Source organism: Stenotrophomonas sp. STEN225 (assembly GCF_056756445.1).
Genome location: NZ_JBRRBV010000012.1, coordinates 1 through 57671, shown reverse-complemented (window position 1 = coordinate 57671; position 57671 = coordinate 1). Strand labels below are relative to the sequence as shown.

Below are 57671 nucleotides of genomic sequence, written 5' to 3'. Positions count from 1 at the left end.
AAGGATGCCGACTGCGGCGGGCAGTACGCGAAGTAGGCACGTTTGTTGGATCGCGAATTGAAGGGCACGCGGAACGACAAAGTGTTGCCAACCCAGATTGGCCGCTACCCACCGCGCTCGCCGCAATGTATCCAGAAGCGGAGGGCATGGCCGTGCAGGACCGTTGGCGCCATGGATGGCGCCATCGAGCCCCCATGGATGGGTTTACGGCGTGTCCTGCACGGCCATGCCCTCCGCCTTCCGGCGCATCAGCAAGGCGCCGCTTTGGCTTTGGCTTTGGCTTTGGCTTTGGCTTCGGCTTCGGCTTCGGCTTCGGCTCCGAACAGCGGGCCGGCGGGCCCGCCAGCGAAAACTCATCCCGCCACGATGTACTGCTGCAGCTGGTCCAGCTCGCGGCGCTGTGCATCGATCACCGACTTCACCAGATCGCCGATGGAAATCACCCCCAGCACCTGTCCCCCCTCCACCACCGGCAGATGGCGGATACGGTAATCGGTGACCAGCTGCAGGCAATGTTCGACCTGTTCGCCGGGCGCCACCGTCACCACCTTCGCAGTCATGATCTCGGCCACCGCCGTATCGCGTGAGGAACGATCGCGCAGCACGATCTTGCGGGCGTAATCACGTTCGGACAGGATGCCGACCAGTCGCGGCCCTTCCATCACCAGCACCGCACCAATGCCCTTTTCGGCCATCAGCCGGATCGCATCGATCACCGCCGCGCCGGGCGCGACCGCATGCACTTCAGGGGACTTGCCGTCCAACAGTTGCCGTACCGACGTCATCTGCCTGCCCTCCCAGGGTGGGTTGCACGACGGAGTCTGCCACGGACGATGCTAGCCAGGCGTCAACCAGGTACAGGGGACGCTGCTTGGACTCCTCATACAGGCGCCCCAGGTACTCGCCGATCAGGCCCAGCGCGATCAGCTGCACGCCGCCCAGGAACAGGATCACCGCCATCATCGTCGGCCAGCCCGCCACGCGGTCGCCGTACATCGCGGCCTTCACGATCACCCAGACACCGAACACGAAGGCCACCGCCGCAGTGGCCAGGCCCAGATAGGTGGCCGCGCGCAGCGGCACGGTGGAGAAACCGGTGATGCCTTCCAGCGCGAAGTTCCACAGCCGCCACAGGCTGAACTTGCTGCTGCCGGCCACCCGCGGGTGGCGCTGGTACGGCACCGCCACCCGGCGGAAGCCAACCCAGCTGAAAAGCCCCTTCATGAAACGGTGACGCTCACGCATTTCACGCAACGCGCTCAGCGCGCGTGGCGACAGCAGGCGGAAGTCCCCGGTATCGGCGGGAATCGGCGTGCGCGACAGGCGGCCGATCACCCGGTAGAACATCGCCGCGGTCGCACGCTTGACCCAGCTCTCGCCCGCGCGCGCCCGGCGCGTGCCATAGACGTTGTCATAACCCTCGCGCCACCGCGCCACGAACTGCGGCAGCAGCTCCGGTGGATCCTGGCCGTCGGCATCGAGAATCATCGCCGCACCCTCGCGGACGAGATCCAGCCCGGCGGTCAGCGCGGCCTCCTTCCCGAAATTGCGCGACAGCTTCAGCGCCGACACGCGTGGCTCGGACTGCGCCAGCGCGGCGATCACCTCCCAGGTTCCGTCCTGGCTGCCGTCGTCAACGTAAAGGATGTGGCCATCGATGTCCGGCATCGCATCCAGTACCGCGCACAGGCGCGGGTGCAGTACCGGCAGCGCCAGAGCTTCGTTGCAGGCGGCAATGACGACGGTGAGGCGTTCACGGATCATGCCCGGATTGTACGTCGCCAGTGCGGAGCGGCGCAGACGCCCGCCTCAGTCCTCGGCCAGGTACGCAGCGCCGCCCAGCTGCCGGGCCTGGCGCTGGATCCACGCGGCGCGACGCTGTACGTAGGGACCGGGCGAGGCCGCGCTGTAGCGCCGCGGTGCCGGCAACACGGCCGCCAACCGTGCGCTCTCGGCCGGGCTGAGGCGCGCGGCGTCCTTGCCCCAGAAGGTCTTCGCCGCCGCCTGCGCACCGTACACGCCGTCACCGAACTCGGCGATGTTCGCGTACATCTCCAGGATCCGCTGCTTGGGCCACAACGTTTCGATCAGCACCGTGTACCAGACCTCCAGGCCCTTGCGGATCCAGCTGCGGCCCTGCCAGAGGAACAGGTTCTTGGCCACCTGCTGGCTGATGGTGCTGGCCCCGCGCAGCCGGCCGCCCCGCGCGTTGTGGTCACGCGCCTTCTCGATGGCCTGCAGATCGAACCCACTGTGTTCGGGGAAACGCTGGTCCTCGGCCGCCACCAGCGAAATCGGCAGGCTCGGCGCCATCTGGTCCAGATCCCGCCACTGGTAGTGCAGCCGGTAGGCCCAGTCGCCCGCACCCAGCGCCTCCCCGTAGCGCCACAGCATCACGCTGGAAATGGGCGGATCCACGAAGCGCAGCACCAGCACCTGCAGGCAGCTGAAGGCCACGAACAGCACCGGCAGCCACAGCAGCCGCTTCCAGTGCCAACGCCGGCGGCGCGGAACGTCCCCGGCCACCTTCACCTTGTCCTGCTCTCCCTCTGCCCCCATTAGTGGTGCATCCTTCTTCTGCCTGGCTGTCGGCGCATTATCCGGCAACCACCCCTGTTTCCGCGCGATGTGAGCCGATGACCGCCCAACCTGATTCCCTGATCCGCTTCCTGCTTCCCGACGCGGGTGTCCGCGGCGTACACGTGCGCCTGCAGGCCACCTGGCAGGAAATCCTGTCCCATGCCCATTACCCGGATGCCGCAGCCGAGCTGCTCGGCGAAGCCTGCGTGGCCTCGGCGCTGTTCACCGGCCACACCAAGGTCGACGGCCGCCTGTCCATCCAGCTGCGCAGCAGCACCACGCTGCGCACGCTGTTCGCCGAATGCACCGCCGCCGGCACCCTGCGCGGCATCGCCCAGCTCAGCGAGGGCGCCGACGCGCCGCGCGATCTGTCGAGCCTGGGCGATGACGCCCTCCTCGCCATCACCATCGAGAACCCCGGGCTGGACCCGCGCGAACCGCAGCGCTACCAGAGCCTGGTCGGGCTCAGCGCCGCGGAACTGGACGAGGCCTTCGAGGACTACTTCCGGCAGTCCGAGCAGTTGCCGACGCGACTGCTGCTGGCCGCCGACCGCACGGGGGCCAGCGGCCTTCTGCTGCAGAAACTACCCGGCGACGAGGGCGACGAAGATGGCTGGTCACGCGCCAGTGCCCTGTTCGAGACCCTGGGCAGGGCCGAACTGCTCGCTACTCCCGCCGAGCAGCTGCTGCACCGCTTGTTCCATGAGGAGAAGGCGGAGCTGATGGGCAGCAAGCCACTGTCCTTTGCCTGCTCCTGCTCGCGCGAGCGGGTCGCCTCGATGTTGCAGTCGCTGGGCGAGGAAGAGGCGCGGGCGGCGGCCGAAGCCACCGGCGAGGTCGAAGTCCGCTGCGAATTCTGCGGACGGGAGTATCACTTCCCGTTGACGGAGTTCGGCATACTGTTCCACGGTGCCGAGGGGGCTGTTCCGGCACCTGAACGCCTTCAGTAAGCGGCGGGTCTTGCACCTGGGGAGGATCAAGGCTTGTTAAGAAATCATAAACACTCTAGGATCGAGTCCCCGCCCCTGCGGGAACTTCCGTTGTCTGTCCCTGTCTGAACTGGTCCGATGCGTACCTATCTGCGTCTACCGCTGGCCCTGCTGATCGCCCTTGGCGCGGTCGCGGGCGCGCATGCGCAGAGCAAGGACACCCGCACGGTGCTGCCGGTGTGGAACAAGGGCAGCGGCAAGGTCGAAGCCCTGCTCTACCTGGAACCCACCGGTGAGCAGGCCGCTGGCGCCCGCTGGCATTTCGGCCGCAATTCGCTGGATGCGGCCTTTGGCTTGTCGTCGGGCGACTCGCTGGGCCTGCTCTGCAGCAACAGCAGCAGTACCAGCATCAGCGGTCTGGCCAGCCACTGCATGCTGGCCAGCCTGGGCGACGACGATGACCTCAGCAGCCGCCGCTTCACCGGCACGGCTGCCCTGAACCGGGGCAGCAGCCGCCTGGGCATCACCGCCGGTACCGGTCGCGAAACACTGCCCGCCTGGCTGGCCGGCCCGAACAAGACGCCGTCGCTGCGTGCCGAGCAGAACGACCTGACCGTGTTCGCGCAGAAGAACATCGGCCGCGAAGGATTCGTGTCCATCGCCGGCACCTACGCCAAGGCACGCCTGGTTCCGCTGGCCGATGCCTCGCCGGCCCTGGTCGATCGCTGGGACAGCAAGAGCCTCAGCCTCGGCGCCGGTTACGGCAACTTCACCGGCAGCATCATCGGCCGCGTGGTCGACGTACCCGGCCGCCCTGGCAAGTGGGAAGGTCTGGGCATCGGCCTGACCTGGCGGACGCCGTGGTCCGGCCAGCTCACCGTCGGCGCCGAGAACGTGATCAGCCGCGGCAAGAACCCCTTCTCTCCACGCAACGAGAGCAACGACGACGGCACCGTGCCGTATGTGCGTTACGAGCAGGATCTCTGACCGCTCGCACCTCCCTCATGCAGTGACATCGCGGGCGCCGGAAGGCGCCCGTTGCGTTTGCGTGTGCCGCACTCCCTCTGCGCCCCTCCGGCGCTGTCGCAATGTGTGCGTTTCTCGCCGCCGCGACATGTTTCGATACATATCAATGGAAACTTTTTTCATCATTTTTTTTTAACAAACGAGGCACCATGCCACAAACCCTACTGCAAGCCGTTGAAAAGTATTGACATTCCATCAATTTACACAAATCACAGCTTTGATTAACACAGCTTTAATTCTTTGCAGGCGCCCGCTACTATCGGCTCAGCCTCGCGATTTGGAAGCGCACTTTCGCTTCCCCGCCGGGCATAACCCCAGCCAAGATTTCTTGGAGAGAGAGAGCCAATGAATTTCCAGTCCAACAAGCTGCGTGACGCTGTTGTCGTCGCGCTGATCGCGGGTGCGGCCACGTCCGTAACCGCCCAGGCGCAGGAAGCGACCAACCTGGATCGCATTTCGGTGACCGGTTCGCGCATCAAGAGCACCGACATCGAAACCTCGCAGCCGGTCCTGAGCCTGACCCGCGCCGACATCGAAAAGCAGGGTGTGACCTCGGTTGCCGATATCCTGCAGCGCGTCGCCGCCAACGGTGCCGCACTGAACCGCACCTTCAACAACGGTGGTGACGGTTCGGCCGGCGTCAGCCTGCGCAACCTCGGCGCCGAGCGCACCCTGGTGCTGGTCAACGGCCGTCGCTGGACCACCGGTCTGGACGGCAGCGTCGACCTGAACACCATCCCGACCGCGATGATCGAGCGCATCGACGTCCTGAAGGACGGCGCTTCGACCATCTACGGCTCGGATGCCATCGCCGGCGTGGTGAACATCATCACCAAGCAGAACTTCGACGGCGCCGAGGCAAACTTCTACAAGGGCCAGTACAGCCAGGGCGACGGCGAGCGTGAAGCCTATGACTTCACCATCGGCACCACCACCGACCGTGCGTCGCTGGTGCTGGGCGCGTCCTACGTGAACGAGAAGGAAGTCATGGCCGGCGATCGCAAGATCTCCGCTGGCGGCCCGCCGTTCTTCGGTGGCCAGAGCAGCACCGGCATCCCGGGCTCCTACATCCGCAATGACCAGCGTTACGTGATCATCAACGGTGTTGAAACCCCGTTCGACGCGAACGTTCACGGCTACAACACTTCTCCGGACAACTACCTGCTGACGCCGAACGAGCGCACCTCGCTGTTCGCTCTCGGCTCGTACAACATCACGGACAACATCACCTTCCGTACCGAGGCGATGTACAACGAGCGCAAGTCCGAACAGCTGCTGGCAGCCATGCCGGTGACCGGCCAGCGTCTCAGCGCGTCGAGCATGTACAACCCGTACGGTGTCGATCTCACAAGCGTCTCCCGTCGCTTCAATGAGACCGGCGGTCGTTCGTTCAACCAGAACGTCAAGAACTGGCACTTCTACGGTGGCTTTGAAGGCTTCTTCGAGTTCGCCGACCGCAACTTCGACTGGGATGTCGGCTACCGCTACGACAAGACCGACCAGAACGACCTGACCTACGGTCTGTTCAACCGCCAGCGCCTGGCTGAAGCCTATGGCCCCTCGGCGATCCGCGATGGTCAGCCGGTGTGCTTGACCTCGGCCGGTGCGGTCATTACCGGCTGCGTGCCGATCAATCCGCTGGGTGGCCTGGGTTCGATCTCGCAGGAAGCGCTGGATTACGCGTCGTTCACCGCGCACGATTCGGCCAGCCTGGTGTCGAAGAGCTACTACGCCAACATCTCCGGTGAGATCGTGCAGCTGCCGGCCGGTGCGCTGGGCTTCGCTGCTGGTTATGAGAACCGCAAGGAAAGCGGCCAGTTCGACCCCGACGCCTTCATCGCAGCGGGCCTGAGCACCGGTAACGGCGCTGCGCCGACCAAGGGTGCTTACGACCTGGACGAGTTCTACCTGGAACTGTCGATCCCGGTCCTGGCCGATCTGCCGGGCGCCCAGCTGCTGGACTTCAGCGTTGCCACCCGTTATTCGGACTACAGCAACTTCGGCAACACCACCAACAACAAGTTCGGTTTCCGCTGGAAGCCGATCGACGACCTGATGGTGCGTGGTAACTATTCCGAAGGCTTCCGTGCGCCGAGCATCAACAATCTGTACCGTGGCGATGCGGATTCGTTCGAGACCTACGCGGATCCCTGCTCGGCCTCGAGCGGTCGTCGTACCGGTGCAGTTGCTGCCCAGTGCGCCGCCGAAGGCGTGCCGGCCAACTTCCAGCAGCCTGGCGCTGGCAGCGGCGCCAACAAGCAGACGCCCGAAGCATTCACCTGGAAGTCGAACCCGAACCTGAAGCCGGAAACCTCGACCAGCAAGACGCTGGGCCTGGTGTGGAGCCCGAGCTTCGTCTCCGGCCTCAACGTGACCCTGGACTGGTGGCAGATCGAGATTGAAGACGCGATCACCCGTCCGGCCATCCAGGACATCATGGATCGCTGCTATGGTGGTTCGCCGCAGGAACAGGCAACCTACTGCGGCCTGATCACGCGTGATCCGACCTACGGCACTGCAACCCAGCGCTACACCATCACCAACGTCGACATGCCGCTGCAGAACCTGTCTTCGTACAAGGTGGAAGGTTGGGATCTGGGCGTGCTGTACAAGCTGCCGGAAACCTCGTTCGGCCAGTTCACCATCAGCTGGGACAGCACCTACCTGTCGAAGTGGGACACCAAGTCCACCGAAGATGCCCCGCTCGACGGTCGCGCCGGTCGTTACCTCGACCAGGATCCGTACTGGCGTGTCCGTTCCAACCTGTACGTCGATTGGTCTTACGGCGATTTCGGCGTCAACTACGGCCTGCGTTACAAGTCCGGTATGACCGAAGACTGCCCGTTCGATCCGGTGGGTGATGCAGACCTTGTCGGCTACTGCTCGGATGGTGCCAACGGCAAGAACCACATGGGTGCCACCACTTACCACGACATCCAGGTGCGCTACAACACCCCGTGGAAGGGCACCATCATGCTGGGCCTGAACAACGCATGGGACAAGGATCCGCCGGTTTCGTACTCGACGTCCTACAACATGTTCGACCCGCAGTACGACCTGCCGGGCCGCTACATGTACATGCAGTACAAGCAGAAGTTCTGATCGGTTGATCGATCGATGACTGCAGCAACGGCCCCGCAAGGGGCCGTTGTTCTTTCTGCACTGCCGGCGCGTACCACCCTGCACCGGCAACAAAAAAGCCGCGATCAGGTCGCGGCTTTTTCGTGGGCAACGGAAACCGTCAGCCGTTCGGAATGAGCGTCTCGATCAGGTGTTCGACATAGGCCTCGAAATCCTCCCGCGCCTGCTTCGGCTGCTGCAGCTGCAGCGACAGCTGCAGGAAGCCCACATAGGCCGCATAGGCCAGGCGCGCACGATGGCGTGCGTCGGTGGAGCTCAGGCCTGCCTGACGGAACGAGGCGATGAGGTAATCGAGGCGACGCTGCGAAACGCGGTCGATCACCGGCCGCACCATCGGATGGTCCAGCGCCTTCAGCAGCTCGCTGTAGATGATATGCGGCTGCACTTCGTGCGCCACCATCTGGAACAGCTGACGCAGGCGCGCGCGCGGATCCGGCACGTCTTCCAGGCTGCCGAACACCTGCTCCTGCTCGAACAACTCCCACCGCTCCAACGCCGCCTGCAGCAGTGCGTCGCGCGAGGGGAAATGCCAGTAGAAGCTGCCCTTGGTGACGCCGAGGCGCCGCGCCAGCGGTTCCACCGCGACGGCACCCACGCCTTGTTCAGCAATCAGATCGAGGGCCGCCTGGGCCCAGTCTTCGGCGCTCAGGCGGCTGTTGCGGCCGGCGCGCGGTTCGCCGGCAGAAGCGTCAGGTTGATTCATGGAGTGATTTAACCATACGGCGGGGTTCGTTGCAGTACGCGGATGCAGCCGAAGGGCTCCGCTATGCAGACCGGCCACCTGACGCGCCGCACCATACCATGCAGTATTGACATCCCCCGCAACCGATCCATACTAGCAAGTATGGTTACTTCCCCCACACCCGTTGCGTTCCACGACCTGCGTCTGGAAGCCGCGCACGGCACACGGCTGGCCGCCACGGCCAGCGATCACGGCCGCCGCGGCCGGGTGCTGTTCGCCCACGGTTTCGGGCAGACCCGGCATGCCTGGAACGCCACGGCCCGCGCGCTGTCTGCTGCCGGCCTGCAGACGCTGGCCTACGACGCCCGCGGTCACGGCGATTCGGACTGGAATGCCGCCGACCTGCCCTATCACGGCGAGCAGTTCGCCGACGACCTGATCGTGCTGGCCGGCGAACAGCCGCGCCCGCCGGTGCTGGTCGCCGCCTCGATGGGCGGCCTGTTCGGCCTGCTGGCCGAATCGCGCTGGCCGGGCCTGTTCTCGGCGATGGTGCTGGTGGACATCACCCCGCGCTGGGATACCGCGGGCGTGGAGCGCATCCTCGCCTTCATGACCGCCCATCCCGATGGCTTCGCCTCGCTGGCCCAGGCCGCCGACGTGATTTCCGCCTACATGCCGCACCGGCCTCGCAAATCCGAGCAGTCGCTGCGCGCGCTGCTGCGCGAGGATGGTCACGGCCGCTGGCGCTGGCACTGGGATCCGCGCCTGGTCGCCGAGCTGGCCCGCGACAGCGAGCAGCACCAGGATGCGCTGGCCGATGCCGCGCGCCAGGTGAAGTGCCCGATGCTGCTGGTCAGTGGGGGGCGCAGTGACCTGGTCACGCCGCAGACCGTGGCCGAATTCCTGGCGCTGGCCCCGCACGCGCGCCACGTGCAGTTGCCGCAGGCCACGCACATGGTCGCCGGCGACGACAACGACGCGTTTACCGCTACTGTGTTGGACTATCTGGACGTGTTGCCTGCGGTGGACGCCGCAGCTTCGTCCGTCACAAACGAGCACGTCACCGGAGCACGCTCATGAGCATCGTTCTTCCCTTCCTTGCCCTGCTGCTGGCAGGTGCATTCGCCGCCTACCACCGCATGCGGCTGGTCACCTGGACGCTGATCAGCGCCGCGCTGCTGGTCGCCTGCTGGTTCATCCCCTACGTCAACCAGACCGCCACGATCGTCGCCGCCGCCGTGCTGGCCGTGATCGCTGTACCGCTGCTGCTGCCGTTCATCCGCAAGCCGCTGCTGACCGGTCCGATGATGAAGGTGTTCCGCAAGGTACTGCCGCCGCTGTCACAGACCGAGCGCATCGCACTGGAAACCGGCTCGGTCGGTTTTGAAGGCGAGCTGTTCACCGGCGATCCGGACTGGAACATCCTGCTCAACTATCCCAAGCCGCAGTTGACCGCCGAGGAGCAGGCCTTCCTCGACGGCCCGGTGGAAGAGCTGTGCCGGATGGTCAACGACTGGGAGATCACCCACGTCCACGCCGACCTGCCGCCGGAGCTGTGGGCCTTCATCAAGAAGAACAAGTTCTTCGGCATGATCATCCCGAAGGAATACGGCGGCCTGGGCTTCTCTGCGCTGGCCCACCACAAGGTGATCCAGAAGCTGGCCTCGGTATCCTCGGTGGTCAGCTCGACCGTCGGCGTGCCGAACTCGCTGGGTCCGGGCGAACTGCTGGTGCATTACGGCACCCAGGAGCAGAAGGACCAGTACCTGCCGCGTCTGGCCGACGGTCGTGAAGTGCCCTGCTTCGGCCTGACCGGCCCGTTTGCCGGCTCCGATGCCACCTCGATTCCCGACTACGGCATCGTCTGCCGGGGCGAATGGAATGGCGAGCAGGTGCTGGGCGTCAGGCTGACGTTCGACAAGCGTTACATCACCCTGGCTCCGGTCGCATCGCTGATCGGTCTGGCCTTCCGCATGTACGACCCGGATGGCCTGATCGGCGAGACCCGCGACATCGGCATCACTCTGGGCCTGCTGCCGCGCGATACCGCCGGCGTCGAAATCGGCCGCCGCCACTTCCCGCTGAACTCGACCTTCCAGAACGGCCCGATTCGCGGCAAGGACGTGTTCATCCCGCTGACCCAGCTCATCGGCGGCGCTGCCATGGCCGGCAAGGGCTGGAACATGCTCAACGAATGCCTGGCTGTGGGCCGTTCGATCACGCTGCCGTCCACCGCCAGCGGTGGCGCCAAGGCCGGCGCTGCGGTGACCGGCGCCTACGCGCGCATCCGCAAGCAGTTCGGCCTGTCGGTCGGCCGCTTTGAAGGCGTGGAGGAAGCACTGGCCCGTATCGGCGGCAAGGCCTACAAGATCAGCGCGCTGTCGCAGGCCACGGCTGCCGCCGTCGACCGCGGCGACGTGCCATCGGTACCGTCGGCGATCGCCAAGTACCACTGCACCAGCATGAGCCGCGAGGTGATCTCGGACGTGATGGATGTCATCGGCGGCAAGGGCATCATCCTCGGCCCGCGCAACTTCGCCGGCCGCAGCTGGCAGGCTGCGCCGATCGCGATCACCGTGGAAGGCGCCAACATCATGACCCGCAGCCTGCTGATCTTCGGCCAGGGTGCGATTCTCTGCCACCCGTGGGTGCTGAAGGAGATGAAGGCTGCACAGGATCCGGATACCCGTGCCGGCCTGCAGGAATTCGACCGCAGCCTGTTCGGCCACATCCGCTACGGCATTTCCAACGCCGTGCGCTCGTTCTGGTTCGGCCTGACCGGCGCCCGCTTCGGTGCCGCCCCGGGCGATGCCTACACCCGCCGTTACTTCCGCAAGCTGGACCGCTATTCGGCCAATCTGGCGCTGATGGCCGACATCTCGATGATGACGCTCGGCGGCAAGCTGAAGTTCAAGGAATCGCTGTCCGGCCGCCTGGGCGATGTGCTGAGCCACATCTACATGACCAGCGCCATGCTCAAGCGCTACCACGATGAGGGCGCACCGCAGGCCGACCAGCCGCTGCTGGCGTGGGCCTTCCATGACAGCGTGCACAAGATCGAAGAATCGCTGTCGGCCGCCCTGCGCAACTTCCCGATCCGTCCGATCGGCTGGCTGATGTGGGCACTGATCTTCCCGCTGGGCCGCCGCGCCGAAGCACCGGGTGATCGCCTGAGCCGTCGCGTCGCCGCTCTGCTGATGGCGCCGAACGAAGCGCGCGACCGCCTGGCACAGGGTGTGTTCCTGACCCCGTGCGAGAACAACCCGGGCGGCCGCATCAACAGCTATCTGGCCAAGGCCATCATGGCCGAGCCGGTGGAGCGCAAGTTCCTGAAGGCGCTGAAGAGCAAGGGCATCGAGGCGCTGGACTTCCAGAGCCAGCTGGACGAAGCCGTGGCCGAAGGTGTGATCACCCAGGACGAGCGCACGCTGCTGGAAGAGCTGCGCACGCTGACCCTGGACACCATCACCGTGGACGACTTCGACACCCACGAACTGCGCGCGGCCAGCTACTACGACCGCCAGCACAAGGACCCGCACTCGCAGGCCGCCTGATCGCCCGCGACACGCGTTGCCTCGACGGCGGGCCTCGGCCCGCCGTCGCTTTATCCGCCCAACGGAATCCCACCATGTCCACGCCCCTGCTATCGCTCTACAACCGCCTGCAGCGCTGGCCTGCCGGCACCTGGCTGTTCTCGCGCGCGGTGTGCTTCAAGGCGCCCTACTTCGCCAGCATCGCGCCGCGCATCACCCGCCTGGAAAACGGCCGCTGCGAAGGTACGCTGGCGGACCGGCGCAGGGTGCGCAACCACATCGGCACGGTGCACGCGATCGCGATGTGCAATCTGGCCGAACTCACGGCCGGGCTGATGGTCGATGCATCACTGCCGAAGGGCATGCGCTGGATCCCCAAGGGCATGCAGGTGCAGTACCTGGCCAAGGCACGCGGCACGCTGCAGGCGGTGGCACTGCCGGCGCAGCCGATCGTGGTCGCGGCCCAGGGCTATGCGCTGCCAGTGACGGTGAGCGTGCGCGACCGTGCAGGGACCGAAGTGTTCAGCGCCGTCATCGACATGTGGATGTCGCCGGCCAAGTGAGGTTCCGGCCAACGGCGCAGCCCCTCGTGGGTTGGTCGCGGCATGCGGTTATCGGTTGGGCCGGATGGGTCGAGCCAGGCTGGGACGCCGTGAACCCATCCCTGGGGGCTTAGCCGCGCCATCCATGGCGCGGATACCCCGCCCGGCCCGACCCATCCGGCCTCTGACAGATCTGTGCGGCGTCCAACCCACGCAGAAGAAAAAAGAAGAGCAGAAGCAAAAGCAGCCCATCGGCCGCTTTTGCTGTTGGTGTTGCTGTTTGCTCTTTTTTTTCTTCTCCGTGGGCTGGACGCCCGCGGAAACTGTCAGGGGCCGGGCGGGTTGGGTTCGCGGGGGTGTCCGCGGCATGGATGCCGCGGCCAAGCCTACAGGGACGTACTTGCGGCGTCCCCCGCGAACCCAACCCGCTTGGCCAAACCCATGACACGCTCTACGCGGCCAACCCACGAGGGGCTGCGCCGTTGGCCGGAACTCACACCAGCGCGCGCAGCACCAGCGCCAGGATCGCCGGCAGCGCCTGGATCATGAAGATCCGGCGGCTCACGCTGTACGCGCCATAGCCCCCCGCCACGACCACGCAGGCCAGCGAGAACGTCACCAGCACCGGCTGTGCCATCACCAGCCCCGCCACGATGCCGGCCGCCAGGAAGCCGTTGTACAGCCCCTGGTTGGCCGCCAGCACCTGTGTGGTCTGCGCCTTCTCCGGCGTGTTGCGGAACGTTTTCAGCCCCAGTGGCCGCGTCCACAGGAACATCTCCAGCACCAGGAAGTAGACGTGCAGCAGGGCGACGAGCAGAGTCAGGGCGAGTGCGATCCAGTACATGGGCGATTCCTTGAACAGGGATGGAGAATGGGGTCAGATCCCTTTCCTGCCGGAAAAGGATCTGACCCCGGAAAATCAGCGGTCGCGGGGCAGCTTCTTCTCTTCGCGCAGCACGCCGAACGCGGCCAGCGTCATGAACGCGGCCACCGCAACGCCTCCGATGAACACCACGTGCGAACCGAACAATGCCAGTCCCTTGTGCACCCAGGTGAAGCTCAGGTCGGCACCACGATAGACCACCGTGTCGATGGCCGCACCGGCCTTGTAGCGCCATTGCCGGTCGACACGGGTATAGATCGTCTCGCGTGCCGGCTTGGCCAGGGCGAACTCGCTGGCCCGGGTCATCACCTGCACCACCGCCACCATCAGCGGCATCGGCGACGCCGCCAGCACCGAGAAGCCGATCAGGATCGCGAAGCCGGGAATCAACAGCGCCGGAGCGATGCCGTGGCGCGACAGCAGCCAGCGGGTCAGGCCCAGCTGCATCAGCAGGGCCAGCGCGTTCACCGCCAGATCGATGCGCGAGAAAAATGCGGTGCTCGCCGCAGGGTCGGTGAACGACGCGCGCACGATGCTGGCCTGCTGGTTGTACAGCAGCGTTCCCACGCCGACGCCGAACACCACCATGATGGCAAGCCAGCGCAGCAGGGGCTCGCGCGCGATCAGCTTCAGGCCATCAAGCACGCTGCCGCCCATCGGCTGCTCGCCGGAGACCAGTTGCTGCTCGCGTTCACGCAGCACCGCCCAGTGCCGCAAGCGCCAGATGCACAGCAGGCACACGATCAGGAAGCCGGCCGAGACCAGCATCAGGTTGGCGATACCCACCCGCTGCACCAGCGCACTGGTGATGATCGGGCCGAGGAACGCGCCGAGCGTGCCGGCCGCGCCGATGTAGCCGTAGTACGCACGGGCCTGCACGTTGGAGAACACATCCGCCATGAAGCTCCAGAACACGGCGACGGCGAACAGGTTGAACACCATGACCCAGAAGAAGAAGGCCATGCCCCGCCCCGGCACGCCACTGTCGAACAGTGCGTAGAAGCCCAGCAGGGTCGCGATGAAGAAGCCATACACCGCCGGCAGGAATACCCGCCGCGGAAAGCGGCTGACCAGCCAGCCATAGACCGGCTGCAGCACCAGCATGATCACGAACACGCAGGAAAACAGGAACTGCAGGACGAAATCCTTCAGTGCGATGCCGTGGCTGGCGAACCAGGCGATCAGCACCGGCGGGAACACCGTCTCCAGGTCGGCCGAAGCCGCCATCGCCTCGCGTACCGGTCGCAGCACGTAGTAGCCGCTCAGCAGGCAGAAGAAGTAGAGGAACGACCACCACAGTGCCGGGGACTCGCGCAGCGCTGCCAGCAGCCCGCGCAACGGCCTCCCGTCCTGCACCGAACTCATGCGGCGCCCCACGCCAGCAGGCAGCGGTTGGACAGCGGCATGGCAGGCTCCGGGGGGCGGCAAAGCGCGTACGTTAGCCAATGCACTGCAACATCGCCAGCGCGGCACGCAGGTGGCACCGCAGGGGACTCGCACGGGCGACCGCCGACACGTTCGGATACACAATCCGGCAGCGTCAAAATTCCAACTTTTTCAACGAGATGCGCATTCATCTTCGCTTTGTTTGTGCACAGGCGAAAAGCGGCGCTAGAATCGCCATCAGCAGTCGCGCACGGGTCCAACCGATGAAAAAGAACAGCCTGCGTCGTCCGATCCGTTCGGCGGCCACCGGTTTGCTGGGCATGCTGATGCCCGTTGCCTTGTCCACCACCGCGCAGACCCCGCCGGCCTTGCCGCCGATGCCGGCCAACATCGAGACCGCGGCCGCGCCGGCCGTCGCTCATACCCAGCCGGCCGCTTACCGTACCGACCTGATGCCGCAGGTGCAGGCACCCGCCCCCGGCTTCAACGTTGCCAACATCGAATCGATGGCGCAGCAGCTCACCTATGGCGAGCGCGTGCCGGGCATGGCGGTGGCGATCGTGCAGGGTGGACGCGTGCTGAGTGCGCGCGGTTACGGCGTCACCGACGTCAACAATCCGCTGCCGGTCGATGCCCATACCGTGTTCCGGCTGGCCTCGCTGTCCAAGGCCTTCGCCGGCACCATGGCCGGCCTGCTGGTCAATGACGGAACGCTGCGCTGGGACAGCAAGGTCACCGACTATGTGCCCGGCTTCCGCCTCAACTCGCCGGAAGCCACCGAGCGTCTGACCGTCGCCGACGTGCTCAGCCACCGCGTCGGCCTGCCCTACAACGCCTACGACCGTGACATCGAAGGCAACGCCGAGTACTACGCACTGACCCAGAAGCTGGCCAACACCAGCCTCAAGTGCCTGCCAGGCGACTGCTACGCCTACCAGAACGTGGCCTTCAGCCTGATCGGCGACGTCGTCTACGCCGCCTCCGGCAGCTTCTACGAGCAGGCGGTCGAGCGCCGCATCTTCAAGCCGCTGGGTATGAACGATGCCAGCCTCGGCCTGGCCGGCATCCAGGCCAGTTCGCGGTGGGCACGTCCGCATGTGCGCAGCCGTAATGGCTGGGTGTCGCTGACGCCGAAGCCGACCTACTACCGGGTCGCGCCGGCGGCCGGCGTCAACGCCAGTGCCAGCGACATGGCACAGTGGCTGCTGGCCCACACCGGTCATCGCCCCGACGTGCTGCCGGCACCGCTGCTGGCCACCCTGCATTCGAGCCTGATCAACACGCCGGGCGAAATGCGGTCGGGCTGGCGCCGCGAGCGTCTGCATTCGGCCGGCTACGCGCTCGGCTGGCGCACCTTCGATTACGCCGGTCATGACGTGGTGTTCCACGCCGGCGCCGTGCAGGGCTACCGTGGCCTTGTCGCTCTGGTCCCGGAGCGTGATCTCGGCATCGCGATCATGTGGAACGGCGAAAGCGGCCTGCCCAGCGGCCTGCTGCCGACCGTGCTCGACTCCGCGCTTGGCCTTCCCTCGCAACGCTGGCTGGACGTGGATACCGACTTCGGCAGCGACAACCTGATGGCCGAGGGCGCAAGCCCGGCGCAGCAGGACAAGCGCAAGGGCAAGGGTGCATCCAGCAACCGCGCGGTCGCCTCGCCGCGCTGAACCGGCACTCCCTGGCATCACCGGAAGGGCGGCCCATCGGTCGCCCTTTTTTTTGCGGGCTGCAGGCAGGGGATAAAAAAACCCCCTCCTCGCTGGGCAGCCGAGGAAGGGGTTTCAGGGTACGGCTATCGGGAAGTACTTAGATCAGCGGCGCCGGGGTTGCCGGCAGAGCGACCGGAGCGGCCTTCTTCTTGCGGGCGGCCGGCTTGCGCTTGGCGACCTTCTTCGCTGCCTTCTTCGGGGCAGCCTTCTTGGTCGCCTTCTTGGCCGCCTTCTTCGCAACCTTCTTTACGGCCTTCTTGGTCGCCTTCTTGGCGACCTTCTTGGCCGGCTTGCGGGCAGTGGTCTTCTTGGCGGCCTTCTTTGCAGTCTTCTTCGCTGCCTTCTTGGCGACCTTCTTCACTGCCTTCTTCGCGGTCTTCTTCGCCGGCTTCTTGGCTACCTTCTTTGCCGCCTTCTTCACTGCCTTCTTCGCAGTGGTCTTCTTGGCGACCTTCTTCGCAGCCTTCTTCACCGCCTTCTTGGCGGTCGCCTTCTTTGCGACCTTCTTCACTGCCTTCTTGGCAGCGGCCTTCTTAGCGACCTTCTTCACCGCCTTCTTGGCGGCGGGCTTTTTCTTCGCAGCTTTCTTGGTTGCCATGGGATGGCTCCTCGTCAGTGATAGGGAGTTGAAACGCCCAGGTGGATCAAACCCGCGGATGCTGCGTGCGGGGACCGCCGGCGCGTCAGGCGCGCCGTTACGGATGCGGCAATGCCTGCCTCGATCGGCGGAGCAGGCATCGGAACGGGAGTTGCCTTGCATTTCTCCGGGGGAAGCGGGGCCATGTCCACCGTCTTGGGGATCGCGGTGGCTTTCGAGGGGCTGCTTCGCATCGGACGATTGATTCTGCGCACTCGGTTGGGCAGGCAAGGTCTGCTGAGGCGAAACCTAATCACGCTTTTTTTTACTGTCAACAACCCCCGCGAAAAATTTTCACATTGGCGCCGTCCCGGACACCGTCTCCAGCGTCCTCGCTTCGCTTCCGCAGACACCGCTGGCGTGCGCAACACGACCGCCACGCGCGCCACTGCGTGCGCGCGCGCTCAAGAAAAAACACTTGAAATAAGCACTCTGCGTAGATGCGTGCCACTCCTGCGCCACCTCGCGCGCGCACCCGGGCTACGTATCGCAGCGGCCTGCCGCGCCACCACAACGGGGCCGCAACGAGGCAGGAAAAGTTTTCACATTCGAACGTGCCGGCGCGGGGTGGAAACGCGGATTTGCGCAAAACTGCGCGCGTCCGAAGACACCCTTCCGAAGCGTCTGATGCCGCGTCGTGGGTGTGCAGCGAACCGGGCGTCATGAGTCCGGCGCGGTCGCCGGAACGAAAACGGCCACCCGAAGGTGGCCGTTTTCAAACCAGGAAACAACGACTCAGTGGTCGTCGTTCTCCAGGACTTCGGCGTAAGCGTCCGGGTCCAGCAGCTCGTTGATCTCTTCGGCGTTGGACAGTTCGACCACGAACATCCAGCCCTCGCCGTAGGCATCTTCGTTGATGGTTTCCGGCTTGTCGGACAGCGCCGAGTTGACCTCGACGACCTTGCCGCTGATCGGGCTGTAGACGTCCGAGGCCGCCTTCACCGACTCGACGACAGCGATCTGCTCGCCGGCCTTGGCGTCGGCGCCGACCTCCGGCAGTTCGACGTAGACCAGGTCACCCAGCAGGCCCTGGGCGTGGTCGGAAATACCGACGGTAACGCGGCCATTGCCTTCGACACGGGCCCACTCGTGGGACTTGAGGAACTTGAGGTCGCCGGGGATCTCGCTCATGGGACTGCTCCAGGATTTGCAGGGGGTGGAAAAAACGGGGCTAGTGTAACCAACCAGCCGCCACTGCTGTCAGTGACGTCCGGCACGTTCGGATCAGGCGTCGGCGAGCACGCCGGGCTGGGCCTGGCCTTCGCGCACGAAGGGGAACTTGACCACGCGCACCGGCACCTGCCGGCCACGGATATCGACCGTGACCTGGCCGAGGTCACCTGCCGGCACTCGGGCAAAGGCGATGCCCTTGGCCAGCGTCGGCGAGAAGGTGCCGGACAGGATTTCGCCCTGGCCGCCGGCCGTGGTGACTACCTGACCGTGGCGCAGGACACCCTTCTCGTCCATCACCAGGCCGATCATCTGCCGCGCATTGCCGGCGGCCTTCTGCGCTTCCAGCACGTCGCGACCGATGAAGTCACGGCCTTCGTCCAGCGACACCGTCCAGGCCAGTGCGGCTTCGTACGGGCTGATGGCTTCGTCCATGTCCTGGCCGTACAGATTCATGCCGGCCTCCAGGCGCAGGGTGTCGCGGGCACCGAGGCCAGCCGGCTTCACGCCTGCAGACAGCAGGCGGTTCCAGAACCCGACCACGGCCTCCTGCGGCAGCAGGATCTCGAAACCGTCCTCACCGGTGTAACCGGTACGGGCAACGAACAGTTCGACGCCCTCATCGGACCGCACCTGCAGCGCGGCGAAGCGGCCGAGCTTGCCCAGCGCCTCGCGGTCGGCGGCGCCGACCAGACCAATGACGAGCTCGCGCGCCTGCGGCCCCTGCACCGCGAGGATGGCCAGGTCAGGACGCTGTTCAACGGACACGTTGAACGGAGCGGCCTGCGTACGCAGCCAGGCCAGATCCTTCTCGCGGGTGGAGGCGTTGACCACCATGCGGAAGAAGTCCTCGCCCAGGTAATAGACGATGAGGTCATCGATGACGCCGCCTTCGGCATTGAGCATGCACGAGTACAGCGCCTTGCCCGGCACCTTCAGCTTGTCGATGGAATTGGCCAGCAGGCGGCGCAGGAACGGCTTGACCTGCTCGCCGCGCAGGTCCACCACGGTCATGTGGCTGACGTCGAACACGCCGGCCTCGCGACGCACCAGGTGGTGCTCATCCAGCTGCGAGCCGTAGTGGATGGGCATGTCCCAACCCCCGAAATCGACCATCTTGGCGCCGAGGGCGCGGTGGGTATCGTTGAGCAGCGTCTTCTGGGTCATGACCGTTCCGGCAGCAGAGGAAACAAGAACCCCCATTATCCCAGATCGATCGCCCACGGGCGTGCCGCACCGCAGCGGTTCGCGCACGTACCGCCCGCAGGCTCAGCTGGCCGCTTCAACCACCAGCGTGCTGCCCTGCACCGCGACCACCCGCACCCGTGCCCCGGCCGGCAGTTCCGGACCGCTGACCTGCCAGTACGCATCGTCGATGCTGACCCGACCCTGCCCGTCCGTGATGCCCTGCTGCAATGGCACCACCCGACCGATCAGCTGCTCGGCGCGGCGGTTCAGCAACGGCTTGTCGCTGGCGCGTGCCCGCGACCTGCCCCAGCGCCGGTAGCACTGGATCGAAAGCACGCTCAGCACGACGAAGGCGACCACCTGCCACAGCAGCGGGATGCCGGCAAAGATCGCCACCAGCACGAACACCGCTGCAGCGCCGATGCCGATCCACAGCATGAACGCGCCGGGCAGCAGAGCCTCCGCAGCGAACAGGAGCAGGGCCAGCGCCCCCCAGGCGACGACGTCCCAGCGCATGTCAGCCTCCGATCGGCGGCGGTCGCTTGCCGGCCGCCTTGTTGTCCTGGCTGGCCAGTGCCTGCTTGGCCAGCTCGGCCACGCCGGCGATGGAGCCGATCACCCCACTGGCCTCCATCGGCATCAGCACCAGCTTCTGGTTCGGCGAGCTGGCCAGTTCCTTGAACGCTTCCACGTACTTCTGGGCGACGAAGTAGTTGATCGCCTGCACATCGCCCTCGGCGATCGCCGCCGACACCACCTTGGTCGCCATCGCTTCGGCTTCCGCCAGGCGCTCGCGTGCCTCCGCATCGCGGAACGCTGCCTCGCGCCGCCCTTCCGCCTCCAGCACCGTGGCCTGCTTCTCGCCATCGGCGCGCAGGATCTCCGACTGCCGCGAGCCTTCCGCCTCCAGGATCTGCGCACGCTTCTCGCGCTCGGCCTTCATCTGCCGCGCCATCGCGTCGAGCAGATCGCGGGGCGGCTGGATGTCGCGGATCTCGATGCGGTTCACCTTCACGCCCCACGGGTTGGTGGCATGGTCGACCACGCTGAGCAGCTGGGCATTGATCACCTCGCGCTGGCTCAGCGATTCGTCCAGGTCCATCGAGCCGATCACGGTACGGATGTTGGTCTGGACCAGAGCGATCATGGCCACTTCCAGGTTGGCCACCTCATAGGCGGCCTTGGCGGCGTCCAGCACCTGGAAGAACACCACCCCGTCGACGCGCACGGCGGCGTTGTCCTTGGTGATCACTTCCTGGCTGGGTACATCCAGCACCTGCTCCATCATGTTCACCTTGCGCCCCACGCCGTACACGATGGGGATCAGGAAGTGCAGGCCGGGGGTCATGGTGTGGGTGTAGCGGCCGAACCGCTCGACAGTCCATTCATATCCCTGCGGCACCATGCGCACGGCCTTGAACAGGATGACCACGGCCACGAAGGCCAGTACCACGGTAAAGAACATGGTCGGGAACATCAGGCTTTCCTTATCGGTAGACGTCCAACCCCGAGCATAGCGTGTGAATGCGGCGTGCACACGTTCTCACCACCGCACCCGCCCGCGCAGGATGTCGATGAACATCACCCAGTCCCCCAGGAACGAGTACAGCGGATGGCGGAACGTGGCCGGGCGGTTCTTCTCGAAGAAGAAGTGCCCCACCCAAGCGAACCCGTACCCACAGACCAATGCCGTCAACAGCAGCAGCGGCTGGCCGCGCAGGATCGCCGCAGCGACCAGCAGCAGTACGCCGCAGCTGCCGATGAAGTGCAGGCGCCGCGACACCGGATGGCGGTGCTCGCTGAGATAGAACGGATAGAAGTCACGGAAGCTGGAGAAACGGGACATGTGCGCACTCCCAACGCCACGATCCGCCCCATCATGCCCCCTTCCGGCGGGCCTGGCACTGCCGGCGGTCAGCCCGGCTGGCGCGGCCCGAACATGATCACCGCCATGCCCGCCAGGCACAGTGCAGCACCCAGCAGATCCCAGCGGCTGGGCCGGACGCCATCGACCAGCCACAGCCAGAACAGCGCGGTGCCGATGTACACGCCACCGTAAGCGGCATAGACGCGGCCACTGGCGGTCGGATGCAGGGTCAGCAGCCAGGCGAACAGGGCCAGACTGGCCGCCGCCGGCAGCAGCAGCCAGACGCTGCCTCCTTTGCGCAGCCACAGCCACGGCAGGTAGCAGCCGACGATCTCGGCCAGCGCGGTCAGCAGGAACAGGCCGAGTGTCTTCATTCCTTCTCGGCGGCCTTGGCGTGCTGCCAGAGCGCTTCCTGCGCGTCCAGGTCCAGCGAGGCGAGGGATGTGCCCTGTGCCTCGGCCTGTGCCTCCATGGCCCGGAAGCGACGCTCGAACTTGTGGTTGGCACCGCGCAGCGCGGCGCCCAGGTCGATGTCGGCGTGGCGGGCCAGGTTGGCGCAGACGAACAACAGGTCGCCCAGTTCCTCCTGCAGCCGCGCCTTGTTGCCGGCGATGTCGCCGCGCTCGAACTCCTCGCGCAGTTCCTGCAGTTCCTCGGCGGCCTTGTCCAGGACCGGCAGCGGGCCCGGCCAGTCGAAGCCCACCTTGGCCGCGCGCGACTGCAGCTTCACCGCGCGTTGCCACTCCGGCAGGCCCCGCGAGATTCCAGCCAGGGCGGAATGGTCCTGTTCGCCCTTGGCTGCCCGCTCCGCGCGCTTGATCGCATCCCAGTTGCGCATGACCCCATCGGCATCATCGACGCTGACATCGGCGAAGACATGCGGATGGCGGCGCTGCATCTTGTCGCTGATCGCGCGGGCAACCTCTGCGAAAGCGAACGCCCCCTGCTCTTCGGCCATGCGAGCATGGAATACCACCTGCAGCAGCAGGTCGCCGAGCTCGTCGCAGAGATCATCGAGGTCACCGCGATCGATCGCGTCGGCGACTTCGTAGGCTTCCTCGATGGTGTATGGGGCAATGGTCGCAAAGTCCTGCTCCAGGTCCCACGGGCAGCCGCCCTGCGGATCACGCAGGCGGGCCATGATCGCCAGCAGGCGTTCCAGTTCGGTGCTGGCGGCACTGCCGGCGGTGGGGGTGTCATGCGCGCTCATGCGGCCTCCAGGTCAGTCGGACAACCAGTCGCGCCACGGCAGGCTGGTATCGCCAAGGGCGATGAAATCGCCGTTCAACAGCGTCTCGCGGCGGTTGTAGCGGAAGGGCTTGCCGGTCGCCGCCGAGAGGACCGCGCCGCCCGCCGCGTGCAGCACGCACTGGCCGGCGGCGGTATCCCATTCGGAGGTCGGGCCGAGCCGCGGGTACACATCCAGGCCCGCCTCGGCAATGCGGCAGAACTTCAGCGACGAGCCCTGGGCGATGGTCTCGATGCGGCCCATGCGCGCCAGCAGCGCTTCGGTTTCCGGCGAGCGGTGGGAGCGGCTTGCCGCCACCCGCAGCGGAGCGGTCGCCGGGCTGCGCGTGCGCAGCACGGTGTCGTGCAGTCCCTGCCGGCGGTACGCCAGTTCGCCGCGCATGGCGTGCCACAGAATGCCGGTGACCGGCGCCAGCACGACGCCAAACGCCGGGGCACCCTGGTAGATCAGGGCGATGTTGACGCTGAATTCGCCGTTGCGCTTGACGAACTCGCGGGTACCGTCAAGCGGATCGACCAGCCAGTAGGCGCCCCAATGGCGGCGCAGTTCCCAGGGCACCTGGGCCGACTCTTCAGACAGGATGGGCAGATCCGGGGTCAGTTGCCGCAGACCCTGCTCAATGACCTGGTTGGCGGCCAGGTCAGCGGCGGTCACCGGACTGTTGTCGTCCTTGATCCGCACGTCGAATCCTTCGGCGTAGACCTGCATGATGGCCTGGCCGGCTTCCTGCGCGATGGCGATCGCGGTCTCGCGCAGATCCGTGGTCAGCTTGATCATCGGGCTCCCTGCAGCCACTGGCGGGCGATGAACAACGCCGCCAGCGAGCGGCCCTCGGAAAAGTCCTCGCGCAGCATCAACCGGTCCAGCTCGGACAGCTTCCAGGGCACCACCTCCAGCTCCTCGGGCTCGTCACCGATCAGCTTTTCCGGATACAGGTCGCGCGCCACCACCAGCCACGACTGGTGGCTCATGTACGTCGGCGCCAGCGTCATGGCGCGCAGCACATCGACCCGATGCGCGCCATAGCCGGCCTCTTCCTTCAGTTCGCGATCGGCGGCCTGCTCGGGGGTCTCGCCGGCATCGATCCGGCCCTTGACCAGGCCAAGCTCGTACCGATGTACCCCGGCCGCGTATTCACGCACCAGCAGCACCGTCTCGTCGTCGAGCATGGGCACCACCACCACCGCACCGTGGCCACGACTGACCAGGCGCTCGAAGCGGCGGCGTTCACCATTGGAGAATTCCAGATCCAGATGCTGGCGCTGGAAGGGACCGTTCTCTTCATCGGTGATCCGATGGATGATCGGCAGGCGACGGCTGGCACGGTCATCGTTCATGCGGAATCTCCGCGGCGGCCGACGCGGGCGCCGGGGCCGATAGAATGTGCAGGCAGCAACATGTTCATGAGCCCGAAATGCTAGCAGACCCAACCCCCTCCCCGCTGGCCCTGCACTGGCGGCAACGCGACCTGCAGGTGCTGTGGCATCCGTGCACACAGATGCGCGAGCATCCCGACACCCTGCCGCTGGTGCCGATCGCGCGCGGCGAGGGTGCGTGGCTGATCGACCATGACGGCAACCGCTATCTGGATGCCGTCAGCAGCTGGTGGACGAATCTGTTCGGCCACGCCGAGCCCCGCATCGGCGCCGCCATCGCGGCCCAGGCCGGCCAGCTGGAACAGGTGATGCTGGCCGGCTTCAGCCATGAGCCGGCGATCACCCTGGCCGAACGCCTGCTGGCACTGGCCCCGCGGCAGGCCGGGCGCGATCCGCTGGCCAAGGTGTTCTACGCCGACAACGGCTCGGCCGGGGTGGAAGTGGCACTGAAAATGGCCTTCCATTACTTCCATAACCGCGGCGAGACCCGGCGTACGCGTTTCATCGCGCTGGAAAACGGCTACCACGGTGAAACGCTCGGTGCGCTGGCGCTGGGCGACATCCCACTGTACCGGCGGGTGTACGCGCCGTTGCTGGCCGAAGGGCTGTTCGCACCCTCGCCCGACGCCTACCTGGCCGAGCCAGGGCAGAGCGCCGCCGAGCGTGCGCGCCAGGCCGCCGATGGCCTGGCGACGCTGTTCGACCAGCACCCCGGTGAAGTATGCGCGGTGATCCTGGAACCCCGCCTGCAGTGCGCCGGTGGCATGCGCATGCATGATCCGGTGTACCTGCAGCGCGTGCGTGAGCTGTGCGACGCGCACGGTGCGTTCATGATCGCCGACGAGATCGCCACCGGCTTCGGTCGCACCGGTACGATGTTCGCCTGCGAACAGGCCGGGGTGATGCCGGACCTGATGTGCCTGTCCAAGGGCCTGACCGGCGGGTTCCTGCCGCTGGCCGCGGTCCTGGCCACGCAGGCCCTGTACGACGCCTTTCTCGACGACTCCCGCGAGCGTGCGTTCCTGCACTCGCACAGCTATACCGGCAATCCGCTGGCGTGCGCTGCGGCGCTGGCGACGCTGGACATCTTCGGCAGCGACGATCTGATCGCGCGCAACCGCGGCACCGCATCGGTGATGGGCACCCTCGCGGCACCGTTTGCCGACCACCCGCATGTGGCCGATGTGCGCCAGGCCGGCATGGTGGTGGCATTCGAACTGTCACGCGGCGGCGACAGGCGCACGCCCTTCGACCCCGGACTGCGGCTCGGCCTGCACGCGTACAAGGCAGCACTGAAGCGCGGCGTGGTCCTTCGCCCGCTGGGCGATGTGCTGTACTGGATGCCACCGTACTGCGTGGACGACAAACAACTGGATCTGCTGGCGCATACCACGCTGGCCGCCATCGACGAGGCGATTGCATGCGCGTGACCCGCTGTCCCATCGACCTGCCGCTGCACAGCGGCCAGACCGTGACCCTGCCCGAGGAGACCGCCAACCACCTGGTGCGGGTGATGCGCCTGCGCGAAGGCGATGGCTGCGTCCTGTTCAACGGCGATGGCCATGACTACGCTGCGACGCTGACCGTGGTCGGCAAGCGCGAAGTGCAGGCACGCATCGACAGCGTGCAGGCCATCGACATCGAATCGCCGCTGGCCATCACCCTGATGCAGGGCATCGCGCGCGGCGAAAAGATGGACCTGATCCTGCAGAAGGCCACCGAACTCGGCGTCAGCAGCATCCTGCCGGTGAACGCGGAACGTACCGAGGTGAAGCTGGACGCGGCCCGTGCGGAAAAGCGCGTGGCGCACTGGAACAACGTCGTGCAGTCGGCCTGTGGCCAGTCCGGGCGCGCGTGCATTCCACGGGTGGGTGCCCCGCTGTCGCTGGCGCAGGCGACCGCTGCGCTGCCCGCCGATACGCTGCGGTTGACCCTGGACCCGATGGGTTCGCACCGGCTGTCGACATTGGCAGCGGCGCCCGCGGGCGGCATCGTGATCGCGATTGGTCCGGAGGGCGGCTGGTCGCCACGCGACCGCGAGCAGCTGGCCGCCGCCGGCTTCCAGGGCCTGCAGCTGGGCCCGCGCATCCTGCGCACGGAAACCGCCGGGCTGGCCGCGATCGCCGCGTTGCAGGCGCGGCTGGGTGATCTCGGTTAGGTCCACCGACAACCTGCACGCCAACGGCAGCGCCGGGCCATGCCCGGCGGCCTGTGTCCGGGGGCGGCCTCAGGCCGCCAGTGAAGCCAGCGCGCTTTCCAGTGCGTCCAGATTCGGCAGCAGCGCGCTCTGCTCACCCAGCAGTACGCGCATGTGCACGATCTGCGGCAGGGTCTCCTCCGACGCATCGGCCAGCAGGCCATCGCGCGGCACCGAGATCAACTGCGGGAAGTTCTGGGTCAGCAACGCGTAATACGGCCGCTGCTGATCGCCGCTGAGCGCCTTCAGTACCACCACCTTGTTGTGGACACCGGCTGCCTCGTCCCCCAGCCCCGAAAGCCGTGCGAATGACACCAGCGGCACCTGCCAGCCATGCCAGGCGATCTCGCCGACCAGCCAGCGGGGGGCGTCGGCCACCGGCTGCACCGGCACCCGCGACATCATTTCAGCCACCGTGGCATTGGGCAGCAGCACGCGTTCGTTGCCGGCCTGGATCAGGACACCACGGATTTCATCGTTGCTGGCGTAACTCATGGAGCCTCTCCGTTGTGGTCACCCTCGCCCCAGCGCGCGGCGATGATCTGCGCCAGTTCCTGCGGTTCGCCAGCGGCCATGCCGGCGGCCACCACGGCGGTGGCGGCGGCCGGGTCGTAGCATCCCTCCCCCACCTGTCCGGCCACCCACGCGCCGGCGGCAGCCAGGTCCAGCGCCGGCCCGACATGGCCCAGATCGGCACCGCTGAGCAGTACCAGTGCGGTGTACTGGGCCGGCAACGCGGCAATCGAGATGCCCTGCGCGTCGGTCAGGAAATGCAGACCGTCGCTGGCCGCGCGGACGCCGATGTCATCGGCCAGCACATGCACCTGCCCGGGCGTGGCGCGCTGGCCGGCTTCGGCCAGCTGCACCGGCAGCGGCGAGACACGCGCCATCTGCTTGACGAGATTGCCGTAGCGGCCCCCATCCAGGCGCATGTGCACCAGCACCGGCACCGCCAATGCCGAAGGCAGCGCGCCCAGCAGGCGACGCAACGCATCAGGGCCACCGATCCCGGCCAGCACCAGCAGCGCGCCCGCGCGTGCGCCGGGCGGGGCGGCCGCATCCAGGTCGACCAGGCTCAGGTGGTCGGTATCGAACGACGATGAGCGCGCCTCGACCTCCGCTGCGGCGTACGCCGGGGTGGCGGCATCGGCCGACTCGTCCACCAGCGACCACGCGGTGTGATCGAACGCCACCGACGGTGCCGCGGGGGGTTCCATCCGTGCGACCGGCGCTTCCGGCGGTTCGGGCACGATCGGCTGCAGCGCGGCCAGAGCGTGTTCGAACGCGACCGGTTCATGCAGCTGCGCCGGCGGTGCGTACAGGCCATCGGCTGGCACGTCGTCGGCCCAGCGGTGTGCCTGTTGCAGGTGCGTCTGCAGCGCCGCCTCCTGCGGTGCAGGTGGCGGCGCAGGACGACCGGGCTCCAGCTGCAGGGCCGGTTCGTCCTCGGCGCCCGGCGGCAGCACCTGCTGGTGTCCATGCAGCTTGGCGGCCAGGTGACGCCCCCAGCGCTGCGCCTCCCAGCCGTTCCGGCGCGCGGCCAGCTCGGCTTCGTCGAACACCAGGGTCAGGCCGGGGGCCAACAGCACGGGCTCCAGGCGTTCCAGTGCGTCCTCGACCGCCGCTTCCAGTGCGATCACCACGAACTGCGGCCGCGCGTCATGCAGCGCCTGCGGTTCAAGGCCATTCGGGTCGTCTTCCAGCACGATCTGCACGTCGGCGTGCGCCAGTGCTTCGCGCAGGCGCTCACGCGCCGCGCCAGGCCGGGCCAGCAGGGCGACGGCCGGGTTGGCTTCACTCTCGGACACGGGCGATCCCCAGCAGGTCGTACACGTTACGCATCAGGTCCAGCTCCTGATAAGGCTTGCCCAGGTAGCGCTGGACGCCGATCTCGAAAGCGCGCTGCCGGTGCTTGTCGCCGCTGCGCGAGGTGATCATCACGATCGGAACGTCCCTGTAACGCGGGTCGGCGCGCATCGCGGTGGCCAGCTCGTAGCCGTCCATGCGCGGCATCTCGATATCCAGCAGCATCAGGTCGGGAACACGCTCCTCCAGCCGCTCCAGCGCCTCCACGCCATCGCGGGCGACGCTGACCTCGAAGTTGTGGCGCTCCAGGATGCGGCCGGTGACCTTGCGCATGGTCAGCGAGTCGTCGACCACCATCACCAGCGGCACCTGCCGTTCCTGACGCGGCGCATTGACCAGCACCGGCGGTGTCGGGTTGGCCAGGTAACGACGCACCAGCGGCGCCACGTCCAGGATCACCACCACGCGGCCATCGCCGGTGATGGTGGCACCGTAGATGCCCGGCACTGATGCGATCTGCAGGCCGACCGGCTTGACCACGATTTCGCGGTTGCCCAGCACCTGGTCGATCGCCACGGCAGCTCGCAGGTCGCCGGCGCGGACCAGCAGCAGCGGCACCTGCGCTTGGCCCTCGGCACGTGCCGGTGCCTGGCCGACCAGGCTGCCCAGGTCGTACAGCGGATAGTCTTCGCCGCTGTAGCGATAGCTGCTGTCGGCGGCCTCGAAGCGCTCGCGCGAGAGGCGGCCAATACCGCTGACCGAAGCCACCGGCACGGCAAAGGTGGTTTCGCCGATCTGCACGAACACGGCCTGGGTAACGGCCAGCGTCTGCGGCAGGCGCAGGGTGAAACGCACGCCCTGGCCACGCACCGACTGGATATCGACCGAACCACCCAGCTGGCGCACTTCATTGCGCACCACATCCATGCCCACGCCGCGGCCTGCCAGCTGGCTGACCTGGTCGGCGGTGGAGAAGCCCGATGCGAAGATCAGGTTGTCCAGTTCATGATCGGCAGGCTGCGCGTCGGCGGCCAGCAGGCCACGGTCGATCGCGCGGCGACGGATCGCCTCCCGATCCAGGCCGGCGCCGTCATCGGCCACGTCCAGCACGATTTCCGAGCCTTCGCGATGCAGGCGGATGGCAATCTCGCCCTCTTCCGGCTTGCCGGCGGCACGGCGCTGCTCCGGCGCCTCCAGGCCATGGGCCACCGAGTTGCGCAGCATGTGCTCCAGCGGCGCGACCATGCGGTCGAGGACGTTGCGGTCCAGTTCGCCATGGGTGCCTTCCAGGGTCAGATGGACCTGCTTGCCGGTGTCGATGCCGGCCTGGCGCACCACGCGGCGCAGACGCGGCACCAGGCCGTCGAACGGCACCATCCGTGCACGCATCAGGCCATCCTGCAGTTCCGAACTGACGCGCGACTGCTGCTGCAGCAGGGCATCGTACTGCCGCGAGAGATCGTCCAGCACGCCCTGCAGGCCGCCCAGGTCGGCGGCGGACTCGTTCAGCGCACGGCTGAGCTGCTGCAGGGTGGAGAAGCGGTCCAGTTCCAGCGGATCGAACTTCTGGTCGGCCTGGTCCTGCTCACGCTGGTAGCGGGCAACGATCTGCGCTTCGGTCTCCAGGTCGAGGCGACGCAGCTGGTCGCGCAGACGCGCGTTGGTACGTTCGAGCTCGCCCATCGCGCCGCGGAAGGCACCGAGCTGCTGCTCCAGGCGCGACCGGTAGATCGCCACCTCACCTGCGTGATTGACCAGGCGGTCGAGCAGATCCGCGCGCACGCGCACCTGCTCCTGCTGGGGACGTGCCAGCGGATCGTCCTCGACCGTGCTTTCGACCGGCAACGGCGCGGACAGCGGTGCATCGACCAGGGCAACGTTCGCGGGTACGACGGTGGTTTCAGTCTCCACCGGGCCAGCCGTGCCGACGGCGGCAGCCGCTGCCGGATCGGTGGCGGTACGTGCCTCGAAAGCATCGACCAGGTCCTGCGCCGGTTCCACCACACGATGCTCGCCGGTACGGGTCAGCAGCTGGTGCAGGCGATCGAAACCGCGCTCGAGCAGCTGCACGTCGCGGCGCTCGATCTCGGTGCGCCCCGCCGCGACCACCTCCAGCAGCGATTCGATGCTGTGGCCGAGGTCGCCGATGGCGTTGATGCCGGCCATGCGTGCGCCGCCCTTCAGCGTATGCAGGTCACGCTGCAGGCCGGCAAGCACTTCGCGGTCCTGCGGCGCATCGCGCAGCTCGCTGATCAGGCCATCGCAGTGATCAAGCAGGTCCTTGCCTTCTTCGACGAAGATGTCGACCAGCTCGCGGTCATACACGGTGAAGTCAAGCAGATCGGCAGGCTCCTCGCCCACGCTGCCTTCCGGTTCCGGTTCCGGTTCCGGTTCCGGTTCCGGCATCGGCTCGATCGGCTCGTGTGCCGGCACGTCATCTTCGGCAACCGGACCCTCGACCGGCGTGGAACCGCCCGGTCCGGCAGCGCCGCTGCCCTGGCCCGGCGCGTCTTCCATCTCGAAGAACGGCGACGGCGGCGCGGCTGCCGGCTGCGGATCGACCGCAGGCTCTGCAAGGGACTCCCCGGCATTCACCGTCGCCGGGGACGGCGGGTCGGCGCTCTCTCCTTCACCGACCGCCGTCTCCCCGCCGACGTCCGCATCCTCGGCAAAGGCATCCGCCTCGCCCGGCGCGAGTTCGCTGGCCTGCAGGCCGAGCACGGACCACTGCCCGTCGTCGGCCGGAGTCTGCTCTTCGTCGATCACATGCAGGCCGGCTTCGAGCGCAGCTTCCAATGTGACCGGTTCCGCAAAACCCGGCGCAGCCATGTCATCCTGCAGGCTCGACAGCGTGCTGTCGAGTGGCAGTGCAGCAGCGTCATCACTCGCATCGAACCCTTCCACGTCATCCCACGACGTATTCAGGTCGATCGTTTCGGTGAACGCAGCGGCGTCCGCCGCCTCATCCGCATCACGGTCGTCGACCGGCAGCGCGCTGGCGTCCAGGTACGGCGACAGGTCGTCCGCGCCTGTCAGCGCGGCGTCTTCGGCCAGCGCGGGGGGCGCATCGGCGACCGCCGATGACACTTCCGCTGCGGATTCATCGGCAGCGAGCGCGACCGGCGGCAGCGTGGCTGCGGCCTCCTGTCCGGTACCGCCCAGCGACGGCCAGCCGGCGTCGAAGTAGCGCGAAAGGTCATCACTGGCCGTGAGCTCGGCCACGTCCAGTCCGTCCTTCGCCGGATCGGCTGCGGGCACGTCATGGGTGTCAGCAGGTGCACTGTCGATCCCGGCGTTGATTTCGGCGTCGATGTCGCTCTGCGCATCGGCAGGAAGCTGCGCGTCCACCTCGTGCGCAGGCTCTCCATCGGTCGCGAGCGCCTCTTCGTCATCCAGCCCCACCAGCGGCCAGCGCGCTTCCGGCAGTTCGCCGGCCAGGGCCTGCAGGCGCTGTACCAGCGCAGGCTGAGGCGCAATGCGCGGCTGCTCCGCCTGCAGTGCTTCCATGGTCGCGGTAATGGCCTGCGCGGTCGCGTCGAGCGCAGCAACGCCCTCGTCGCCCGGCACCACATCGGCAGCCAGGGCCCGCTTGATATAGGATTCGGCGCCGCCCGTGACCGCCGTGATCTCCGGCACCTCGGTCATCGCGAAGGCGCCATTCATGGTGTGCACGGCGCGCAGCAGCGCATCGCTCACCGGCTGTGGTGCCTGCTGCGCCGAGCGCAGCCACGCCTGCAGGGTTGCCTGGTGGACCTCCACCTCGGCTTCGAGTATCTCGCGCAGCACGCTGTCGATATTGGCCGGAGTGCCCTCGACCGCGGTCGCGTTCCCGGCGTCGGCTGTCATCGCCGCTTCCGCTTCGAGAATGCGGCTGATCTCGTCCTCGCCTTCTTCCGCCGCCGGCGCCACCGGTGCGGGCGCCGCAGCCGGCAGCGGCACGTAGAACGTCTCTTCGCCGGCACCCACGCGATCAGCAACGGCCTGCATCGCCTGCAGATCGACACTGATGCGCTGGCCATGACGCAGTGCGTCGCTCAGCTGCGGCAAGGCGGCATGCGCGTGATCAACCATCGCCAGCACGGCCGGCGTGGCCGGACGGCTGCCGTCAAGCACACGGTTGAGCATGCCTTCGATCTTCCAAGCGAACTCGCCCAGCGTCCGCGCACCGACCAGGCGGCCGCTGCCCTTGAGGGTGTGGAAGATGCGGCGGATCGGCCGCAGCCGGTCCAGATTGTCCGGCTGCGCGTGCCATGCCGGCAGCAGCGTTCCGAGGTTGGCACGCTCGTCGTCGAACTCTTCCAGGAACACCTCGCGGATGTCCTCGTCGATGTTCTCCGCATCATCGTCGAAGCCGGCATCGAAGCCCGCTTCGGACGCAGCCGTGATCGCGACCGGCGCGTCGGCGGCCGATGGCATCGCCCGCGGGTTGAAGTCCTCCGCGGCGGCGCTCAGTTCAGCGAAGAACCGGGCATCGGCCTCGCTGAAATCGATCGGTGCGATGGTGTCGATCTCGATCAGGGCCACCGCCGGTGCTGCATCTGCGGCAGGCGATGCGTCCGCGGCGAGCGTGATCGGATCCGTTGGCTCCGCATCAACGCTGTCCAGCACCGGATGCAGGTCTGCGTCGTCTTCCAGCACCAGCGTTTCCATCGCATGCAAGGACAGCACGTCGTCGGCGTTGTCCAGTGCATCGGCGTCGAAACGGAATACGACTTCATCAGCCGCCACATCCGCGGCGCCATGCTCGGCGGCCACCGGATCGAATACCGGCGCCGACGTAATGTCCGGTGTACCGGCGGACGCGAACGCCACCGTGTCGTCGCCGGACACCGACGGTGCATCCGCCATGTCGTCCACCTGGGACAGCGTCCACTGCGGCACCTCGGCCGGTACCGGATCGATCGTTTCGTCGCTGGCCAAGGCCGGCGCATGTGCATCATCCGCGTACCCGGCACCGACCTCCACAGCAGCCAGGTCCCATTGCGGCACGGCCGGGGCCGGTGCACTGGACGCGGCGAACACCAGCGAGCTACCGGCATCGGGCGTCGTCCCGGGTACCGCGACCGGTACCGACAACCCACCGAACATCAGCCCGTTGTCGGTCACTGGCGGTGCCAGCGGCGGATCGAAGACGAAGTCCGGCAGGGCGGCAGCCACACTGCCGGCGGCGGGCGCGGCCGTGCTCACATCGATGTCGACGTGGCCGGGCTGCAATGGCATCACCTGCAGGTCTACCGCCTCGCGCTCGACCGCTTGCACGCCCTGCGGCGCCTCGTCGATCGCGGCGCGCTCCGGCAGCGGCCAGTAGCGCAGCGCTTCCAGGCTGCTGCGGGTGATCTCCAGAATGTCCTCACGGCCCGGACGACGATCACGCAGGGCTTCGAGGTAGTACTCCAGGCTGGCCATGGCGTCGGCGAGCGTATCCAGCTGGCGCCCGCTGGGCACACGCTGGCGACCGATCAGCTCGGCGTCGATGTACTGCTGCACGCCGCGCAGGTAGTCGGCGGCAGTCCCCAGGTCGAGCATCCGCAGTGCACCGGCGACGTCGCCGAGCAGGCGCGGCACGTCCTGCAGTTCCGCGTGGTTCCAGCTGGTTTCGATGAACGCGACAAAGTGCTCGCGGGCCGCAGCGAAATTGGCGATGGCCTCGTGTGCCAGCACCTCGACGGTACGGCGGTTTTCCACGGCGGCAGGGTCATCCTCGCCGCTGCCATCCGCACCCAGATGGGCAACCTGGTCATCCAGCGACGCATCGACGTAGAGCAGCGCGCCGGCGATGTCCAGCAACAGGTTCTCGTCGATCTGCTGGCGGCCCTCGACCACGCCGCGCAGCGCGTCGCGCTGCTGCACGACCACGCCGCGGGCCACGCCCAGGCCCATCATGCCCAGCGTATCGGCCACGGCCCCCAGTTCGTCGGCCTGCGTCTGCAGCTGTTCTGCCGCACCGCCGGTGCGCAGATGCAGGTCCAGCGCATCCTTGATGCGCAGCAGCTCTTCCTTCACCGCGCTGCCGACCGTATCGAGCAGTTCGCGGTTGCGCCCGCTCAGGCTGCCGCGCGCATGGTCGAGCTCGGCTTCGGTGGCGGTGACGCTGTCGGGAGCGAACGCGAACAGGACACTTTCGTTGATGCCGGCCGCACCGCGCGCGGCGCGGATGTCATTGAGCAGCGGCAGCAGCACGATCGGAATGTCGCGGTGGCCGTTCTGCAGGCGCTCCAGATAGTCGGGCAGCAACACGCTGCCGCGCATCAGCGTGGCGCAGGCCTCGTCGCGATCAGACGCCTGGCCGCTGCCGATCGCATGGGCGAGCTGCTCCAGCTCCTCGGCCACCATTGCCGGGGCGTACAGTTCGACCATGCGCAGGGTGCCCTGCACCTGGTGCAGGTGGCCGGCGCAGATGCGCATGCGGCTGGCATCGGACGGATCCTCGGCGTAGTACTCGACCTCGTTGCGCACCTGGCGCAGGGTCTCGTCCAGCTCGGGCTTGACCCAACCCAGCGCTGCGTGGCTCATCGCATCGCGCAGAGTGCTCATTGACAGGCTCCGGTCGCCGCCGCGCGAAGGCCGCGCTGGATCTGGCGTGGGGAATGGAAATGCTTCATCGACGGGTTCCTTGCTCTTCGCCCTGCCCGCGTCACGCCGGCAGCTTGAAGTCGGCGACCGAACGACGCAGGTCGGCAGCCAGCTGCGCGAGGTGGCCGATCGACTCCGCGGTCTGTCCGGCACCCTGTGAAGTCTGGCCGGTGATCTGGCGGATCACGCCCATCGTGCGGGTGATGTCCGACGCGGCTGCGGACTGCTGCTGGGCCGCGATGGAGATGTTCTTGATGAGGGTGTTCAGTGCATTGGACACGCGCTCGATCTCGGTCAGTGCCGTACCGGCGTCTTCGGCCAGACGTGCACCGGACACCACTTCGGCGGTGGTCTGTTCCATCGAGGTGACGGCCTCGTTGGTGTCGGCCTGGATGGCCTGCACCAGGTTCTCGATACGGCGCGTGGCGCCCGATGTGCGCTCTGCCAGGCGCTGCACTTCGTCGGCCACGACCGCGAAACCGCGGCCCGCTTCGCCCGCCGACGCGGCCTGCACCGCTGCATTCAATGCCAGGATGTTGGTCTGTTCGGAAATGTCGTTGATCAGTTCCACGATCGAGCCGATCTCCTGCGACGACTCACCCAGGCGCTTGATGCGCTTGGAAGTTTCCTGGATCTGGTCGCGGATCTGGTCCATGCCCTGGATGGTCTCGCGGACCACGCCGGCACCCTCGGCGGCAATCACCACCGAGCGCTGAGCTACGTCGGCCGATTCGGCCGAGTTGCGCGAAACCTGCTCGATGCTCGCTGCGATTTCGCCGATGCGGTCCGAGGCCGAGGTGATCTGGTTGGCCTGGTGGCCGGCTGCTTCTGCCAGCTGCATGGCCGTCGCCTGGGTTTCCTGGGTGGACAGCGCGACCTTGGCCGAGGTGTCGTTGATGGTCGTCACCAGGTGGCGCAGTTCGTCGACGGCGTAGTTGATTGCGTCGGCGATGGCGCCGGTCATGTCCTCGGTCACCGACGCCTTGACGGTCAGGTCGCCCTCGCCCAGCGAGGAGATTTCGTCCAGCAGGCGCATGATCGCCTGCTGGTTGCGGCTGTTGAACTCCACCTGGGTCTGGTAGCGCAGCTCCTGCTCACGCGAGCGGCTGCGCACGTTGGTGGAGACGAAACCGATGATCGCGATCAGCGACAGCGCACCGGACGCTACACCGATCCAGAAGTTCGGGAACAGGCGGGTATCGGACACCGAGCCGAACGAAGAGAAGGCTTCGAACAGCTTGCGGCTGTCATCCAGCATGTGCGCCGAGCCCTGGCCCAGCGCGGTGGCCGCCGACTGCGCGGCGAACAGCTGCCGCGAGCTGGCCAGGATCGCATCGGCATCGGCCTTCATCGCCTGCCACTGGGTGTGCGACTGCTCCAGCGCGGCCACGGCGGCCGGGCCACGCACTGCGGTGATGCCCAGTTCCTCGTTGCCGTTGCGCAGGCCGTCGAGCACCTGCGAGAACACGGTGATGTCACGCGCCAGTGCGTCGCCCGCGGCGGCCGCCGAAGAGCCGCCCGCACGCATTTCGGTGACCCGTCGGGCCATCGAGCCGGCCACCACGACCTGCTGCAGCGCGCTGTATACCTGCGCGGCCGGTGCACCCGAAGCCGACATCGCGCGCACCACCTCGTTCAGCTGCGCCTGCAGCCCCGGCACCGCGCCAGTGAAGTTGTTGGCATTGCCGGCCAGGGCCAGCACCGCCGGCTCGCTGGCGACCAGCTGCCCGGCCTGCTTGCCCAGCGGCGCCCAGGTTTCACCCAGCGTCGAGATCGCCCGCGACACGCCCGGTTCCTTGCCGTAGCGCCCCTGCAGCGTCGAGACATTCTGTTCGATCGCGTTGCGGGTGGCCTTGAAGGCAGTGAACGCCTGGGCATTGCCGCCCACCGCGTCACGCCCCTGGTTGGCCAGCTGCTGCGACAGCACCTGCAGGTCCGCGGCCTTGGAACCGGCATCGGCCAGGCGGCTGCCCTGCCAGGTCGCCACGCCGGTATTGACGCCGAACAGGATCATCGATGCCAGCAGCAGGGCCAGCCAGAGGTTGCTGCCGCCCAGCCGAAGCTTGCCGGTCTTGGTGGCGTCCGAAGCAGTACTCATCGTTCAACCTCGATCTTCAGTGCAGGGGGCGATGCCCGGCCTCAGGCCGCGGCTTGCCGGAATTCAGGAGTGCGCGACAGCAGCGAGAGCGAGAACACGCCCCAGTCCTGGCCGTCAGCATGGAAACCGCGCTCGACGAAGTGCCCGTAACGACCCTCGGCCAGGCTGCCGGCCTCGATCTGCTGGTCGGCTTCGAAGCTGCGCTGGCCGAACAGTTCGTCGATGGTCAGTGCGACGTCACCGCCGGCCTGGCGCATGATCAGCACGCGCTGCCCTTCCTGCTGCACGGTGCGTGTGCCTTCCAGGAAGTACTTCAGGTCGACCACCGGGAACAGGTTGCCGCGCAGGTTGCCCACGCCCAGCAGCCAGGGCTGCGCGCAGGGCACGGGCGTGACCGGCGGCATCGGCACGATCTCCACCACTTCGCGGAAATCGGACACCAGCCGGCGCTGGCCGACGCGATAGCCGACGCCTCGCCACAGGTCCTGGACGAATTGCCGGCCCGGCAGCTGCACCGCATGGGCCAGGCTGCGCCGTTCGTAGGCTTCGAGAATGTCGAAAGGCGAGCGCATCAGGCCACCAGTTCGTTGATCCGCGCGATCAGTTCATCCTCGCGCGGCGGCTTGACGATGTAGTCGGCCGCACCCTGGCGCAGCCCCCACGCCTTGTCGGTCTCCATCGCCTTGGTACTGACGATGATGACCGGGATGTGCCGGGTCGCGGCGTCGCGGGCCATCGCCCGGGTGGCCTGGAAACCGCTCATGCCCGGCAGGACCACGTCCATCAGCACCAGCTGCGGCACCTGGTCGCGGACAAGCTGCAGGCCATCCTCGGCGTTGTCCGCTTCCAGCACCTCGTGGCCGGCACGGCGCAGCCACTGGGTGAACACCGCGCGGTCGGTCGGTGAATCCTCGATCAGGACGATACGAGCCATTGTGCCTTTCCCCCCTGGTCAGGCGTTGACGTATGTGCGGATGGCACCCAGCAGTTCTTCGCGCGTAAAAGGCTTGGTCAGGTACTGCTCCGACCCGACGATGCGCCCCCGCGCCTTGTCGAACAGGCCATCCTTGGACGACAGCATGATCACCGGGGTCGCCTTGAACAGCTGGTTTCCCTTGATCAGCGCGCAGGTCTGATAGCCATCCAGACGCGGCATCATGATGTCGACGAAGATGATCTGCGGTTGCTGGTCGGCAATCTTCGCCAGCGCTTCAAAGCCGTCGGTGGCGGTGACCACCTCGCAGCCTTCGCGCTTGAGCAGCGTTTCCGCAGTCCTGCGGATGGTCTTCGAATCATCGATGACCATCACCCGGAGTCCTGCGAGTTCCCCGCCCGCAGTCGTGTTTTCAGTCATTGCCTATCCCCAAGCGCACGGCCCGGTCTCAGGCGGGGGCCGCTACGAAAGCGTATCTATATCGCACTTTCCGCGCCCGCTTCAAGGCCGGCCCATCACGCGGGCCGTGCTACCGGGCTGAACGTGACGGGGTTCGCATACGGTGCGCGGCCCGGGGGACGGACGCAGCGTTGCATCGCCGCGGGGAGGCGCACGGCGGGCGTTGCCGCTACCATCAACGCCTTGCCTGACAGGTGCGCCCATGCCGTTGAACGTCATCGTGGTGATGGACCCCATCGCCCACATCAAGATCGCCAAGGACACCACCTTCGCCATGCTGCTGGAAGCCCAGCGCCGCGGCCATGCCCTGCACTACGTGCGGCCGGGCGGACTGGCCCTGGAAGGTGGCGTGGCGGTGGCCCAGACCGCCCCGCTGCGGGTCCGCGACGACCCCGCCGGCTGGTACGAGCTGGGCGGGTTCACCCGGACCGAGTTCGGTCCCGGCCAGATCGTGCTGATGCGCAAGGATCCGCCGGTCGATGCCGAATACGTCTACGACACCCAGGTGCTGGACGTGGCCGCTGCGGCCGGCGCCTGCGTGGTCAACAATCCGCAAGGCCTGCGCGACTACAACGAGAAACTGGCCGCGCTGCTGTTCCCGCAGTGCTGTCCGCCGACCCTGGTCAGCCGCGACGCCAAGGCCTTGAAGGCCTTCGCACTGGAACATGGGCAGGCCGTGCTGAAGCCCCTGGATGGCATGGGAGGGCGCTCGATCTTCCGCAGCGGCCAGGGCGACCCGAACCTGAACGTGATTCTGGAAACGTTGACCGATGGCGGACGCAGGCTGGCGCTGGCACAGAAGTTCATCCCGGACATCAGTGCCGGCGACAAGCGCATCCTGCTGATTGACGGCGAGCCGGTCGACTACTGCCTGGCGCGCATTCCGCAGGGCGACGAGTTCCGCGGCAACCTGGCCGCTGGCGGGCGCGGCGAAGGCCGTCCGCTGAGCGAGCGCGACCGCTGGATCGCCGCGCAGGTGGGACCGGAAATGAAGCGCCGCGGCATGCGCTTCGTTGGCCTGGATGTGATCGGCGACTACCTGACCGAAGTCAACGTCACCAGCCCCACCTGCGTGCGCGAACTGGACGCGCAGTACGGCCTGAACATCGCCGGCACGCTGTTCGACGCGCTCGAGGCCGGCCTGCGCTGATGCCCGCCGCACCCGCCGTCCTGCCACCGCCGCCGCGCGAAGCGCAGCGGCTGGGTGCCACCCTCACCCTGTCGGTGCTGGTCCACGTCCTGCTGATCCTGGGGGTGGGTTTCGCCGTGAAGGGCGAGGCCCCACTGGTGCCCACGCTGGAAGTGATCTTCAGCCAGACCCGCACCGCGCTGACGCCGAAGCAGGCGGACTTCCTGGCCGCCGCCAGCCAGGAAGGCGGCGGTGACCACGACCGCGCGCAGCGTCCGCGCGACAACCAGGCCGGGATCGTGCCGCAGGCCCAGGCCGGGGTCAGCACGGTGCCACAGCAGCAGCAATCCGCAGCGCCCGTGCCACCGCCGCAGGCCCGCGTGGTCAGCAGCCGCAATGGCCAGGACACGGTGGCACGTGCGCAGGCCCAGCCAACGCCACTGGAACCGGTGCCGGACGCACCGATGACCGCACGCGAGCAGCGCGATGCGGAGATGGCGCGGCTGGCGGCCGAGGTCCACCTGCGCTCGGCGCAGTACGCCAAGCGACCGAACCGCAAATTCGTCTCGGCCAGCACGCGCGAGTATGCCTATGCCAATTACCTGCGCGCCTGGGTCGACCGCGCCGAGCAGGTGGGCAACCTGAACTATCCGGACGAGGCACGGCAACGCCGTCTCGGCGGCCAGGTGGTCATCAGCGTTGGCGTGCGTCGCGATGGCAGTGTGGAAAGCAGCCGCATCCTGCGTTCAAGCGGAACACCGCTGCTGGATGAGGCCGCGCTGCGGGTGGTGACGCTGGCACAGCCGTTCCCGCCGCTGCCGCGTACCGAGGACGGAATCGACATCCTGCAGGTCACCCGCACGTGGGTGTTCCTGCCCGGCGGCGAACTGCGCGACGACCGGTAGGGGGTGTTGCCCGGGCCTGCGGCCCGGGACCCGCTGAAGGCAACGGCAACAGCAACGTCAACAGCAAAAGCAAAAGCAAAAGCAAAAGCGGCGGTCAGTGTAGTGACGCCTGGCGGGGCGGTGCCGGGCGGCGGGGACGCCGCAAGTACGTCCGTGTAGGCTTAGCCGCGGCATCCATGCCGCGGATACCCCGCCACCCGACACCGCCCCGCCTCTGACAGATCCCGGCCTCTCTCAGCCGTTGGCCTTCGCCTTGGCCTCGCGCGCGGCCTGCTGCTCGACCAGGGTCAAGGCCACGTTGTCGCGCAGGTAGGCCGGTTCCACCCTCTCCGGCGCGATGCCCTCGCCACGTGCCAAGGCCGGCACCGCCAACGCCAGCACGTCCGATGCCCGCGGCAGCGCCGCGGCGTCGAACCCCCGCAGGCCTGCCCCCAGCTGCGTGACCAGCGCGCCCTCGGCCGCACCAAATCCAGTGCCGACACCGAACACCGACAGATCGTCCGGCAACGCTACTGCGGCCGGTGCGCACACCCGCTCTGCATCGCACGGCATCGGCAGGCCGTCCACGCGCTCGAAACGCGCGATGTAGAGTTCGCCCATCCGTGCATCGATCGCCGACAGGATCTGCCTTTCTTCTGCCGGCGCACGCAGCGCCAGCACCTGCAGGGTCGATACCGGCAGCAGCGGACGGTCCAACGCCAGTGCGATGCCCTGGGCAAGGGCGATCGCCAGGCGCACCCCGGTGAAGGCACCCGGACCACGACTGAGTGCGATGCCATCGAGCTGGCGGCGGCTGATACCGGCCTCGGCCAGCAGCGCGTCGGCCCACGGCAGGCTCAGCTCGGCATGCCGACGCGGGGCGATCTCGAAGCGTTCCAGGACCTGCCCGTCTACGTGCAGGGCAACGGAACAGGCTTCGGTGGCGGTTTCAAAGGCGAGCAGTTTCATCGGGTCGGATCAGAACAGGGGGAACGTGCCACCCGGGGCGGGGTGCGTGGCCGCCACAGGGACGTCCGGCGCCCCAGCATCGGTGGCGGGGTGCCATTGTGGCGCAAAGAAGGACTGCACATCGGCCAGACTGCGGGTACGGCGGAAAGGTGGCAGCGAGTCGAGGAAGACCCGGCCATAGCCACGGTTGAGCAACCGCGGGTCGCACAGCACCAGCACGCCGCGATCACTCTCACTGCGGATCAGCCGGCCGACGCCCTGCTTCAGCGCGATCACGGCCTGCGGCAGCTGCTCGTCGCGGAACGGATTGCCCCCCTGGCTGCGGATCGCCTCCAGCCGCGCCTCGTAGACCGGATCGTCCGGCGCGGCAAAGGGCAGCTTGTCGATCACCACGACGCTCAATGCTTCGCCGACCACGTCCACCCCTTCGCGGAAACTGGCCGAGCCCAGCAGCACGCCGTTGCCGGAATCGCGGAACTGCTGCAGCAAGGTGGCGCGTGGCGCCTCGCCCTGCACGAACAGCGGCCACGGCCCATCGCGCAGCGCCTCAGCCGCTTCGCGCAGGGCCCGGTGCGAGGCGAACAGCAGGAATGCACGGCCCTGCGAGGCCTGCAGCACCGGCCGCAGGACCTGGATGAGCGAGGTGCCGAACCCCCGCGCGGCGGGATCGGGCAGGCCTTCGGGCAGGTAGCACAGTGCCTGCTCGGGCCAGTTGAATGGACTGGACTGGACCAGTGTCTGCGGATCATCCAGGCCGAGCCGGCGGGCGATGTGATCGAAGCCACCACCGACGGTCAGCGTCGCCGACGTGAAGATCCATGCGGCACGACTGCGCTCGCGATGCTCGCGCAGCGGACCGGACACATCCATCGGCGTGCGCTGGCAGCGGAATCCGCGCGGGGTAAGTTCGTACCAGAGCACATCGGCGCTCGCCGCGTGCGAAGGGTCGGCATCGAAATCAAGCGCCGGTTCGTCATCGCCCAGCCAGCGCCCCAGACGCGATACCGCCTCGCGCGCACGTGCGTGGCAGGCATCGAGGCCTGCAGCGGCTTCGCGCAGCGGCTGCAGCGCCTGCTCCAGATTCACCAGACCGGTCATCACCGCATCAAAGCCATCGCGCACCTGCGGCATCGCCAGTGCGCGCCACTGCGTGCCACGGGATGGCAGGCCATCCATTGCCGAGCGCAGCGCACGCAGTGCCTCCTGCAGCTGATCGACCGGCGCCTGCAGCGCTGACTGTGCGCCACCGACACCGCGCGCCTCGGCCAGACAGTCCCGGCCCAGCTCCTGCCAGGGTCGCATGCCGAAGCCCTCACCGAAGAACTGCGCTGCCAGTTCAGGCAACTGGTGCGCCTCATCGATGACGAAGGCCTGTGCGCCCGGCAGCAGCTCTCCGAAGCCCTCCTGCTTCAGCGCAAGATCGGCCAGCAGAAGATGATGGTTGACCACCACCACGTCCGCAGCCTGTGCGCGTTGCCGCGCGCGCACCACGAAGCAGTCATCCCAGAACGGACACTCGGTGCCCAGGCAGTTGTCGACGGTGGAGGTAACCATCGGCAGCAGGGGTGAGTCATCGGCCAGGCCTTCCAGTTCCGCGATGTCGCCATGTTCGGAACGACCGGACCAGGCCAGGATGCGCTGGAACTGCGCCGCCTGCTCCGGGCTGGAGAAGCGTGGCTCGCCACGCGCCTGCTGCAGGCGGTAACGGCACAGGTAATTGCTACGCCCCTTCAGCAGCGCGCTGCGCAGGCCGACCCCCAGTGCCTGGCGCACGCGTGGCAGGTCGCGATGGTAGAGCTGGTCCTGCAGCGCGCGGGTACCGGTGGAAATGATCGTGCGCAGGCCGGACAGCAGCACCGGCACCAGGTAGGCGAAGGTCTTGCCGGTGCCGGTGCCGGCCTCGGCCAGCAGCAGGTCGCGCTGCTGCAGCGCATCGGCGATGGCCTCGGTCAGGCGCAGCTGTGCCGGACGCGGGACGAAGGCATCCAGGTGCGAGGCAAGCGCGCCGCCTGCGCTGAGTGCTTCGCGGCTGGCGTGGACAAGGTCGGACATCAGACGGAAAGGATACCGGGCCGGGCGCTGCCCGGCACCCGTTTGTAGCGTCGAGCTTGCTCGACTGAACTGGAAGGGGTCAGAGCCGTTTCCTTTCGGAAAACGGCTCTGACCCCATCGCGAGCGCGCGACCGGCTTCTGATCTTTCTGTTCTCGCCCGCGGCCCGCGCGGCGTGTGACGCGCCCGATGGAGGGGAATACCTCAGTACCGCTTGATGCCCGGTACCGTGCACCCTTCCAGCTGTGCATGCGCCGACACCGCGTTCTCCTTCTCCCCGCGCGCCAGCCGTGACTGCTCGATCGTCGCCCAGTGGCGCCGGCACAGCGGCCCGGTCTTCGACCCCAGATCGATGGCCTTGCGCGCGAACGTCTCCGCCTCCGACCACTTGCCCTGCAGCAGGGCGATTTCGGCCCGCTCCTGCAGCACTGCGGGGTCTGCGGCGACGATCTGCAGCGCCTGGTCCAGGCTGGCGGCGGCGGCCGGCAGATCGTTGGCCTGGCGCTGCGTCAGCGCGGTCTGGCGCAGATCCTCAACCTGTGGATCGCGCAGCGGCTGCACCGATAGTTCCTTGTCATCCGGTCCCGCCGCCGCTTCGACCGCAGCCAGGCGCTGCACCGGCGTGGTGGTAGCGGCGACCGGCTTGACCACCGGCGGCGCGCTGCTGACACAGGCGGCCAGCACCACAGTGAGGCCGGCCAGGGTGAGCGGATGCAGGAAAGTTCGAAGCGTCATCGGATTCATCGACTCGGAGGAGGAGTGGTCGCCGCCGGCGCGGCTGCGGGTTCTTCCGCCGGTTCCGGCTTGCGATCCAGGCCGAACCAGCTGCGCCAGCCACCGCCTTCGCTGCCGGCGCCGTCCTGGGCTTCGGGCGAAACCGCCGGCGCGCAGGGCGCATATGCCGGCGCATAGCCGACCACGAACGGGAAGCGCCGCGCGCCCGGACAGCCCTCATCGGTACTGTTGGTGCCGCTGGCGGCGATCGGCTGCCAGTCCAGCCCCTTGTTGCTGACCCGCAGCGGCGCGCTCGGCAGGCGCTGGAAGATGCCCGACCACACGCGCATCGCACCGGTGGCGCCATACAGCCCGGCCTGCTCGTTCTGGTCGTTGCCCATCCAGATCACCGCCAGGTGGTCGCCGGTGTAGCCGGCATACCAGCTGTCGCGGCCATCATTGGTGGTACCGGTCTTGCCGGCCGGCTGCAGGCGGCCCAGGCCGTCTGCGTTGAGGCGCTGCGCGGTGCCGCTGGCAACCACCTGCTGCAGGCCGATGCTGATCAGGTTGGCCGCGATCGAATCGCCTTCCTGTGCCGGCGCAGGCGACTTGTCATAGCGCTTGAGCAGCTTGCCCTGCGGATCAAGCACGCCACGCACCGCGTGCAACGGCTGGATCTCGCCGCCCGAGGCCAGGAACTGGTACAGCTGCGCCATCGCATACGGGCTCTGGTCGGTCGAGCCGAGAATCACGGCCGGATTCGGTTCGGCCTTGATGCCGGCCAGTACGTGGATCAGCTGGGTCACACGCTCTGGACCGACCTGCATGCCGACCCGCACCGTGGCCTGGTTGTAGGAATTGGCCAGCGCATCGATCAGCCGCACGGTGCCATGGCTGCGGTTGTCCGCATTGCCCGGGCTCCAGTTGCGGCCACGGCTCAACTGGACGGTCACCGGCGAATCGTCAACCCAGCTCGCCAGCGAGTAGCGGTCTGGCTGGGCCAGCGCCAGCAGGTATACGAACGGCTTGAGCAGCGAGCCGACCGGGCGCTGCGCCTCGATGGCGCGGTTGAAGCCGACCTCGGAGACCTCGCGGCTGCCGATCACTGCCAGCACGTCGCCGTTATGCACGTCGGTCAGCACCATGCCGGCCTGCAGCTCGGGACGGCGCTTGCTCTCCAGCGACTTGATGGTACGGGTCACAGCGCCTTCGGCGTAGGCCTGCGCGGACGGCGACATGCCGGTCATGACGCTCAGGCCCGCGCCCTGCAGTGCGGACTCGGGATAATCGTGGCCGAGCTGGCGACGGACCAGATCGACATAGGCCGGGAAGCGGTTGGCGGCGACCAGGCCCGGTGTCTTCGGCACCCCCAGCGGAGCCTTCAGCGCCCGCTGGTATTCGGCATCGTCGATCAGCGCCGCTTCGCGCAGCTTGCCCAGCACGAAGTTGCGACGATCCAGCGCACGTTCCGGGTTGCGCCGCGGGTCGTAGTAGGACGGGCCCTTGACCAGGCCGATCAACAGCGCGATGTGCTCGGTTTCCAGCGACGACAGGTCGCGGCCGAACCAGAATTCGGCGCCGGAGGACATGCCATGGATCGCCTGGCTGCCGCGCTGGCCCAGGTACACCTGGTTCAGATACGCCTCGAAAATGGTGCGCTTGTCGTAACGCGCTTCCATGATCAACGCATACAGCACTTCATTGAACTTGCGGGTGAGGGTCTGCTCCTTGCCGATGCCGAGCAGGCCGCTGCGGGCCAGCTGCTGGGTCAGCGTGGACGCACCCTGCCGGCTCTGCCCGCCGGAACGGACGGTCACCCAGACCGCACGGGCGATGCCCGACAGGTCGATGCCGTGATGGCGGTTGAAGTCCTTGTCCTCCACCGCCTGCAGGCCGGTCACCAGCAGGTCCGGCGCCTCGTCCATGCGGATCAGGCGACGCTCTTCCTGCTTCTGGCCGTACAGCGTGGCGATGCGTGCCGGATCCAGGCGGGCGGCCTTGAGCGCCTTGCGGCTGTCGGCATCGCGCAGCGACGCGACGGTGCCGCCAGCGAGCGACAGCTCGACGCGACGCGCGGCCACCCGGCCATCGACGTCGGCGTAGCCACGGCTGGCAATAACGAAGCGGCCACCCTTCACCGCGTAGGTGGCCGGCTCCCTGCCTTCGCCGTCATCGCGGTAGGCGGACGCGGCCAGTTCGGTCTTCAGGGTCGCCGCATCCATCGCCTTGCCGGGCGTCAGCACCAGCGGGCGGGCGTAGACACGGGTCGGGATCTGCCAGCGCAGCTCTCCGAAACGCTGGGTCACCTGCTGGTTGAGGTACAGGGTGTACGGGATCAGGAAACCCAGTCCCAGTGCGACCGCTGCCATGCTCCAGGTGATCAGCCTGCGTCGCCAGGGCGAGCTGCCGCCCTCCTGGTCGTCGTCGTCGAAATCGTCGTGGTCGTCGGAATCGTAGCGTCGGGGCACGGGAAAAGCATGGCAGGGGCGTCAGCGGAGTCTACCCCAGCCCTTTCCCCAAGACAGGTTCGATCGGTCGTCCGTTCAGCGATGGCCCGGCGGCAGCGGACCGGCCCGGCCGCGGATGCCGTCCCACAGCCCCTTCAACATGAACCGCAACCGAATCCAGCGCGGCGCCAGGAACAGCCCGTTGCCCACCAGCTTCAGCAGCAGGCGTGGCACGTCCTGCGCGATCCAGACCCGCGGCGTATAGGCGCGCCCGTAGAGCAGCACGCGGTTGCGCATGATGAAATACAGGCGGAACGGCTTGTGCACGATCACGCCGTCCGGCTTCGCCCGCGACGGCAGCAGTTCCTCGCCGATGCTGTGGCTCATCTGCGCATCGCAGATTCCGTACAGCGCGTGGCCACTGCGTTTGGCGCGGAAGCACCAGTCCATGTCCAGGTTGTCGATGAACAGGCTTTCGTCCATCGCACCGATGTCACGCAGCGCCGACATCGGCACCAGCGATCCGGACGTGATGAGGAAGTCGCAGGAGATGCGCTGGCCCGGGCCGCCACGCAGCTTGTGGTTGAAGGGGAAGCCGAAGCGGACGAACGGGGCCAGCATGCCGCTGCGTGCGTCGCGGAACTGCGGTCCCACCGCAGCGATCCGCTCATTGCCCGCCAGCTCGACCAGCGCGGTGCCCAGCACGTCGACCATGCCTGGCTCCAGCACACTGTCCTGGTCCATCAGCAGCACGTAGTCAAACCCCAATGACTGCGCCTGCTCATACGACCGGTTCAGCGCACTGCCGAGCCCGACGTTGTGCGGCGAGGCCAGCAGGCTGATGCCGGGCGCCGCGCCCAGCAGCGCTTTCACATCCACACCTCGGCTGCCGTTGTCGAACACCACCAGATGCCCGACCTGCTGCAGCACGCTGTCGACCACCCGCCGCAGCAACTCCGGATCGGGGCCATAAGTAACGATCACGGCGCAGACGCGGTGCGCGTCGAAGGCAGCACGCGCTGCCGGCATCTGCGAAGTCATTGGATTCCCTGCACGAGGTCGCTGGCCGCCGAACGCAGGCCGTTGGAAAAACGATGATAGCGGCCACTGCCCAGCTCACGGGCGATGTGCAGCATGCGGGACGGCAGCCGGGTTGGCGCGCAGGCCCGCGCCTCGGCATGGCGCAGGCGCTGGTCCAGTGTCGCCAACTGTGCGGCATCCAGTGCCGGCCGGCCCAGCCACGCCTGCTCCTGCAACGAGCGCAGGCGGGCCAACGCCGCCGCGAGATAGGTGCGGCGCGCGGAACCACTGCCCACGGCCCGCTCCAGCAGCCCGCGCTGGCGCGCGCCCACCTGGTTGTCGCCATGCTGCCGGTAGTCGGTGGTGATCGCTTCGATGCTGTCCAGGCCACCACTTGCCGCCGCCACCAGCGCCAGCCATTCGTCGTGGATCCAGCCCTTGGCCACCGGCAGCGCCTGCGTGATCAGGCCACGCCGCAGCGCGGTCACGGCGCCGGTCACCAGATTGCGGCCCATCAGCAGCTCGAAGCCTTCACCGCGGTGTTCCCGGTCCAGGTCGCGGCGGCTGATCGACAGCGCCTGGAACAGGGTCGCCGGCAGCGGCCGGCCCTGCGCATCGACCAGCCGTGCATCGCTGTGCAGCAGTTGTACCGTGGGCCGCGCGGCGAACGCCTGCAGGAAGGTGGCGACCTTGTCGGCATGCCACACATCGTCCTGGTCGCACAGGAAGACGATGTCGCCGCTGCAGGCCGACAATGCGGTTTCGAAATTGCGCACGTAACCGACGTTCTGCTCCTGCTGCCGCAGCACCACCTCGATGCCGGCCGCGCGCAGCGCTTCAGCCTCGTGCAGGAGCACGGCCCAGGTACCATCAACAGAAGCATCGTCGACCACCACCACCTGTGTCGGCAGTACGCTCTGCGCGGCGATGCTGCGCAGTTGGGCGGCGACATGGCGCTCACCCTGCCAGGTACACAAGGCAACGGAGACGGTGGGTGCGACGCTGGACATGTTCTGGGGAGCGGCCGGAGCGGCTGGACTATACCCGACTGGCACCCCCGGCACGAATGGTCGTCGCATCAGTGCGGCTGTGGCTCGCCACCTGCGCGCCGCAGCCGCTCCTCGAACGGCGGCAGTTCGGCCAGGTCCGGTTGCAGCTGCCGCGCCTGCCCCGCGGCATGCACGGCAAATGCCAGATCACCACTGCCAAGCCGTTCGCTGCCTATCGCCAGCCAGCGCTGGGCCAGGCGCAGCCGTGCGGGCGGCAACCCGGCGTCGGTCGGCGCCAGCGTCTGCCACGCCTGCAGGCAGGCCCCGGCAGCCTGCACGCGGTTCTGCCGCAGGTTGTCGTCGAAGCACTGGCGGCTGGCCGGCAGCAGCCGCGTGGCAGCTGCTTTCACGCGGGTGTCGCGTGGGGCCAGCGACTGCGCTTCGCGCAGCGCATCGAAGGCGCTGTGCCCGGGCGGACTGATCCATTGCCCTGCACGCTCGGCGCGTTCGACCTGGCGCAGGTGATCACGCAGCTGCCGCTCGCGCTGGCTGCTGCTGATCGACGGCTGCTGCAGGGCCTGCTGCGCCTGCCGTGCACGCTGCAGGCGCTGCTCGAGCTGCTGCCTGGCCGCTGCCGAGGCACCCAGCGACGCTGCCAATGCGGCATCGCGCTGTGCCGCCTCGAACTGGAAGTCATCGGCCCGCTTCTGGCTGCGTGCGAGGACCGCCTGCAGTGTCTGCTCCCGGCCGCGCTGGGCACTGGGATCGTCGGCCGCCACCGCCAGGACCGCCTGGAAGCCCGCCGCCGCCGCTTCCAGCTGCTGTCGTTTCAACGCACGCTGCGCCTGCCGCAATCGCTGATCCATCGCCTGCGCCAATGCTTCCTGGCTGGCCGGCAGGTCGGCGTGCCCGGCATCGAACTGACGTGCCCGCTGCACCACCGCGGCCGCGTCGGCCAGATCACCTCGCGCGGCCAGGGCACGCGCCTGCTGCAGCAGGTCACTCAGTGCATCCTCGCGACCTTCCAGCGCCGATAGGTTGTCCGGCTGCAGGGCCAGAATGCGCTGGAACATCGGCAGGGCGCTGCTGTCGCCGTCATCCAGGCGCCCGGCGGCGAGTGCGTTGCGCGCCTGCGCAAGCATCGCGCCAATCCCTGCCCCGGCCGTGCGACGTGCCTGCAGCTGGCGCGCCAGCGCATCGGCCTGGCTCTGCGGCACCTGCAGCTCGCGTGCCAGCGCCAAGGCCTGCGCACTGGCGTCCAGATCCCCGGCCTGCAGCCGGTCCCGCGCCTGCTGCAACGCAGCGGCACCGGTCCGTGCCAGGCCCTCGCGCGCCTGCGGGCGATCGCCGTCGAGCGCAAGCGCGGCCTGGTAGCGCTCGCGCGCACCACTGCCATCGGTGGCGGTCAGCCGTCCCGCCGCCAGCGCACGATCACCTTCGGCCAGCAGCTGTTCGATCTGCGGTTCGTCCCAGAACCAGTCCGCCAGCGGCTTGCGCAGCAGCACCAGCAGCACGAACACCGCCATCGCCGCCACCAGCGCCCAGCGCCAGACCCGGCGCGCATGCCGCGCCTGCAGCCACCACCAACGGCCTTCACGGCGGACGCGGTCCAGCGCAGGATGATCGGCGCCGTGAGGGCGATGCGGAGGCTCGCGTTCCATGCGTGCAGGGTAGCCGGGGTGGCGTGAAGCTCAGCCGAGGCGACGTGCCTCGCTGACACCGGGCAAGGCATCGAGCTTGCCCAGCAGCGTCGACAGCTGGCCGTAATCGCTCACCTTCAGCCGCAGGCGCAGGTGGGCGCGGCCGCTGTTGCGCACGTTGTCGCTGTGGATGTCGAGCACGTAGGCGTCTTCCTGGGCGATCAGGTTGGTGATGTCCTTCAGCAGCCAGCGGCGATCGACCGCATCGACCACCACGTCCACTTCGTAACCGCCGCCCGCCTGCCCCCATTCCACCGGCAGGATGCGTTGCGGGCTGGCCGCGGCAAGGCGGGCCAGCGCTGCACAGTCTGCGCGATGCACCGTGACACCCCGGCTACGGGTCAGGTAGCCGACGATGGGTTCGCCCGCCACCGGCTGGCAGCAGCGTGCCAGCTGCACCAGCAGGTTGCCCACGCCCTGCACGGTGAACTTGGACTTGCCCAGGTTCTCGCGCCGTGCGGTCGGGCGTGGCAGGGTCGGCGGCGGCGCTGGCTGGCTGGCCGCACGTTCGGCCTCCAGCAGCGCGCGGCTGATCTGGTTGGGGCCGGTATCGCCCAGCGCCACCTGGATGTACAGGTCGTCGACGCTGTCGGCATGGAACTTCTTCGCCGCGGCCGCCAGATCCGAATGCTGCAGCCCGAGCCGCTTGAGCTCGCGCTCCAGCAGTTCGCGGCCGGCCTGCACGTTGCGCGCGCGGTCAAGCTTGTGGAACCAGCTGCGTACCTTCTCGCGCGAGCGGTTGCTGGCCAGGAAGCCGTTGGCCGGTATCAGCCAGTCGCGGCGCGGATCGGCCTCCTTGCCGGTAAGGATCTCCACCCGGTCGCCGCTGCGCAGGCGGTAGGTCAACGGCACGATGCGGCCGTTCACCTTGGCGCCGCGGCAGCGGTGTCCCACCATGGTGTGCACCTGGTAGGCGAAGTCCAGTGGCGTGGCCCCCTGCGGCAGATCCAGCACTTCGTCCTTCGGGCTCAGCGCATAGACGCGGTCTTCGGTGAGCTCCGCATCCAGTGCCCCGGCCAGTTCATTGCCCTGCCCGTCCTGCGCCTGCTCCAGCAGCTGGCGCATCCAGGTGATCTTGCGGTCGAAGGACTTTTCGGCGCCCTTGCCACCTTCCTTGTACTTCCAGTGCGCAGCCACGCCCAGTTCGGCCTGCGCATGCATCTCGTGGGTGCGGATCTGCACTTCGATGGTGCGCCCTTCCGGGCCGACGACGGCGGTGTGCAGCGAACGGTAGTCGTTGGCCTTGGGTCGGGCGATGTAATCATCGAACTCGCTCGGCACCGGCGCCCACAGCGCGTGCACCACGCCCAGCACGGCGTAGCAGGCCGCGACGTCGTCGACCATCACCCGCACCGCACGGATGTCATACAGCTGGTCGAACGCCAGCCGCTTCTTCTGCATCTTCCGCCAGATGCTGTAGATGTGCTTCGGCCGCCCGCTGACCTCGGCCTTGATGCCCTGGGCCGACAGTTCGCGCGAGAGCACCTTCTTGACGTTCTCGACGTAACGCTCGCGGGCGATGCGCGTTTCATCCACCTCGCGGGCGATGCGTCGGTAGGTGTCCGGCTCCAGATGGCGGAACGCCAGGTCTTCCAGCTCCCACTTCAGCTGCCAGATGCCCAGGCGGTTGGCCAGCGGGGCATGGATGTCGCGGGTCAGCTGGGCCAGCGCGCGGCGCTGCTCCTCCTCCAGCCTGTCGGCCGCGCGCATGCGCGCCAGCTGCCGCGCCAGCAGGATCGGCACCACCCGCAGGTCGCGGATGATCGCCAGCAGCAGCCGGCGCAGGCCCTCACTGTTGCGTCCGGCCTCGCGACCGGCGTGCAGCGCCCATACCGGGTCGGCCGCGTCCTGACCGTCGAGCAGGCCGATCACCGCCGCCCGGTGGCTGCCAAGCGGCAACTGCTCCAGGTGGGCGCGCAGGCCGGGCAGGTCGAACAGCAGGGCCGCGACCACCGCGCCTTCGTCCGCCGAGAGCATTGACAGGGCATCGAGGGTGTCGCCCAGCACCGACCAGCTGGCGCGCATCTGCGTGTCAGTCCCGGCAGCTTCCCAGTACTCGCGCAGGGCCTGGCGCAGCGGAGCGGGCAGCACCGCTGCCGAGGGACGGTTCAACAAGGCATCCAGGCCGGGGACGGAAGCGCGGTTCACAGCATCGAGCAGGCAAGACAGAGGCCCCTACACTAGCGCCGGCACCGTTCAGGGACAATCGCCATCGCTGCATCGCCGGGCATGAGCACATGCCGCTACACTCGCGGGCAAACCCCGGAGAGACCTGTCATGCCTTCCATTGTCCTGCGCGCCCGTCCACGGCTGCTGGCCTGTGCCGCCGTGCTGTTGTCCCTGTCCGCGCCCGCCCTGGCGCAGCGCGTGGTGGAGGGCGATCTGCAGCAGCAGATGTCACCGGCCGAGTTCAAGGCCGCCGGCCTGGACAAGCTCAGCGCCGCCGAACTGGCCTCGCTCAACCGCTGGCTGCAGGGCAAGGTCGAAGCCGCTGCCACCGAGGCGGTCGCCGCCGTGCGCGAGGAAGCGCGCGAGGAGGGGCGACAGGAAGTGATCCGCAAGAACCGTGGCTTCTTCGACTTCGGCAGCAATGAGCCGATCACCGGTGTGCTGCAGGGCGAGTTCCGCGGCTTCGGCAAGGGCCGCGTCTACTCGCTGGACAACGGCCAGCAATGGGAACAGACCGACACGACGTCAATTTCCGGTGTCCGCAGGCAATCGCCCAAGGTCAGCATCACCCCGGGCGTGATGGGTGTGTGGTACCTGAAGGTCGAGGGCGTCAATACCCAGCCCAAGGTCCGTCGCACCAAGTAACGCGCGACCCGTCCGAATGCAGCCGGGCACTGCCCGGCTGCACGCTTCATGCCTGGCGCAGTGCCGCCACCCGCTGCCCCAGCTTCTTGGCCGAGATGCCGGTGCGCGCCCCCAGTTCCTGGGCGAACAGCGAAACCCGCAGCTCCTCCAGATCCCAGCGCAGCGCCTGCCACTGTGGCCGCTCGCGCAGGCCCTGCTGTTCACCGGCAGCCAGCGCCTCCAGGAACGGATGCAGTTCCAGCATGCGCGCCTGGTCACGTGGCGGGTCACGCTTGGCACGTTCGGTGCGAAGGATCATCGCCTTCAGGTAACGGGGATACTGGGCCAGCGCATCAGCCGGTGTGTCGCGCAGGAAGCCGGGGTGGATCAATCCCGCCAGCTGCGCTTCCATGTCGTCCAGGTTGCCCCGTGCCCAGCCCATCAACGGCGCTTCCAGCATCGGCTTCAGTTCCGCCACCAGCGCCAGGATGGTCTCGGCCAGCTTCAGCCGCGACATCGCCTCGCCGAACAGGGCCTTGGCTGCATGCTCGCGGCGCTGTTCGAAGGCCGCCGCATCGCGGATGTCTTCCAGTCCTTCGGCCAGCACGGCGTTCATCGCCGCATCCACCAGATCGCCTCGCAGGCGCTCCTGCGATTCGATCGCCGCATACAACAGGCCCGTCTTGGCACCGACCGGCAGCTGCTTGCGGGCCTGCTTGACCTTGTCGGCCAGGGCGATCTCCAGCAGGCGGCGCACGCCCAGTGGGTGGGCCTCCTCGGCCTGCTGGCGGTCGGCGAAGATGCGCAGGGCCACACTGTCACCCTCGTCCAGCAGCGCTGGATAGGCGGGCACGCCCGCCTCACCGGGTACCTGCAGTGGAATCGGCGCAGCCGGGAAGGTGCGCAGCCCATCGGCCGCCATTTCGCGACCGGCACGCGCGGCAAAGGCATCGCCGGCACGGCCGCCGAATCGCGCCCGCAACGCGTCGAGGTCACGTGAGGTGGCCAGCACCTTGCCCTGCTCATCGCGCAGGCGCAGATTCATGTGCAGATGCGGCTCGATGGAATCCGGCTCGAAATCAGTCGCCGCGACTGGGGCGCCGGTCGCGCGCGACAGGAAGCGTGCCAGTTCGCCGGTAATCGCATCGGCACTGGCATTGGGGAACGCCTCATGGAACGCACGGCCGAAATCGGGGGCCGGCACATAATTGCGGCGCATCGCCTTGGGCAGGCTGCGGATCAGCGCTGCCGCCTTGTCGGCGACGAAGCCGGGCGCCAGCCAGCCCAGCTGCACTGGATCGAGCGCGTTGAGCAGGTGCAGCGGCACCTCCAGGGTGACACCATCATCTTCGGCACCTGGCTCGAAACGGTAGTGCAGCGGCAGCCTTGCCTGGCCCAGCGGCAGATACTTCGGATAACGCTCCTGTTCGCTGCCTTCGCCCGGCAGCAGGTCCGCCAGCGTCCAGTGCAGCCCCATGCGCTGTGCGGGCGGCAGTTCCTTCCACCACGCGTCCAGGCCGGATGCCGAATGGATGTGGGGGGGAACCCGGTCCAGATACCAGCGCGCCTGCCAGTTTTCATCGGCAACGATGCCAGCCCGGCGCAGCTTCGCTTCTTCCTCGCGCGCCACCTCCAGCACCTTCTGGTTGTCTGCCACGAAACTGGCGCGGGTGTTGATCTCGCCGGTCACCAGCGCCTGCCGCACGAAGATGTCGTGCGCCTCGCCGGGTGCGATGCGTCCGTAATGCACCGGCTTCTTCGGCGCCAGCACCAGACCGAACAGGCTGATCTGTTCCGATGCCAGCACCTGGCCCTGCGCACGCGACCAATGCGGGTCGAAGTGCTTGCGCAGGAGCAGGTGCGGCAGCTCGGCAATCACCCAGTCCGGCTCGATCGCCGCCAGGGTCATGCCCCACACCTTCTGCGTGTCGAGCAGGTTGGCCACCAGCAACCAGGGGGGTGGCCGCTTGGACAGCACGGAACCGGGGAACGGCAGGAAGCGGCGCTGGCGCGGCGCGAGGAAATCTCCCTTCTCGGTGCGATGGCCGATCTGCGTAGGCAGGCCCGCCACCAGTGCACGATGCAGCGTCTGATAGGCCGAAGCCCGCACGCGTTCACTGAAGCCGCCGCCGGCAGGCGCCTGCTCTTTCTGCGCCCGCGCCGCCACCGGCGCCGGCACGGCGTCTGCCTTGCCCTCGCGGGCCAGGCGGGCAGCGCGGTGCAGCTGGCCCCGCGTGGCTTTCACCGCTGCCGCGTCATCACGTGCGGCCGCCGGCGCACTGCTGCCCGCCAGCAACGGTGCCATCGATGCTTCCACGGGCTCTTCCTTCCAGCCCAGCTCCTCGCACAGCAAGCGTAGTTGGCGATGCAGCTCGCGCCACTCGCGCATGCGCAGGAATCCAAGGAAATGCCGCCCGCACCAGTCGCGCAGCTTGGACTGGGTCAGGTCTTCATGGGCCTGCCGGTAGGCATCCCACAGGCGCAGCACGCCGACGAACTCGGAGCGGCCGTCGGCGAACTGGGCATGCGCGGTGTCGGCGGCCCCCCGTGCCTCGGCCGGTCGCTCGCGCGGGTCCTGGATGCCCAGGAACGAGGCGATCACCAGCATCGGCCGCAGGCAGCCGGCCGCCTGTGCCGCCACCAGCATGCGTGCCAGCTTCACATCCACCGGCAGGCGCGCCATCTGCTTGCCGATCGCGGTCATGCGCCGCTCGCTGTCGATCGCGCCCAGCTCGGTCAGCTGCTGCCAGCCATCGGCCACCGCACGTTCGTCCGGTGCTTCCAGGAAAGGAAAATCCTCGATGCGGCCCAGACCCAACTGCAGCATGCGCAGGATCACCCCGGCCAGGCTGGAGCGGCGGATTTCCGGATCGGTGAACTCCGGCCGGGCCTGGAAATCGGCCTCCGCATACAGGCGATAGCAGATGCCCTCGGCGATACGGCCGCAGCGGCCCTTGCGCTGGTTGGCGCTGGCCTGCGAGATCGGCTCGATGTGCAAGCGGTCAAGCTTGTTGCGCGGGCTGTAACGCTTGACGCGGGCGAAGCCCGGATCGACCACATAACGGATACGCGGCACCGTCAGCGAGGTCTCGGCCACGTTGGTGGCCAGCACGATGCGCCGGTTCGGCCCGGGGTTGAACACCCGGTCCTGGTCCTGGTTGGACAGCCGTGCATACAACGGCAGCACCTCGGTATTGCGGTACCGGCGTCGCTCCAGCGACTGGTGGGCGTCGCGGATCTCACGTTCACCCGGCAGGAAGATCAGCACATCGCCCCGCGCGTCCAGGCGCGTGATCTCGTCGATCGCCGACACGATCGCATCGTTGACGGTGCGTTCGCCCTCCTGCTCGCCCTCGCCTTCCAGCGCGCGGTAGCGCACCTCGACCGGATAGGTACGGCCCTCTACGCTGATCACCGGCGCGTCGTCAAAATGCTGGGCGAAACGGTCGGTGTCGATGGTGGCCGAGGTGACGATCAGTTTCAGGTCCGGCCGCTTGCGCAGCAGCTGCTTCAGATAGCCGAGCAGGAAGTCGATGTTGAGGCTGCGTTCATGCGCTTCATCGACGATGATCGTGTCGTAGTTCGACAGCCAGCGGTCGCTGGCGATCTCCGCCAGCAGGATGCCGTCGGTCATGAACTTGATGCGGCTGTCCTCGCTGACCTTGTCGTTGAAGCGCACCTGGTAGCCGACCAGCTGGCCCAGCTCACTGTGCAGCTCCTGTGCCACGCGGCTGGCCACCGCGCGTGCGGCGATCCGGCGCGGCTGGGTGCAACCGATCATGCCGGCCTGGCCACGGCCGGCGGCCAGGCACAGCTTGGGCAGCTGGGTGGTCTTGCCCGAGCCCGTTTCGCCCGCGATCACCACCACCTGGTGATCCCGGATCAGCGCGATGATGGCATCGGCTTCACGCGCAATCGGCAGCTGGGGGTCCAGAGTAATGGCTGGTTGCTGCTGCGCCCGTTTCTGCCGGCGCTGCACCGACGCCTGCAAGGCCTGCTCGAAGGTAGCAGCCAGTGCCGCATCCTGTGGCTTGGCCTGGCAACGCGAGAGCATCCCCAGCAAACGGCCCCGGTCGCGACTCATTGCGCCGTCGATGGCGGCGCGCTGTTGGCGCAGGCGGGACTGCGGCATTTTGTCGATAGCGTTCATCAATCGGTTCGTTTAAAACTTTGAAAGCAAACAGTCGTCAAGACTGATTTATTGTGAAGACCAACGATTCCACAAGGAGGAACCCCATGGCGAAGACCAAGAGCCCGACCAAGGCCAAGACCGGCAAGCAGAAGCTTGCCGCTGCGGCGCCGTCGGCCCCCAATATCGATATCGGGATCACCCAGGGCGACCGCAAGAAGATCGCCGACGGTCTGTCGCGCTTCCAGGCTGACGCGTTCACGCTCTACCTGAAGACGCACAACTTCCACTGGAACGTGACCGGGTCGATGTTCAACTCGCTGCACACCATGTTTGAAACACAGTACACCGAGCAATGGGCGGCCCTGGACGATGTGGCCGAGCGCATCCGCGCGCTGGGCTTCAATGCCCCGGGCTCCTACCGGGAGTTCGCTGCGCTGACCTCGATCGCCGAGGAGCCGGGCCTGACCGACAGTGCGGACTGGCGGGAAATGGTACGCCAGTTGGTGGTCGCCAACGAAGCGGTCTGCCGTACGGCGCGTGAAGTGCTGGAGGTGGCGGCCAAGGGCGATGATGCCCCGACCGAGGATCTGATGACCCAGCGCCTGCAGACCCACGAGAAGTATGCGTGGATGCTGCGCTCCCTGCTCCAGTAAGGGTTGGGGGGGGTTCGGCAGGGCTGCGCCCTGCACCCGCAGAAGCAACTGCAACGGCAACGGCCGGAGCAAAAGCGGGTTTCCTGTGGGTTGGCGGGGTGGGTCCGGTTGCGGGGGACGCCGCAAGTACGTCCCTGTAGGCTCGGTCGCGCCATCCTTGGCGCTCACGCCCCCGCAACCGGACCCACCCCGCCTTCGACAGTTTCCCGCGGTCTGTCGGAACGGCGTT

45 protein-coding genes and 2 pseudogenes (1 of these 47 running past the window's edge) are annotated in these 57671 nt (G+C 67.5%); 14 read left to right on the top strand and 33 right to left on the bottom strand.

Annotated features, from left to right (window positions below):
- Positions 1–36, top strand: the 3' portion of a protein-coding gene (locus ACVOJ1_RS13085) for an AsmA family protein (RefSeq protein ID WP_193396752.1). The gene continues 1938 nt to the left of window position 1, outside the view; only the last 36 of its 1974 coding nucleotides appear in the window; its start codon lies beyond the left edge, outside the window; it ends in the stop codon at positions 34–36.
- A 317-nt stretch (positions 37–353) separates the two neighbouring features.
- Here the strand turns inward: ACVOJ1_RS13085 and ACVOJ1_RS13080 are convergent, their stop codons facing one another.
- The 3 genes from ACVOJ1_RS13080 to mtgA are packed head-to-tail and all read right to left on the bottom strand — an operon-like array spanning position 354 to position 2559.
- Positions 354–785 carry a CBS domain-containing protein gene (locus ACVOJ1_RS13080; RefSeq protein ID WP_053520201.1) on the bottom strand — a complete coding sequence of 144 codons (432 nt, stop codon included), beginning with the start codon at positions 783–785 and terminating at the stop codon, positions 354–356.
- Positions 745–1764, bottom strand: a complete 1020-nt coding sequence (locus ACVOJ1_RS13075) for a glycosyltransferase family 2 protein (RefSeq protein WP_065174800.1) — start codon at positions 1762–1764, stop codon at positions 745–747. The genes ACVOJ1_RS13080 and ACVOJ1_RS13075 overlap by 41 nt, the downstream gene beginning before the upstream one ends.
- Before the next feature lie 45 nt (positions 1765–1809).
- Positions 1810–2559 (bottom strand): monofunctional biosynthetic peptidoglycan transglycosylase, encoded by a 750-nt coding sequence (mtgA, locus tag ACVOJ1_RS13070; protein WP_197572348.1) that lies wholly within the window; start codon positions 2557–2559, stop codon positions 1810–1812.
- A gap of 77 nt (positions 2560–2636) precedes the next feature.
- Between mtgA and hslO the strand changes: the two genes are divergently transcribed.
- The 3 genes from hslO (at position 2637) to ACVOJ1_RS13055 (ending at position 7637) form a co-directional block, all read left to right on the top strand.
- Positions 2637–3530, top strand: coding sequence for an Hsp33 family molecular chaperone HslO (gene hslO / locus ACVOJ1_RS13065; RefSeq protein WP_277381003.1), 894 nt, complete (start codon positions 2637–2639; stop codon positions 3528–3530).
- Positions 3531–3647: 117 nt separating this feature from the next.
- On the top strand, positions 3648–4496 hold the full coding sequence (locus ACVOJ1_RS13060; protein ID WP_128990771.1) for an XOO1806 family protein: 849 nt from the start codon (positions 3648–3650) through the stop codon (positions 4494–4496).
- A 384-nt stretch (positions 4497–4880) separates the two neighbouring features.
- Positions 4881–7637: a TonB-dependent receptor gene (locus tag ACVOJ1_RS13055; protein WP_346480521.1), complete on the top strand. Its 2757-nt coding sequence runs from the start codon at positions 4881–4883 to the stop codon at positions 7635–7637.
- 139 nt (positions 7638–7776) lie between these two features.
- Here ACVOJ1_RS13055 and ACVOJ1_RS13050 read toward each other — a convergent pair whose 3' ends face one another.
- Positions 7777–8379: a TetR/AcrR family transcriptional regulator gene (locus tag ACVOJ1_RS13050; protein ID WP_053520195.1), complete on the bottom strand. Its 603-nt coding sequence runs from the start codon at positions 8377–8379 to the stop codon at positions 7777–7779.
- A 141-nt stretch (positions 8380–8520) separates the two neighbouring features.
- On the opposite strand from ACVOJ1_RS13050, the gene ACVOJ1_RS13045 reads away from it, so the two are divergent.
- From ACVOJ1_RS13045 to ACVOJ1_RS13035, 3 genes are all read left to right on the top strand, one after another.
- On the top strand, positions 8521–9438 hold the full coding sequence (locus tag ACVOJ1_RS13045; protein ID WP_065174796.1) for an alpha/beta fold hydrolase: 918 nt from the start codon (positions 8521–8523) through the stop codon (positions 9436–9438).
- A complete protein-coding gene (locus tag ACVOJ1_RS13040) occupies positions 9435–11912 on the top strand; it encodes an acyl-CoA dehydrogenase (protein ID WP_065174795.1) in 2478 nt (825 codons plus the stop codon). Before ACVOJ1_RS13045 ends, ACVOJ1_RS13040 begins: the two co-directional genes overlap by 4 nt.
- A 74-nt stretch (positions 11913–11986) precedes the next feature.
- Positions 11987–12454: a hotdog fold domain-containing protein gene (locus tag ACVOJ1_RS13035; protein WP_065182618.1), complete on the top strand. Its 468-nt coding sequence runs from the start codon at positions 11987–11989 to the stop codon at positions 12452–12454.
- A 472-nt stretch (positions 12455–12926) separates the two neighbouring features.
- Here the strand turns inward: ACVOJ1_RS13035 and ACVOJ1_RS13030 are convergent, their stop codons facing one another.
- Positions 12927–13277 (bottom strand): DUF1304 domain-containing protein, encoded by a 351-nt coding sequence (locus tag ACVOJ1_RS13030; RefSeq protein WP_346480520.1) that lies wholly within the window; start codon positions 13275–13277, stop codon positions 12927–12929.
- 75 nt (positions 13278–13352) lie between these two features.
- Positions 13353–14681: an NTP/NDP exchange transporter gene (locus ACVOJ1_RS13025; RefSeq protein WP_053520263.1), complete on the bottom strand. Its 1329-nt coding sequence runs from the start codon at positions 14679–14681 to the stop codon at positions 13353–13355.
- A 284-nt stretch (positions 14682–14965) separates the two neighbouring features.
- Here ACVOJ1_RS13025 and ACVOJ1_RS13020 point away from each other — a divergent pair, with 284 nt between their 5' ends.
- Positions 14966–16366, top strand: coding sequence for a serine hydrolase domain-containing protein (locus tag ACVOJ1_RS13020; RefSeq protein WP_346480519.1), 1401 nt, complete (start codon positions 14966–14968; stop codon positions 16364–16366).
- Positions 16367–16505: 139 nt separating this feature from the next.
- Here the strand turns inward: ACVOJ1_RS13020 and ACVOJ1_RS13015 are convergent, their stop codons facing one another.
- The 10 genes from ACVOJ1_RS13015 to nudE all read right to left on the bottom strand — a co-directional run bounded on the left by ACVOJ1_RS13015 (position 16506) and on the right by nudE (position 23856).
- Positions 16506–17006 (bottom strand): histone, encoded by a 501-nt coding sequence (locus ACVOJ1_RS13015; protein WP_065174792.1) that lies wholly within the window; start codon positions 17004–17006, stop codon positions 16506–16508.
- A gap of 774 nt (positions 17007–17780) precedes the next feature.
- Positions 17781–18176 (bottom strand): glycine cleavage system protein GcvH, encoded by a 396-nt coding sequence (gene gcvH / locus ACVOJ1_RS13010; protein ID WP_053520260.1) that lies wholly within the window; start codon positions 18174–18176, stop codon positions 17781–17783.
- 93 nt (positions 18177–18269) lie between these two features.
- Positions 18270–19382 (bottom strand): glycine cleavage system aminomethyltransferase GcvT, encoded by a 1113-nt coding sequence (gcvT, locus tag ACVOJ1_RS13005; protein ID WP_053520259.1) that lies wholly within the window; start codon positions 19380–19382, stop codon positions 18270–18272.
- 102 nt (positions 19383–19484) lie between these two features.
- On the bottom strand, positions 19485–19919 hold the full coding sequence (locus tag ACVOJ1_RS13000; RefSeq protein ID WP_053520258.1) for an NfeD family protein: 435 nt from the start codon (positions 19917–19919) through the stop codon (positions 19485–19487).
- A gap of 1 nt (position 19920) precedes the next feature.
- Positions 19921–20880, bottom strand: a complete 960-nt coding sequence (locus tag ACVOJ1_RS12995) for an SPFH domain-containing protein (RefSeq protein WP_053520257.1) — start codon at positions 20878–20880, stop codon at positions 19921–19923.
- Positions 20881–20946: 66 nt separating this feature from the next.
- The gene (locus tag ACVOJ1_RS12990; RefSeq protein ID WP_053520256.1) at positions 20947–21249 is read right to left on the bottom strand and encodes an Mpo1-like protein; all 303 of its coding nucleotides are present in this window, start codon (positions 21247–21249) and stop codon (positions 20947–20949) included.
- 68 nt (positions 21250–21317) lie between these two features.
- Positions 21318–21644 (bottom strand): YnfA family protein, encoded by a 327-nt coding sequence (locus tag ACVOJ1_RS12985; protein WP_065182615.1) that lies wholly within the window; start codon positions 21642–21644, stop codon positions 21318–21320.
- On the bottom strand, positions 21641–22480 hold the full coding sequence (mazG, locus tag ACVOJ1_RS12980; protein ID WP_053520254.1) for a nucleoside triphosphate pyrophosphohydrolase: 840 nt from the start codon (positions 22478–22480) through the stop codon (positions 21641–21643). The genes ACVOJ1_RS12985 and mazG overlap by 4 nt, the downstream gene beginning before the upstream one ends.
- A 12-nt stretch (positions 22481–22492) precedes the next feature.
- On the bottom strand, positions 22493–23296 hold the full coding sequence (cysQ, locus tag ACVOJ1_RS12975; RefSeq protein ID WP_053520253.1) for a 3'(2'),5'-bisphosphate nucleotidase CysQ: 804 nt from the start codon (positions 23294–23296) through the stop codon (positions 22493–22495).
- Positions 23293–23856: an ADP compounds hydrolase NudE gene (gene nudE, locus ACVOJ1_RS12970; protein WP_053520252.1), complete on the bottom strand. Its 564-nt coding sequence runs from the start codon at positions 23854–23856 to the stop codon at positions 23293–23295. The genes cysQ and nudE overlap by 4 nt, the downstream gene beginning before the upstream one ends.
- A 77-nt stretch (positions 23857–23933) precedes the next feature.
- Between nudE and bioA the strand changes: the two genes are divergently transcribed.
- On the top strand, positions 23934–25325 hold the full coding sequence (gene bioA, locus ACVOJ1_RS12965) for an adenosylmethionine--8-amino-7-oxononanoate transaminase (RefSeq protein WP_346480518.1): 1392 nt from the start codon (positions 23934–23936) through the stop codon (positions 25323–25325).
- Entirely contained in the window at positions 25316–26053 is a 738-nt protein-coding gene (locus ACVOJ1_RS12960; RefSeq protein ID WP_197601054.1) for a 16S rRNA (uracil(1498)-N(3))-methyltransferase, read from the top strand. The genes bioA and ACVOJ1_RS12960 overlap by 10 nt, the downstream gene beginning before the upstream one ends.
- Before the next feature lie 69 nt (positions 26054–26122).
- On the opposite strand, the gene ACVOJ1_RS12955 is transcribed toward ACVOJ1_RS12960, so the two are convergent.
- From ACVOJ1_RS12955 to pilG, 8 genes and pseudogenes are all read right to left on the bottom strand, one after another.
- Complete coding sequence (locus tag ACVOJ1_RS12955; RefSeq protein WP_053518915.1) at positions 26123–26587, bottom strand: chemotaxis protein CheW; 465 nt, start codon at positions 26585–26587, stop codon at positions 26123–26125.
- On the bottom strand, positions 26584–27900 hold the full coding sequence (locus ACVOJ1_RS12950; RefSeq protein WP_346480517.1) for a chemotaxis protein CheB: 1317 nt from the start codon (positions 27898–27900) through the stop codon (positions 26584–26586). The genes ACVOJ1_RS12955 and ACVOJ1_RS12950 overlap by 4 nt, the downstream gene beginning before the upstream one ends.
- A pseudogene (locus tag ACVOJ1_RS12945) lies at positions 27887–30262 on the bottom strand (response regulator); the annotation flags it as partial. The gene ACVOJ1_RS12950 and the pseudogene ACVOJ1_RS12945, both read right to left, overlap by 14 nt.
- 132 nt (positions 30263–30394) lie before the next feature.
- Positions 30395–34432, bottom strand: a pseudogene (locus tag ACVOJ1_RS12940) (Hpt domain-containing protein); the annotation flags it as partial.
- A gap of 100 nt (positions 34433–34532) precedes the next feature.
- Entirely contained in the window at positions 34533–36569 is a 2037-nt protein-coding gene (locus tag ACVOJ1_RS12935) for a methyl-accepting chemotaxis protein (protein ID WP_053518921.1), read from the bottom strand.
- Positions 36570–36610: 41 nt separating this feature from the next.
- A complete protein-coding gene (locus ACVOJ1_RS12930; protein ID WP_053518924.1) occupies positions 36611–37141 on the bottom strand; it encodes a chemotaxis protein CheW in 531 nt (176 codons plus the stop codon).
- Positions 37141–37503, bottom strand: coding sequence for a response regulator (locus ACVOJ1_RS12925; RefSeq protein WP_053518925.1), 363 nt, complete (start codon positions 37501–37503; stop codon positions 37141–37143). The genes ACVOJ1_RS12930 and ACVOJ1_RS12925 overlap by 1 nt, the downstream gene beginning before the upstream one ends.
- 18 nt (positions 37504–37521) lie before the next feature.
- Positions 37522–37923 (bottom strand): twitching motility response regulator PilG, encoded by a 402-nt coding sequence (gene pilG / locus ACVOJ1_RS12920; protein ID WP_005418455.1) that lies wholly within the window; start codon positions 37921–37923, stop codon positions 37522–37524.
- 241 nt (positions 37924–38164) lie between these two features.
- Here pilG and gshB point away from each other — a divergent pair, with 241 nt between their 5' ends.
- Positions 38165–39112 carry a glutathione synthase gene (gshB, locus tag ACVOJ1_RS12915; protein WP_065174786.1) on the top strand — a complete coding sequence of 316 codons (948 nt, stop codon included), beginning with the start codon at positions 38165–38167 and terminating at the stop codon, positions 39110–39112.
- The gene (locus ACVOJ1_RS12910) at positions 39112–39996 is read left to right on the top strand and encodes a TonB family protein (RefSeq protein WP_346480515.1); all 885 of its coding nucleotides are present in this window, start codon (positions 39112–39114) and stop codon (positions 39994–39996) included. The genes gshB and ACVOJ1_RS12910 overlap by 1 nt, the downstream gene beginning before the upstream one ends.
- Positions 39997–40230: 234 nt before the next feature.
- On the opposite strand, the gene tsaB is transcribed toward ACVOJ1_RS12910, so the two are convergent.
- The 8 genes from tsaB to ACVOJ1_RS12870 all read right to left on the bottom strand — a co-directional run bounded on the left by tsaB (position 40231) and on the right by ACVOJ1_RS12870 (position 52012).
- Positions 40231–40944, bottom strand: a complete 714-nt coding sequence (gene tsaB, locus ACVOJ1_RS12905) for a tRNA (adenosine(37)-N6)-threonylcarbamoyltransferase complex dimerization subunit type 1 TsaB (protein WP_340045075.1) — start codon at positions 40942–40944, stop codon at positions 40231–40233.
- Positions 40945–40953: 9 nt separating this feature from the next.
- Positions 40954–42996, bottom strand: coding sequence for a DNA repair helicase YoaA (yoaA, locus tag ACVOJ1_RS12900; RefSeq protein ID WP_346480514.1), 2043 nt, complete (start codon positions 42994–42996; stop codon positions 40954–40956).
- A 202-nt stretch (positions 42997–43198) separates the two neighbouring features.
- Positions 43199–43738, bottom strand: coding sequence for a hypothetical protein (locus ACVOJ1_RS12895; RefSeq protein ID WP_065174783.1), 540 nt, complete (start codon positions 43736–43738; stop codon positions 43199–43201).
- Entirely contained in the window at positions 43735–46176 is a 2442-nt protein-coding gene (gene mrcB, locus ACVOJ1_RS12890) for a penicillin-binding protein 1B (protein WP_065174782.1), read from the bottom strand. The genes ACVOJ1_RS12895 and mrcB overlap by 4 nt, the downstream gene beginning before the upstream one ends.
- A gap of 75 nt (positions 46177–46251) precedes the next feature.
- Entirely contained in the window at positions 46252–47196 is a 945-nt protein-coding gene (locus tag ACVOJ1_RS12885) for a glycosyltransferase family 2 protein (RefSeq protein ID WP_111186726.1), read from the bottom strand.
- Positions 47193–48185: a glycosyltransferase gene (locus tag ACVOJ1_RS12880; RefSeq protein WP_346480513.1), complete on the bottom strand. Its 993-nt coding sequence runs from the start codon at positions 48183–48185 to the stop codon at positions 47193–47195. The genes ACVOJ1_RS12885 and ACVOJ1_RS12880 overlap by 4 nt, the downstream gene beginning before the upstream one ends.
- Before the next feature lie 68 nt (positions 48186–48253).
- Positions 48254–49825: a hypothetical protein gene (locus tag ACVOJ1_RS12875; RefSeq protein WP_346480512.1), complete on the bottom strand. Its 1572-nt coding sequence runs from the start codon at positions 49823–49825 to the stop codon at positions 48254–48256.
- Positions 49826–49855: 30 nt separating this feature from the next.
- On the bottom strand, positions 49856–52012 hold the full coding sequence (locus ACVOJ1_RS12870; protein WP_053518941.1) for a bifunctional (p)ppGpp synthetase/guanosine-3',5'-bis(diphosphate) 3'-pyrophosphohydrolase: 2157 nt from the start codon (positions 52010–52012) through the stop codon (positions 49856–49858).
- 129 nt (positions 52013–52141) lie between these two features.
- Between ACVOJ1_RS12870 and ACVOJ1_RS12865 the strand changes: the two genes are divergently transcribed.
- Positions 52142–52678 carry a hypothetical protein gene (locus ACVOJ1_RS12865; RefSeq protein ID WP_065174777.1) on the top strand — a complete coding sequence of 179 codons (537 nt, stop codon included), beginning with the start codon at positions 52142–52144 and terminating at the stop codon, positions 52676–52678.
- 46 nt (positions 52679–52724) lie between these two features.
- On the opposite strand, the gene hrpA is transcribed toward ACVOJ1_RS12865, so the two are convergent.
- Positions 52725–56807: an ATP-dependent RNA helicase HrpA gene (gene hrpA, locus ACVOJ1_RS12860; RefSeq protein ID WP_346480511.1), complete on the bottom strand. Its 4083-nt coding sequence runs from the start codon at positions 56805–56807 to the stop codon at positions 52725–52727.
- A gap of 86 nt (positions 56808–56893) precedes the next feature.
- On the opposite strand from hrpA, the gene ACVOJ1_RS12855 reads away from it, so the two are divergent.
- Positions 56894–57442 carry a Dps family protein gene (locus ACVOJ1_RS12855; protein WP_053518946.1) on the top strand — a complete coding sequence of 183 codons (549 nt, stop codon included), beginning with the start codon at positions 56894–56896 and terminating at the stop codon, positions 57440–57442.
- Positions 57443–57671 lie beyond the last annotated feature (229 nt).

What these genes read in the sequence shown, in the direction of transcription:
- ACVOJ1_RS13080 (WP_053520201.1), bottom strand. Translation starts at nt 785, where the DNA reads ATGACGTCGGTACGGCAACTGTTGGACGGCAAGTCCCCTGAAGTGCAT.
- ACVOJ1_RS13075 (WP_065174800.1), bottom strand. Translation starts at nt 1,764, where the DNA reads ATGATCCGTGAACGCCTCACCGTCGTCATTGCCGCCTGCAACGAAGCT.
- mtgA (WP_197572348.1), bottom strand. Translation starts at nt 2,559, where the DNA reads ATGGGGGCAGAGGGAGAGCAGGACAAGGTGAAGGTGGCCGGGGACGTT.
- hslO (WP_277381003.1), top strand. Translation starts at nt 2,637, where the DNA reads ATGACCGCCCAACCTGATTCCCTGATCCGCTTCCTGCTTCCCGACGCG.
- ACVOJ1_RS13060 (WP_128990771.1), top strand. Translation starts at nt 3,648, where the DNA reads ATGCGTACCTATCTGCGTCTACCGCTGGCCCTGCTGATCGCCCTTGGC.
- ACVOJ1_RS13055 (WP_346480521.1), top strand. Translation starts at nt 4,881, where the DNA reads ATGAATTTCCAGTCCAACAAGCTGCGTGACGCTGTTGTCGTCGCGCTG.
- ACVOJ1_RS13050 (WP_053520195.1), bottom strand. Translation starts at nt 8,379, where the DNA reads ATGAATCAACCTGACGCTTCTGCCGGCGAACCGCGCGCCGGCCGCAAC.
- ACVOJ1_RS13045 (WP_065174796.1), top strand. Translation starts at nt 8,521, where the DNA reads ATGGTTACTTCCCCCACACCCGTTGCGTTCCACGACCTGCGTCTGGAA.
- ACVOJ1_RS13040 (WP_065174795.1), top strand. Translation starts at nt 9,435, where the DNA reads ATGAGCATCGTTCTTCCCTTCCTTGCCCTGCTGCTGGCAGGTGCATTC.
- ACVOJ1_RS13035 (WP_065182618.1), top strand. Translation starts at nt 11,987, where the DNA reads ATGTCCACGCCCCTGCTATCGCTCTACAACCGCCTGCAGCGCTGGCCT.
- ACVOJ1_RS13030 (WP_346480520.1), bottom strand. Translation starts at nt 13,277, where the DNA reads ATGTACTGGATCGCACTCGCCCTGACTCTGCTCGTCGCCCTGCTGCAC.
- ACVOJ1_RS13025 (WP_053520263.1), bottom strand. Translation starts at nt 14,681, where the DNA reads ATGAGTTCGGTGCAGGACGGGAGGCCGTTGCGCGGGCTGCTGGCAGCG.
- ACVOJ1_RS13020 (WP_346480519.1), top strand. Translation starts at nt 14,966, where the DNA reads ATGAAAAAGAACAGCCTGCGTCGTCCGATCCGTTCGGCGGCCACCGGT.
- ACVOJ1_RS13015 (WP_065174792.1), bottom strand. Translation starts at nt 17,006, where the DNA reads ATGGCAACCAAGAAAGCTGCGAAGAAAAAGCCCGCCGCCAAGAAGGCG.
- gcvH (WP_053520260.1), bottom strand. Translation starts at nt 18,176, where the DNA reads ATGAGCGAGATCCCCGGCGACCTCAAGTTCCTCAAGTCCCACGAGTGG.
- gcvT (WP_053520259.1), bottom strand. Translation starts at nt 19,382, where the DNA reads ATGACCCAGAAGACGCTGCTCAACGATACCCACCGCGCCCTCGGCGCC.
- ACVOJ1_RS13000 (WP_053520258.1), bottom strand. Translation starts at nt 19,919, where the DNA reads ATGCGCTGGGACGTCGTCGCCTGGGGGGCGCTGGCCCTGCTCCTGTTC.
- ACVOJ1_RS12995 (WP_053520257.1), bottom strand. Translation starts at nt 20,880, where the DNA reads ATGTTCCCGACCATGTTCTTTACCGTGGTACTGGCCTTCGTGGCCGTG.
- ACVOJ1_RS12990 (WP_053520256.1), bottom strand. Translation starts at nt 21,249, where the DNA reads ATGTCCCGTTTCTCCAGCTTCCGTGACTTCTATCCGTTCTATCTCAGC.
- ACVOJ1_RS12985 (WP_065182615.1), bottom strand. Translation starts at nt 21,644, where the DNA reads ATGAAGACACTCGGCCTGTTCCTGCTGACCGCGCTGGCCGAGATCGTC.
- mazG (WP_053520254.1), bottom strand. Translation starts at nt 22,480, where the DNA reads ATGAGCGCGCATGACACCCCCACCGCCGGCAGTGCCGCCAGCACCGAA.
- cysQ (WP_053520253.1), bottom strand. Translation starts at nt 23,296, where the DNA reads ATGATCAAGCTGACCACGGATCTGCGCGAGACCGCGATCGCCATCGCG.
- nudE (WP_053520252.1), bottom strand. Translation starts at nt 23,856, where the DNA reads ATGAACGATGACCGTGCCAGCCGTCGCCTGCCGATCATCCATCGGATC.
- bioA (WP_346480518.1), top strand. Translation starts at nt 23,934, where the DNA reads ATGCTAGCAGACCCAACCCCCTCCCCGCTGGCCCTGCACTGGCGGCAA.
- ACVOJ1_RS12960 (WP_197601054.1), top strand. Translation starts at nt 25,316, where the DNA reads ATGCGCGTGACCCGCTGTCCCATCGACCTGCCGCTGCACAGCGGCCAG.
- ACVOJ1_RS12955 (WP_053518915.1), bottom strand. Translation starts at nt 26,587, where the DNA reads ATGAGTTACGCCAGCAACGATGAAATCCGTGGTGTCCTGATCCAGGCC.
- ACVOJ1_RS12935 (WP_053518921.1), bottom strand. Translation starts at nt 36,569, where the DNA reads ATGAGTACTGCTTCGGACGCCACCAAGACCGGCAAGCTTCGGCTGGGC.
- ACVOJ1_RS12930 (WP_053518924.1), bottom strand. Translation starts at nt 37,141, where the DNA reads ATGCGCTCGCCTTTCGACATTCTCGAAGCCTACGAACGGCGCAGCCTG.
- ACVOJ1_RS12925 (WP_053518925.1), bottom strand. Translation starts at nt 37,503, where the DNA reads ATGGCTCGTATCGTCCTGATCGAGGATTCACCGACCGACCGCGCGGTG.
- pilG (WP_005418455.1), bottom strand. Translation starts at nt 37,923, where the DNA reads ATGACTGAAAACACGACTGCGGGCGGGGAACTCGCAGGACTCCGGGTG.
- gshB (WP_065174786.1), top strand. Translation starts at nt 38,165, where the DNA reads ATGCCGTTGAACGTCATCGTGGTGATGGACCCCATCGCCCACATCAAG.
- ACVOJ1_RS12910 (WP_346480515.1), top strand. Translation starts at nt 39,112, where the DNA reads ATGCCCGCCGCACCCGCCGTCCTGCCACCGCCGCCGCGCGAAGCGCAG.
- tsaB (WP_340045075.1), bottom strand. Translation starts at nt 40,944, where the DNA reads ATGAAACTGCTCGCCTTTGAAACCGCCACCGAAGCCTGTTCCGTTGCC.
- yoaA (WP_346480514.1), bottom strand. Translation starts at nt 42,996, where the DNA reads ATGTCCGACCTTGTCCACGCCAGCCGCGAAGCACTCAGCGCAGGCGGC.
- ACVOJ1_RS12895 (WP_065174783.1), bottom strand. Translation starts at nt 43,738, where the DNA reads ATGAATCCGATGACGCTTCGAACTTTCCTGCATCCGCTCACCCTGGCC.
- ACVOJ1_RS12885 (WP_111186726.1), bottom strand. Translation starts at nt 47,196, where the DNA reads ATGACTTCGCAGATGCCGGCAGCGCGTGCTGCCTTCGACGCGCACCGC.
- ACVOJ1_RS12880 (WP_346480513.1), bottom strand. Translation starts at nt 48,185, where the DNA reads ATGTCCAGCGTCGCACCCACCGTCTCCGTTGCCTTGTGTACCTGGCAG.
- ACVOJ1_RS12875 (WP_346480512.1), bottom strand. Translation starts at nt 49,825, where the DNA reads ATGGAACGCGAGCCTCCGCATCGCCCTCACGGCGCCGATCATCCTGCG.
- ACVOJ1_RS12865 (WP_065174777.1), top strand. Translation starts at nt 52,142, where the DNA reads ATGCCTTCCATTGTCCTGCGCGCCCGTCCACGGCTGCTGGCCTGTGCC.
- hrpA (WP_346480511.1), bottom strand. Translation starts at nt 56,807, where the DNA reads ATGAACGCTATCGACAAAATGCCGCAGTCCCGCCTGCGCCAACAGCGC.
- ACVOJ1_RS12855 (WP_053518946.1), top strand. Translation starts at nt 56,894, where the DNA reads ATGGCGAAGACCAAGAGCCCGACCAAGGCCAAGACCGGCAAGCAGAAG.